This window comes from Streptosporangium sp. NPDC004379 (genome assembly GCF_042873875.1).
In the GTDB taxonomy this organism is placed as follows: Bacteria; Actinomycetota; Actinomycetes; order Streptosporangiales; family Streptosporangiaceae; genus Streptosporangium.
Map to the genome: position 1 here is coordinate 345,257 of NZ_JBIAMC010000005.1, position 56,353 is coordinate 401,609.

52 protein-coding genes (2 of these 52 cut by a window edge) are annotated in these 56,353 nt (G+C 73.1%); 25 read left to right on the forward strand and 27 right to left on the reverse strand.

From position 1 onward, the window contains the following. The 6 genes from ACFYSC_RS13760 to ACFYSC_RS13785 all read right to left on the reverse strand — a co-directional run. Positions 1-853 carry the start of an ABC transporter ATP-binding protein gene (locus tag ACFYSC_RS13760; protein ID WP_389960861.1) on the reverse strand. It extends 860 nt beyond the left edge of the window, so 853 of the gene's 1,713 nt are visible here — the first part of the coding sequence; its start codon is at positions 851-853; the stop codon falls past the left edge of the window. Positions 854-971: 118 nt separating this feature from the next. Further along, positions 972-1,103 (reverse strand): SapB/AmfS family lanthipeptide, encoded by a 132-nt coding sequence (locus tag ACFYSC_RS13765; RefSeq protein WP_362929415.1) that lies wholly within the window; start codon positions 1,101-1,103, stop codon positions 972-974. Between the two features lie 42 nt (positions 1,104-1,145). Beyond that, positions 1,146-1,274, reverse strand: a complete 129-nt coding sequence (locus tag ACFYSC_RS13770) for a SapB/AmfS family lanthipeptide (RefSeq protein WP_389960863.1) — start codon at positions 1,272-1,274, stop codon at positions 1,146-1,148. A 34-nt stretch (positions 1,275-1,308) separates the two neighbouring features. Then, the gene (locus ACFYSC_RS13775) at positions 1,309-1,440 is read right to left on the reverse strand and encodes a SapB/AmfS family lanthipeptide (protein ID WP_362929411.1); all 132 of its coding nucleotides are present in this window, start codon (positions 1,438-1,440) and stop codon (positions 1,309-1,311) included. 7 nt (positions 1,441-1,447) lie between these two features. Then, complete coding sequence (gene lanKC / locus ACFYSC_RS13780; protein ID WP_389960866.1) at positions 1,448-4,156, reverse strand: class III lanthionine synthetase LanKC; 2,709 nt, start codon at positions 4,154-4,156, stop codon at positions 1,448-1,450. A 365-nt stretch (positions 4,157-4,521) separates the two neighbouring features. Further along, the gene (locus tag ACFYSC_RS13785; protein ID WP_389960868.1) at positions 4,522-5,211 is read right to left on the reverse strand and encodes a M50 family metallopeptidase; all 690 of its coding nucleotides are present in this window, start codon (positions 5,209-5,211) and stop codon (positions 4,522-4,524) included. A gap of 235 nt (positions 5,212-5,446) precedes the next feature. Between ACFYSC_RS13785 and ACFYSC_RS13790 the strand changes: the two genes are divergently transcribed. Beyond that, positions 5,447-6,589, forward strand: a complete 1,143-nt coding sequence (locus ACFYSC_RS13790) for a magnesium and cobalt transport protein CorA (protein WP_389960870.1) — start codon at positions 5,447-5,449, stop codon at positions 6,587-6,589. Positions 6,590-6,639: 50 nt separating this feature from the next. On the opposite strand, the gene ACFYSC_RS13795 is transcribed toward ACFYSC_RS13790, so the two are convergent. Next, positions 6,640-7,023: a DUF2730 family protein gene (locus ACFYSC_RS13795; protein WP_389960872.1), complete on the reverse strand. Its 384-nt coding sequence runs from the start codon at positions 7,021-7,023 to the stop codon at positions 6,640-6,642. A gap of 174 nt (positions 7,024-7,197) precedes the next feature. Further along, a complete protein-coding gene (locus ACFYSC_RS13800; protein WP_389960874.1) occupies positions 7,198-9,417 on the reverse strand; it encodes a thiamine pyrophosphate-dependent enzyme in 2,220 nt (739 codons plus the stop codon). A 197-nt stretch (positions 9,418-9,614) separates the two neighbouring features. Here ACFYSC_RS13800 and ACFYSC_RS13805 point away from each other — a divergent pair, with 197 nt between their 5' ends. Together ACFYSC_RS13805 and ACFYSC_RS13810 are read left to right on the forward strand one after the other, a co-directional pair. Further along, positions 9,615-10,676 (forward strand): hypothetical protein, encoded by a 1,062-nt coding sequence (locus ACFYSC_RS13805; RefSeq protein WP_389960876.1) that lies wholly within the window; start codon positions 9,615-9,617, stop codon positions 10,674-10,676. Between the two features lie 492 nt (positions 10,677-11,168). Further along, on the forward strand, positions 11,169-11,666 hold the full coding sequence (locus ACFYSC_RS13810; RefSeq protein WP_389960878.1) for a hypothetical protein: 498 nt from the start codon (positions 11,169-11,171) through the stop codon (positions 11,664-11,666). A gap of 66 nt (positions 11,667-11,732) precedes the next feature. On the opposite strand, the gene ACFYSC_RS13815 is transcribed toward ACFYSC_RS13810, so the two are convergent. Continuing rightward, positions 11,733-12,371 (reverse strand): TetR/AcrR family transcriptional regulator, encoded by a 639-nt coding sequence (locus ACFYSC_RS13815; RefSeq protein WP_389960880.1) that lies wholly within the window; start codon positions 12,369-12,371, stop codon positions 11,733-11,735. 101 nt (positions 12,372-12,472) lie between these two features. Here ACFYSC_RS13815 and ACFYSC_RS13820 point away from each other — a divergent pair, with 101 nt between their 5' ends. The 4 genes from ACFYSC_RS13820 to ACFYSC_RS13835 all read left to right on the forward strand — a co-directional run bounded on the left by ACFYSC_RS13820 (position 12,473) and on the right by ACFYSC_RS13835 (position 18,287). Further along, positions 12,473-14,041 carry a carboxyl transferase domain-containing protein gene (locus tag ACFYSC_RS13820; protein WP_389960882.1) on the forward strand — a complete coding sequence of 523 codons (1,569 nt, stop codon included), beginning with the start codon at positions 12,473-12,475 and terminating at the stop codon, positions 14,039-14,041. 73 nt (positions 14,042-14,114) lie between these two features. Then, positions 14,115-16,103: a biotin carboxylase N-terminal domain-containing protein gene (locus ACFYSC_RS13825; protein ID WP_389961132.1), complete on the forward strand. Its 1,989-nt coding sequence runs from the start codon at positions 14,115-14,117 to the stop codon at positions 16,101-16,103. A 70-nt stretch (positions 16,104-16,173) separates the two neighbouring features. After that, positions 16,174-17,124 (forward strand): hydroxymethylglutaryl-CoA lyase, encoded by a 951-nt coding sequence (locus ACFYSC_RS13830; RefSeq protein ID WP_389960884.1) that lies wholly within the window; start codon positions 16,174-16,176, stop codon positions 17,122-17,124. A 5-nt stretch (positions 17,125-17,129) separates the two neighbouring features. Continuing rightward, complete coding sequence (locus ACFYSC_RS13835; protein WP_389960886.1) at positions 17,130-18,287, forward strand: acyl-CoA dehydrogenase family protein; 1,158 nt, start codon at positions 17,130-17,132, stop codon at positions 18,285-18,287. Positions 18,288-18,400: 113 nt separating this feature from the next. On the opposite strand, the gene ACFYSC_RS13840 is transcribed toward ACFYSC_RS13835, so the two are convergent. Together ACFYSC_RS13840 and ACFYSC_RS13845 are read right to left on the reverse strand one after the other, a co-directional pair. After that, entirely contained in the window at positions 18,401-18,679 is a 279-nt protein-coding gene (locus tag ACFYSC_RS13840) for a type II toxin-antitoxin system RelE/ParE family toxin (RefSeq protein ID WP_389960888.1), read from the reverse strand. Between the two features lie 4 nt (positions 18,680-18,683). Continuing rightward, positions 18,684-18,965: a type II toxin-antitoxin system Phd/YefM family antitoxin gene (locus ACFYSC_RS13845; protein WP_389960890.1), complete on the reverse strand. Its 282-nt coding sequence runs from the start codon at positions 18,963-18,965 to the stop codon at positions 18,684-18,686. Positions 18,966-19,175: 210 nt separating this feature from the next. On the opposite strand from ACFYSC_RS13845, the gene ACFYSC_RS13850 reads away from it, so the two are divergent. Continuing rightward, positions 19,176-19,838: a class I SAM-dependent methyltransferase gene (locus ACFYSC_RS13850; protein WP_389960892.1), complete on the forward strand. Its 663-nt coding sequence runs from the start codon at positions 19,176-19,178 to the stop codon at positions 19,836-19,838. Between the two features lie 146 nt (positions 19,839-19,984). Here the strand turns inward: ACFYSC_RS13850 and ACFYSC_RS13855 are convergent, their stop codons facing one another. The 3 genes from ACFYSC_RS13855 to ACFYSC_RS13865 form a co-directional block, all read right to left on the reverse strand. Next, entirely contained in the window at positions 19,985-21,121 is a 1,137-nt protein-coding gene (locus ACFYSC_RS13855; RefSeq protein ID WP_389960894.1) for a DUF5685 family protein, read from the reverse strand. 97 nt (positions 21,122-21,218) lie between these two features. Beyond that, positions 21,219-21,632 carry a DNA-binding protein gene (locus tag ACFYSC_RS13860; protein WP_389960896.1) on the reverse strand — a complete coding sequence of 138 codons (414 nt, stop codon included), beginning with the start codon at positions 21,630-21,632 and terminating at the stop codon, positions 21,219-21,221. Next, positions 21,629-21,892, reverse strand: a complete 264-nt coding sequence (locus ACFYSC_RS13865; RefSeq protein WP_389960898.1) for a CopG family transcriptional regulator — start codon at positions 21,890-21,892, stop codon at positions 21,629-21,631. Before ACFYSC_RS13865 ends, ACFYSC_RS13860 begins: the two co-directional genes overlap by 4 nt. Positions 21,893-22,130: 238 nt before the next feature. Between ACFYSC_RS13865 and ACFYSC_RS13870 the strand changes: the two genes are divergently transcribed. Beyond that, a complete protein-coding gene (locus ACFYSC_RS13870; protein WP_389960900.1) occupies positions 22,131-23,492 on the forward strand; it encodes a glycoside hydrolase family 6 protein in 1,362 nt (453 codons plus the stop codon). Positions 23,493-23,614: 122 nt separating this feature from the next. Here ACFYSC_RS13870 and ACFYSC_RS13875 read toward each other — a convergent pair whose 3' ends face one another. Beyond that, complete coding sequence (locus tag ACFYSC_RS13875) at positions 23,615-24,124, reverse strand: MarR family winged helix-turn-helix transcriptional regulator (protein ID WP_389960902.1); 510 nt, start codon at positions 24,122-24,124, stop codon at positions 23,615-23,617. A gap of 78 nt (positions 24,125-24,202) precedes the next feature. On the opposite strand from ACFYSC_RS13875, the gene ACFYSC_RS13880 reads away from it, so the two are divergent. Beyond that, positions 24,203-24,631: a DoxX family protein gene (locus tag ACFYSC_RS13880; RefSeq protein ID WP_389960904.1), complete on the forward strand. Its 429-nt coding sequence runs from the start codon at positions 24,203-24,205 to the stop codon at positions 24,629-24,631. A 47-nt stretch (positions 24,632-24,678) separates the two neighbouring features. Here the strand turns inward: ACFYSC_RS13880 and ACFYSC_RS13885 are convergent, their stop codons facing one another. The 3 genes from ACFYSC_RS13885 to ACFYSC_RS13895 all read right to left on the reverse strand — a co-directional run bounded on the left by ACFYSC_RS13885 (position 24,679) and on the right by ACFYSC_RS13895 (position 28,442). Next, positions 24,679-26,481: a hypothetical protein gene (locus ACFYSC_RS13885; RefSeq protein WP_389960906.1), complete on the reverse strand. Its 1,803-nt coding sequence runs from the start codon at positions 26,479-26,481 to the stop codon at positions 24,679-24,681. Positions 26,482-26,545: 64 nt separating this feature from the next. Next, positions 26,546-27,496 carry a carbohydrate kinase family protein gene (locus ACFYSC_RS13890; RefSeq protein WP_389960908.1) on the reverse strand — a complete coding sequence of 317 codons (951 nt, stop codon included), beginning with the start codon at positions 27,494-27,496 and terminating at the stop codon, positions 26,546-26,548. A 7-nt stretch (positions 27,497-27,503) separates the two neighbouring features. Beyond that, on the reverse strand, positions 27,504-28,442 hold the full coding sequence (locus ACFYSC_RS13895) for a pseudouridine-5'-phosphate glycosidase (protein WP_389960910.1): 939 nt from the start codon (positions 28,440-28,442) through the stop codon (positions 27,504-27,506). Between the two features lie 400 nt (positions 28,443-28,842). Between ACFYSC_RS13895 and ACFYSC_RS13900 the strand changes: the two genes are divergently transcribed. After that, positions 28,843-30,360 (forward strand): phytoene desaturase family protein, encoded by a 1,518-nt coding sequence (locus ACFYSC_RS13900; RefSeq protein WP_389960912.1) that lies wholly within the window; start codon positions 28,843-28,845, stop codon positions 30,358-30,360. Between the two features lie 162 nt (positions 30,361-30,522). On the opposite strand, the gene ACFYSC_RS13905 is transcribed toward ACFYSC_RS13900, so the two are convergent. Continuing rightward, positions 30,523-31,083 carry a TetR/AcrR family transcriptional regulator gene (locus ACFYSC_RS13905; RefSeq protein ID WP_389960914.1) on the reverse strand — a complete coding sequence of 187 codons (561 nt, stop codon included), beginning with the start codon at positions 31,081-31,083 and terminating at the stop codon, positions 30,523-30,525. A 114-nt stretch (positions 31,084-31,197) separates the two neighbouring features. Between ACFYSC_RS13905 and ACFYSC_RS13910 the strand changes: the two genes are divergently transcribed. The 4 genes from ACFYSC_RS13910 to ACFYSC_RS13925 all read left to right on the forward strand — a co-directional run bounded on the left by ACFYSC_RS13910 (position 31,198) and on the right by ACFYSC_RS13925 (position 34,890). After that, the gene (locus tag ACFYSC_RS13910) at positions 31,198-32,415 is read left to right on the forward strand and encodes a cytochrome P450 (RefSeq protein WP_389960916.1); all 1,218 of its coding nucleotides are present in this window, start codon (positions 31,198-31,200) and stop codon (positions 32,413-32,415) included. After that, entirely contained in the window at positions 32,412-32,633 is a 222-nt protein-coding gene (locus tag ACFYSC_RS13915) for a ferredoxin (RefSeq protein WP_389960918.1), read from the forward strand. The genes ACFYSC_RS13910 and ACFYSC_RS13915 overlap by 4 nt, the downstream gene beginning before the upstream one ends. A 113-nt stretch (positions 32,634-32,746) precedes the next feature. After that, a complete protein-coding gene (locus ACFYSC_RS13920) occupies positions 32,747-33,469 on the forward strand; it encodes a response regulator transcription factor (RefSeq protein WP_389960920.1) in 723 nt (240 codons plus the stop codon). After that, a complete protein-coding gene (locus ACFYSC_RS13925; RefSeq protein WP_389960922.1) occupies positions 33,466-34,890 on the forward strand; it encodes an ATP-binding protein in 1,425 nt (474 codons plus the stop codon). The genes ACFYSC_RS13920 and ACFYSC_RS13925 overlap by 4 nt, the downstream gene beginning before the upstream one ends. Before the next feature lie 77 nt (positions 34,891-34,967). Here the strand turns inward: ACFYSC_RS13925 and ACFYSC_RS13930 are convergent, their stop codons facing one another. Continuing rightward, a complete protein-coding gene (locus ACFYSC_RS13930) occupies positions 34,968-36,182 on the reverse strand; it encodes an ROK family protein (RefSeq protein ID WP_389960924.1) in 1,215 nt (404 codons plus the stop codon). Between the two features lie 143 nt (positions 36,183-36,325). Between ACFYSC_RS13930 and ACFYSC_RS13935 the strand changes: the two genes are divergently transcribed. From ACFYSC_RS13935 to ACFYSC_RS13980, 10 genes are all read left to right on the forward strand, one after another. After that, positions 36,326-38,035, forward strand: coding sequence for an ABC transporter substrate-binding protein (locus ACFYSC_RS13935; protein WP_389960926.1), 1,710 nt, complete (start codon positions 36,326-36,328; stop codon positions 38,033-38,035). Next, on the forward strand, positions 38,032-39,024 hold the full coding sequence (locus ACFYSC_RS13940; protein WP_389960928.1) for an ABC transporter permease: 993 nt from the start codon (positions 38,032-38,034) through the stop codon (positions 39,022-39,024). The genes ACFYSC_RS13935 and ACFYSC_RS13940 overlap by 4 nt, the downstream gene beginning before the upstream one ends. 13 nt (positions 39,025-39,037) lie before the next feature. Further along, the gene (locus ACFYSC_RS13945; RefSeq protein ID WP_389960930.1) at positions 39,038-39,934 is read left to right on the forward strand and encodes an ABC transporter permease; all 897 of its coding nucleotides are present in this window, start codon (positions 39,038-39,040) and stop codon (positions 39,932-39,934) included. Beyond that, positions 39,927-40,970 (forward strand): ABC transporter ATP-binding protein, encoded by a 1,044-nt coding sequence (locus ACFYSC_RS13950; protein WP_389960932.1) that lies wholly within the window; start codon positions 39,927-39,929, stop codon positions 40,968-40,970. The genes ACFYSC_RS13945 and ACFYSC_RS13950 overlap by 8 nt, the downstream gene beginning before the upstream one ends. Next, positions 40,967-41,929, forward strand: coding sequence for an oligopeptide/dipeptide ABC transporter ATP-binding protein (locus ACFYSC_RS13955; protein WP_389960934.1), 963 nt, complete (start codon positions 40,967-40,969; stop codon positions 41,927-41,929). Before ACFYSC_RS13950 ends, ACFYSC_RS13955 begins: the two co-directional genes overlap by 4 nt. Next, entirely contained in the window at positions 41,926-42,879 is a 954-nt protein-coding gene (locus ACFYSC_RS13960) for a sugar phosphate isomerase/epimerase family protein (RefSeq protein ID WP_389960936.1), read from the forward strand. The genes ACFYSC_RS13955 and ACFYSC_RS13960 overlap by 4 nt, the downstream gene beginning before the upstream one ends. 42 nt (positions 42,880-42,921) lie before the next feature. Continuing rightward, the gene (locus ACFYSC_RS13965) at positions 42,922-43,758 is read left to right on the forward strand and encodes a PIG-L deacetylase family protein (protein ID WP_389960938.1); all 837 of its coding nucleotides are present in this window, start codon (positions 42,922-42,924) and stop codon (positions 43,756-43,758) included. A gap of 114 nt (positions 43,759-43,872) precedes the next feature. Further along, on the forward strand, positions 43,873-45,096 hold the full coding sequence (locus ACFYSC_RS13970) for a glycosyltransferase (RefSeq protein WP_389960940.1): 1,224 nt from the start codon (positions 43,873-43,875) through the stop codon (positions 45,094-45,096). Then, complete coding sequence (locus ACFYSC_RS13975; RefSeq protein WP_389960942.1) at positions 45,093-47,495, forward strand: glycosyltransferase family 39 protein; 2,403 nt, start codon at positions 45,093-45,095, stop codon at positions 47,493-47,495. Before ACFYSC_RS13970 ends, ACFYSC_RS13975 begins: the two co-directional genes overlap by 4 nt. A 111-nt stretch (positions 47,496-47,606) precedes the next feature. Beyond that, complete coding sequence (locus ACFYSC_RS13980; RefSeq protein WP_389960944.1) at positions 47,607-48,317, forward strand: TetR/AcrR family transcriptional regulator; 711 nt, start codon at positions 47,607-47,609, stop codon at positions 48,315-48,317. A gap of 131 nt (positions 48,318-48,448) precedes the next feature. Here the strand turns inward: ACFYSC_RS13980 and ACFYSC_RS13985 are convergent, their stop codons facing one another. The 7 genes from ACFYSC_RS13985 to ACFYSC_RS14015 all read right to left on the reverse strand — a co-directional run. Then, positions 48,449-48,712, reverse strand: a complete 264-nt coding sequence (locus ACFYSC_RS13985) for a hypothetical protein (protein ID WP_362943149.1) — start codon at positions 48,710-48,712, stop codon at positions 48,449-48,451. A gap of 67 nt (positions 48,713-48,779) precedes the next feature. Next, positions 48,780-49,631: a helix-turn-helix domain-containing protein gene (locus tag ACFYSC_RS13990; RefSeq protein ID WP_389960946.1), complete on the reverse strand. Its 852-nt coding sequence runs from the start codon at positions 49,629-49,631 to the stop codon at positions 48,780-48,782. Positions 49,632-49,777: 146 nt separating this feature from the next. Next, complete coding sequence (locus ACFYSC_RS13995; RefSeq protein ID WP_362943143.1) at positions 49,778-49,990, reverse strand: hypothetical protein; 213 nt, start codon at positions 49,988-49,990, stop codon at positions 49,778-49,780. A 266-nt stretch (positions 49,991-50,256) separates the two neighbouring features. Then, positions 50,257-52,071 (reverse strand): acyclic terpene utilization AtuA family protein, encoded by a 1,815-nt coding sequence (locus ACFYSC_RS14000; protein ID WP_389960948.1) that lies wholly within the window; start codon positions 52,069-52,071, stop codon positions 50,257-50,259. Between the two features lie 116 nt (positions 52,072-52,187). Next, complete coding sequence (locus ACFYSC_RS14005) at positions 52,188-52,994, reverse strand: enoyl-CoA hydratase-related protein (RefSeq protein WP_389960950.1); 807 nt, start codon at positions 52,992-52,994, stop codon at positions 52,188-52,190. Continuing rightward, positions 52,991-55,087: a biotin carboxylase N-terminal domain-containing protein gene (locus ACFYSC_RS14010; RefSeq protein WP_362943134.1), complete on the reverse strand. Its 2,097-nt coding sequence runs from the start codon at positions 55,085-55,087 to the stop codon at positions 52,991-52,993. The genes ACFYSC_RS14005 and ACFYSC_RS14010 overlap by 4 nt, the downstream gene beginning before the upstream one ends. A 171-nt stretch (positions 55,088-55,258) precedes the next feature. Then, a protein-coding gene (locus tag ACFYSC_RS14015) for a carboxyl transferase domain-containing protein (protein ID WP_362943227.1) crosses the window boundary here: on the reverse strand, positions 55,259-56,353 show its 3' portion. The gene runs 438 nt beyond the window's last position; the window shows 1,095 of its 1,533 coding nt (coding positions 439-1,533); the start codon falls outside the window, past its right edge; its stop codon occupies positions 55,259-55,261.

A 56,353-nucleotide genomic window follows, 5' to 3' on the forward strand; every position in this document is an offset into this window, starting at 1 on the left:
CGAGCACGACGTAGCGGGCGGCGGAGTACAGCTCGCCGGCGGTCAGCCCGCCGTCGGCCAGCCGCAGCCCGCCCACCGCCAGCACCGCCACCTCCAGCAGCGGCACCACGGCACCCGCCCGCACACCGGCGCTCGCGTTGGCCCGCCACATGTCCATGGCGTGCCCGCGCAGCCGGGGCAGCGCGGCCAGCACCCGGGCCTTCTCCACCGCCTCGGTGCCCGCGGCGGCGATCGTCCGGGCCCCGGCCAGCGCGTCGACCAGGCGGGCGGCGATGTCGCCCTGCGCCTCCTGGTAGCCGCCGGCGATCGAGGTGCCGGCCCGCAGGAACGCCCGCAGCACGAACGTGATCAGGACGAGGCCGCCGACCAGGGTCAGGGCCAGCCGGACGTCGATCAGGGCGAGCGCGACGATGCCGCCCGCCGAGGGGATCACCAGCGCCGCCGCGGTGACGAGCGCCTCCGGGGCCCGCCCGGCCTCCTCCGCGTTCACCCCCATCCGGGTGACGAGATCACCCTCGGAGAGGCGGCGGGTCAGCGCGGGCCCGGCTCCGAGGACGTGCCGCAGCATCCGCAGGCGCAGCCACGCCGTGGCCTGGGCGCCGCTCACCCCGGCGCCCCAGACGCCCAGGGCGTCGCAGGCGACCGCCCCGGCCACGAGTGCCGCGCAGACGCCCGCCCAGGTCCAGGCCCCGCCCGCCGGGCCGGCCGCGACCAGGGCGTCCACCGCCCGGCCCAGCGCGTAGGGGAGCGCCAGCTCGGCCAGCGCCCCGGCGACGGAGGAGACGGCGAGGACGCCCAGCCAGGGGCCGCCGCGCCGTACGGTCTGGGCGAGCAGCCGGTCCGCCGTCCGCACCGGTCCCTCCTTCGCTCGAAAGTCCTGGGGCCCGTCCGGCGGGGCTCGGAGAAACCCCGTGGAACGGGCCGTGCCCGGGACGGCCGCCGTCATCGGCCGACCCGGGCACGGGGTGTCACTAGTGGCAGAGCAGCAGGCTCAGGTTGCTCGGCGTGTAGGACTCGCAGCCCAGGACGGTGAGCGAGCTGCCGCCGCCACCGCCGTGGCCGCCGCCGGGGGTCTCGAGAGCCTGGAGGTCGAGAAGAACCATTTTCTTACCTCTTCCTTGTGATTCCTGGTGATCCGGGGACGACTAGTGGCAGAGCAGGGCGCTCAGGTTGCTGGGGGTCTGGGACGCGCAACCCAGGACGGTCAGCGTGCTGCCGCCGCCACCGCCGCCACCGGTCGGAGCCTCGAGAGCCTGAAGGTCGAGAAGAACCATGGTGTTACTCCGTTTCTGGCGATCGGGAAGAGGATCAGTGGCAGAGCGCCACGCTGAGGTTGCTCGGCGTGTGGGACTCGCAACCGAGAACGGTCAGCGAGCTGCCGCCACCGCCACCGCCACCCCCGGTGGGGGCTTCCAGGTTCTGGAGGTCGAGAAGTACCATGCTGTTGTCACACCTCCTTCGAAGGCTCGCGGGGGGAAAGCCGCTCGGCGGATTCGTGCGCGGGCAGTGCCATGGACAGGGCACCCGCGCCGCCGGGCGGCTCGACAAAGGGGAGGAGCACCCGCCGGTCGCCCAGCGCGGAGCTCATCGCGAACAGGACTCCGGCCGTGCCGGTCGCGAAGTCCATCGAAAGCCTGAGCAGCTGGTCACCGGGGAAGGCCAGGCCGTCGCCGTACGACAGCGCGTGCCAGCCCAGTCCCCTGATCTGCTCGGCGAGGTCTGTGGCGGTCCCGGAGCCGGCGGAACCCATGGGGCCCGCGGAGCTCGCGCCGCTGCGGGCGGGGTCGCCCGGCGAGAGTTCCGTGGACTCCTCCGGCTCCGGGACCGCGGCCAGGGCCGCGATCATGCCGGCCCGGCCGGTGAACAGCCCCGGCTGGACGTAGTAGCGGCTCCGGGCGGCGCGCATGCAGTCGCGCAGCGCGGTCCGGAAGCCGTCGTCGTCGCGGTGGGCCAGGTAGCGGGCGAGGGCCAGGCCGATGCCGACCGACCCCTCGTCCAGGTAGGGCAGCGTGCGCCACCCCTGCGTGACCTGCAGCGAGCCGTCCTGGACGGTGACGCAGCGCCGCAGGTCCTGCCGGAGCGCCACGGCCGCCAGGTCGAGCAGCCCGGCGTCGCCGGTCCGCTCGTAGGCGTGCAGGAAGAGGAGGGCGGGCCCGGACGAGCCGTACATCAGCCCGGCCCGCGGGTTGCCGCCGCCGCTGGTCTCCGGCACGTCCTCAACCCCGCCGAGCCGGTCGGCGCAGACGCCGACGGCACGCAGCGCCAGGTCGGCGAGCGCCTGCTCGCCGGTCGTGCCGGCCAGGTGCAGGAGGTTCAGCCCGACGCCGGCCAGACCCCCGAACAGGCCGGGCTCCAGCACCTCCCACTTCTCCCGCATGGCCACCTCGACCGCGTCGAGCGCGTCCTGGCGGTGCCCGAGCCGGTCGAGGACGTAGGCGACGCCGTGCAGCCCGTCGTAGAATCCGACGCCGGTCCCGGAGACGGGGGACGCCGCGCGGCGGCGCAGCCACTCCACGTGCTCGGGACGGACCTCGGCCCCGGCGGCGTCCAGCGCGTAGAGCACGCCGGCCGCGCCGTAGGCGAGGTTCAGGCCGCCGCCCGGCCTGAACTGGGCCACGTCACCGGGGAAGAGACGGTCGTCGCGCCCGGGGGTGGCGCTCGCCAGGATCGCCCGGCACATGGCGTCCCGCAGCGCGGGCCAGTCGCCCGGGGCGAGCCGGGGGAGGGGCCGCGGCGTCACCGGGTCGTCGCCGACGATGGTGCGGACCGCCTCCCGGACCACCTCCGGCGGCACCGGGAAGGTCTCGACGACCAGCTCGGCGAGCTGGAACACCTTGGCCCGGTCGAGTGACTGGGTGACGGTGAGCTGCGGCGCGAACAGTCCGAAGCACAGGCAGGCCAGCGCGTACTCGTCGATCTCGACGCCCTGGCGGCCGCGCGGCGCGTTGAACGCGGGGTGGCCCAGGGCGGCGCGGCCGCGCTCCTCGGCGAGGGTCGCCACCTCATAATCGATCATCACCAGGCGGCCCTCGGCGGTGATGAGGATGTTGTTGGGGTGCAGGTCGCCGAAGACCACGCCGCGCTCGTGCAGCGCGTCGACGGCCCGCCGGACCGCCGGAAGCGTCTCCATGACCCACGCGGTGTACTCGGCGAGGGTCCCGGCGTCGCAGCCGGCCCGGGTGAGGGGATAGCGCTGCACCAGCTGCCGCTGCAGGGGGTTGCCGTCGACGAACTCCTGCACCAGGAAGTGGTGCTCGCCCAGGACGAAGTAGTCGATCAGCTCGGGCACGCAGTCCAGCCCGGCCAGACGCTCCAGCATGTCGCGCTCGTGTCCCAGGCGCGCCACGGCGTCGCGGCCTGCGGCGTCGAGGCCGGCGTGCGGGCGGGCCTCCTTCAGCACCACGCGCCTGCCCCCGCGGAGCTCCCGCCCGAGATAGACCCCTCCGCCGTTGGAGAAGTGCAGGACGCTCTCGATCTCGTACGGCAGGCCGCCCGTGGTGACCGCGTTGCGGGCCGCGAGGTGCGACTCCAGGAACTCCGGCAGCGTCACCCAGGACGGCACGGAGAAGGACGGCCCGCGCACGTCGGGCACCAGCCGCCCGTCGGCGTCCTCGATCGCGTACACCGTCTCGCCCTTGTCGTCCAGGCAGTACCGGGTGGCGAAGCCGCCGTAGCGCACGAAGAGCGGGCCCTCGCCGTAACGCAGGTCACTGAGGATGTAGGGGCCGGAGACGCCGCGGAGCAGCTCGTGCAGCTCCTTCAGCGTGAGTTCCAGCTGCGCCTCGTCCACGGGGTAGATCGTCACCAGCTTGCCGCTGGACCCGCGGGGGGCCGCCTTGGAGTTCAGCATCGTCACGACCGGCCGGCTGCGCAGGAACTTGAACGCGATCCCACGGGGCACGCAGTAGTCCCAGACCAGCTCCATCGCCCGCTCGGCGTCGTCCAGGCACGCCGACACGTGGATCTTCCAGCCCTGCTTCGGCGTCCTCGCGTCGCCGGGCGCGTAGTGCATCCACGTGTCCGTCGGCTGGTGCGCCCAACCCTCCGGCACCTCCCGGCCGGCGAGCGGGAAATCGGGGTGCTCGCTCCGGTCACTGTCGAGAGTGTCGTAGAAGATCGGGTCCGCTAGGCAATAAAGCTCATAGTGGTCATTCACGGCAATCTCCCTGCTGTCTTCCAGGGGAGAGAATTCCGGATAACCCGAGAAATAACCAGTTACAAGCTACACGTCTCACCCGTGTAAATCTCACGAGTCAAGTCATGACATTTGGTCTGACCTGGGCTTATGTGAGGGATGCGAAAGTTGTTCAGAAAAACTTTCCGCGCTTCCCGGTCGGAGACCGAAGAGGTTGTCGTTCTTGACCGAAATTACCACGTTCAATGTGAGTATGAGGGTATATATCGGGTAACAGAGTTGGTTTGCCTATCCGGCCCGTCACTGAGCGTGACGGACCGCCGGAACGGCCGGACGGATGATCGCGGGCGGGAACCCGGGCCGGGCGGATGATCGCGGACGAGACCCTAGGCCGGCCACGGCAGCGGGTTCAGCAGCCACGCCCCGCCCGCCAGACAGGCGAACGCCACCAGCAGGAACAGCAGCACCCAGAACCCGCCGGGCAGGAAGGTCAGCCGGGCGAGCTGGTCGGCGTCGGAGTCGGGGGCGTGGCCCCGGCGCCGCTTGCGCCGCAGCTCCAGGATCGGCCGGACGCCGCCGAACAGCAGGAACGACACGGCCAGACAGGAGAGGACCGCGTCCACTTCCGGCGGGGAGTACCACGTGACCGCGAAGATCGCCCCACCGGTCGCCAGCAGGCTCACCGCGCCGAACAGGTTGCGGATCAGCAGCAGCATGCCGGCGAGCAGCCCGATCACCACCGCGATCAGGATCGCCACGTGCCCGTTGGCGGTCAGCCAGGCACCGCCCACGCCCAGCAGGGAGGGGGTGACGTAGCCCGCGGCGGCGGTCAGGATCATCCCGGGCCCGCGCGGTTTGCCCCGGGTCAGCGTGACCCCGGAGGTGTCGGAGTGCAGCCGGATGCCCTGGAGCTTGCGCCGGGTGAGCAGCGCCGCCAGCGCGTGGCCGCCCTCGTGCGCGATGGTGATCAGCCCCCTGGTCAGGTGCCACGACCTGGACCACACCACCGTCGCCAGCGCGACCGCCGCCGAAAGCAGCACGACCCACGGGGGCGGCCCCGCCTGGGTCGCGGTCAAGGATTCCAACACCTCGTTCAAAGTTCACTTCCCCTCAACGTCGCCGGAGCAAAGGGTCCCATGACGCTTGGTCTACCGGCGATAAGGTCGAAAGGAGACGAGGCCGGATCCGGGCGCCGGCCGCTCCGGCCTGCGGCGCGGACCGCGTCCGCGAGGTTTCCCGGCGACCGCCCGGGTAGACGGCGCGGGCACGCACAGGATCGGGGCGCCCGGCGGGGCGGACGAGGAGGAGCAGGTGGCTGACCGGCGGATACTGGGCATGCGGAGCCGGATGCGCGGCCGCCCCGATGTCGACCGCGACTCCCCCGAGCGGTCGATGGACCCCCGTTCCGCCGAGGCCGAGCCGATCTCCACCCGGTCGCACGTCATCGACAACGCGATCTACGTCGACGGGCGGCGGGCCGCCACGCCGGGATCGCTGCCCGAGGCGTTCGAGTGCCTGAAGAACACCCCCGGCAGCATGGCCTGGATCGGCTTCTACCGTCCCGAGGACGGGGTGATCTACAACGTCGCCGAGGAGTTCGACCTGCACGAGCTGGCCGTCGAGGACGCCATCGTCGCCCACCAGCGTCCCAAGGCCGACCGCTACGGGGAGACCCTCTTCGTGGTGCTGCGCCCGGCCCGCTACGTCGACGAGGTCGAGGAGGTCGACTTCGGCGAGCTGCACCTGTTCGTCGGCCGCAACTTCGTGATCACCGTACGGCACAGCGAGGCGCCGGACCTGTCCCAGGTCCGCCGGCGCATGGAGGCGGACCCCGAGCTGCTCCGCCAGGGCCCCCAGGCGGTGCTCTACGCCGTCGTGGACGCGGTCGTGGACGGCTACGCGCCGGTGGTGGCCGGCCTGCAGAACGACATCGACGAGATCGAGGTGCAGGTCTTCGGCAACGAGCCCGGCGTCTCCCGCCGCATCTACGAGCTGTCCCGGGAGGTCATCGAGTTCCAGCGGGCCACCCGGCCGCTGCTCGGCATGATCGAGGGGTTCATCGCGGGTGCCGACAAGTACGGGATGGACCAGGAGTTGCAGCGCTACCTGCGCGACGTCGCCGACCACGCCATCACCGTGTCGGAACGGGTCAGCGGCTTCCGGCAGATGCTCCACGACATCCTCGTGGTCAACTCCACCATGGTCGCCCAGGCCCAGAACGAGCACATGACCAGGCTCACCGAGGCCAGCAACGCGCAGAACGAGGAGGTCAAGAAGATCTCCGCCTGGGCCGCGATCCTGTTCGCCCCCACCCTCGTCGGCACCATCTACGGCATGAACTTCGACCACATGCCGGAGCTGCACTGGGTCTTCGGCTATCCGTTCGCGGTGCTGCTGATGGCGGCCGTCTGCGTCACGCTGTACCTCGTCTTCAAACGCCGCGACTGGCTGTAGGGCCGCTCGGCGGGGCCCGGGCCGTGACCCCGGGCCCCCGCCGCGGGACATCAGTTCAGCTTCGCCAGGATCAACTCCAGCTTGCCGTCCATGGAGTCCATCCGGCTCTCCATGGCGCCCACCCGGTCGGCCAGGCCGTCGACCTTCTTCTCCAGGCCGTCGAACCTCTTCTCCAGGCCGTCGACCTTCGTTTCGAGGCCGTCGAACCTCTTCTCCAGGCCGTCGACCTTCGTCGAGAGCGCGGAGAGGTCCTCCTTGGTGGCCATCCTGTTGAGGATCTCCTCGAACATCGGGACGGTGTACGTCATGACCTCCTCCCGGATGATCTTGGGGAGATCGTTCAGCGTCTCCTTGATGTCGGCCAGATCCGAGCTCGTCCTGAACGCCCAGGACTCAAGGTCCGAGACGCGCCTGCGGGTGCTCTTCAATGCCACGTCGGGCATGGTACCTCCTGGTTTTCCTCAGCGGAGGGCCGCCTGACCGGGGGGCGGGCCGAAAATCCGAAACCGTGCGGAATCAATTGAACACGTTCCGGAGTGGTCCGCAGGCGTGTTCGACGATTTCCGGGGTGCGGCTAGACGACCGGTTCTCAGAGACGCGGCGGAAGGTCAGCCGAGCAGTTTGCGGGCGGCGGCCTCGATGTCGTCCTCCGACAGCAGCACGTGACGCGAGGCGTCTCCCAGGGGAACGAAGCTGTCGGAGGAGGTGACCCGGGCGATCCTGCCGGTGAAGCCCGCGTCCAGCAGTTCGGCGACGACGCCCTCGGAGACCCCGCCGGTACGGCGGGTCTCGTCGGCGATCAGCACGTTGCCGGTCAGCTCGGCCGCGCGCATCAGGTCGTCCACCGGGAGCGGGGACAGCCAGCGCAGGTCCACGACCCGGCAGCCGTACCCCTCGGCGGTGAGCCGTACCGCGGCGCGCAGGCTCATCCGCACCCCGTTGCCGAACGTGAGGATGGTCAGGTCGCGGCCCTCGCCGTAGCTGCGGGCCCGCCCGATCGGAACGTGCGTCTCGGCCCAGCGCGACGGCGGGGCGTACGGCGAGAGCCAGCCGTTGTCGCCGTCGTCGAACAGGTCGCGGGTGTTGTACAGGGCGATCGGCTCAAGGAAGACGCAGACGCTGCCGTCGGCGCGGGCGGCGGCCAGGCAGGTGCGCAGCATCGAGGCCGCGTCGTCGGGCCGCGCGGGGGAGGCCACGACCAGGCCGGGGATGTCGCGCAGCGCGGCGACGGAGTTGTCGTTGTGGAAGTGACCGCCGAAGCCCTTCTGGTAGGCGTAGGAGGCGACGCGGACCACCATCGGGTTGCGGAAGGCGCCGCGGGAGAAGAAGGACAGCGTCGCCGCCTCGCCCCTGATCTGGTCGAGGGCGTTGTGGAGGTAGGCGAGATACTGGATCTCGGGCACCGGCAGCAGTCCGGAGACGCCGGTGCCGAGCGCGAGGCCGAGGACGGCCTGCTCGTCGAGGAGGGTGTCGAACACCTGGCCGGCGCCGAAGCGCCGCTGCAGGCCCCGGGTGACGCCGTAGACGCCGCCCTTGCGGGCGACGTCCTCGCCGAACACCAGCATGCCGGGGTCGGCGGCCAGCGCGTCGGCAAGGGTCCGGTTGATCGCCTGGGAGAGGGTCAGTCGCCCCTCCCGCTCCGGGAGCCTGCCGCCGAACGCCTTCTCCCGGGACGACGCGGCGGTGGACACGGCCGAGGCGGCCGCGGCGACCCGCTCGGGTGAGCGGGGGGCCAGTGGTTCGACGACCTCGGCGGCGGAGGCGAGCCTGGGCCGCCGCGAGCTCTCCAGCGCCATCTTGAACAGGTGCTCGCGCATCGTCTCGTAGTGCGCGAGGATCTCGTCGGGCGTGGCCAGGCCCGCCTCCACCAGCAGCCGGGCCGTGGCGACGAGGGGGTCGCGCCGCAGGTCGGCGTCGATCTCGCGCTTGGTCCGGTAGGACATCTCCACGTCGGAGCCGGCGTGGCCCATCAGCCGCACGGTGCGCAGGTGCAGCAGGGCCGGGGAGCGGTGGGCCCGGACGTGCTCGGCGGCGGCGGCCGCGACGTCGTGGACGTCGGCCAGGTCGCAGCCGTCGGCCGCGAAGTACGGCAGCAGCGGGTGACGGGCGGCCTCCACCCATCCTTCGGGGGTGCGCACGCTGATGCCCAGGCCGTTGTCCTCGCAGACGAACAGCAGGGGCAGCCTCAGCCGCTGGTAGGCGGTGTAGGCGGCGGTGTTGAAACCGGACAGGGCGCTGGCGTGGTTGACCGAGGCGTCGCCGAGGCCGCACACCGCGACGGCGTCCTCCGGCCAGGCGCCCGGCACGCCGAGCGCCCGGGCGCGCTCGATGGCGAACGCCACGCCGACCGCGCGCGGCAGGTGACTGGCGATCGTGGAGGTCTGCGGGATCACGGCCAGCTCGGGGTGGCCGAAGACCTTGTGGCGGCCCCCGGCGATCGGCTCCTCCGCGGCGGCGGTCAGGCCGAGCAGCACGTCGCGCAGCCCCTCCTCGGGCAGGCGTCCGGCCATCGCCGACCTGGCGAGGTAGAAGGCGCCGGAACGGTAGTGCAGGAGCGCGGGATCGGTGGGACGCAGCGCCGCGGCGACCGCGGCGTTGCCCTCGTGCCCGGCGGAGCCGATGGTGTAGAAGCCCTCGCCCTGCTCGCGGAGCCGGCGCGCCGTGACGTCGAGGAGCCTGCTGCCGAGCTGGAACTCGAACAGCTCCCGGCAGCGGGCCCCGGTCAGGGCGGTGTCGTCCCGCACGGGGAGGGCGGGATCCCGCGGCGTCCCCGCGGCGAGGGCGGTCACGGCCTCGGCGAAGTGTGTCTCAACAGTGTCGCGCGCCACAGCTCGATTATGTCCTCCGAGCTGGGCGCCGTCCCGCGCTTGGCCTCTTTGACCTGACAGGCAGGAGTGGAACGGTCTAACTGACACGGATTTTTGACAGTTTGTCATGTTTAACAACCCTTGACCTGTCTAGTACGTCTACTTGAAGTACGACGTGGCACCCTCATGCCGCGTTCAACCAACGGGAGGACACCCGAATGTTGCAACGCACCAGAGCCGCCGTCGCGCTGACCGTGGGCGTCGGAGCACTCGCCCTGGCCCCGTCCGCGATGGCGGCGACAGCGACCGCAGCGGATCCGGTCGTCTCCGATGTACGCATCCGTCCGAATCCGATCGTGGTGACCGGTTCGCCGGTCGGAGCCGACTTCAGCTTCCTCACCAAGGGAGCCGGCAAGGCCGAGTTCCAGGTCAAGGCGCCGGGGGCCAGCGCCTGGACCTCGCTCGAGGTGAAGTCCGCTCCCTACGGACTCCAGACAAGGTGGTTCGCGTCCAAGACGTTCGACGTCAAGAGTCGCGCCGGGCAGTGGAGCTTCCTCGCCATCGCCCACGGGGAGGACGGCAAGGAGGACTCCGAGAGCGGCCGGTTCACCGTCGACGTCAGGCGGCACCAGCACCTCGAGACAAGGATCGCCGAGTTCAACGCGTGGCCGGAGCCGGTGCGCAAGGGCGGCAGGCTCAACGTCAACGGGCGCCTGCTCGTCGACGGCCGGCACGGCTGGCACGGCTACGCGGACCGTACGGTCGACATCCTGTTCCGCGCCGACGGTTCCTCGCGGTGGGAGAAGGTCGGCTCCGACCGGACCGACCGGTACGGCAGGTTCTCCGAGAGCGGGACCGCCGAGCGGTCCGGCACCTGGCGTGCCGTGTTCGCCGGCGGCCACGACGTCGAGAGGGCCTACAGCGGCACCGACCACGTGCGGGTCCTGGAGCCCGAGCCCGAGCGCGGCGCCAGCCGTGTCACCCGGTTCAACGCCTCGCCGGAGCCCGTCCGCCACGGCCGGTACCTGAGCTTCACCGGCAGGCTCCAGGTCGACGACTCCGGCTGGGAGGGCTACCGCGCCAAGGTGGGCCTGTACTTCAAGCCCGCGGGGTCGAGCAAGTGGAGCCACGTCAGGAACACGTGGTCCAACGGCTCCGGCCGCCTCTACACCAAGGCCAAGGCCTACCGGTCGGGTCACTGGAAGTTCGTCTTTGCCGGTGACGACGACTTCCGCCCCGACTCCAGCGGCAGCGACTACGTCAGGGTGATCAGGCGCTGACGTCCGCTCCGGCGCCGCCCCCTCCAGGGGCGGCGCCGGCCGGTCCGGATGCGGCCCGGGCGCTTCGGCGTCCGGGCCGTTCCCATGCCCGGCTCCATGCGCCTCCGGCGGGCCCGGCCGGATCGCGGTCCGGTACGGCCATGCGCTTCCGGCGGGCCCGGCCGGATCGCGGTCCGGTGCGGCCAGGCGGCTTTTCATCCCCCTGGGGAAATCCCATATGATGACGGGTTTTTTGGTGCACCCTTGGCCGTTCGGCCGGTGATTTAAAGCTCTAAGTCCCTTCATGTCGCCATTCACCCCTACGGCCGTGATGGCCTGGTCTTATAGCTGAATACCGTGATATTCCTCCCCAATCACTCATGCGCCGATCGAGATGATCAGTCACTTTTATCGGGGAAGCCATCCGCCTTTCTGAGGGTCGTTTTGCCGTCAGCAAACATGGCCGGTGCGAGCATCTATTCAGAGCATCACCGATCATGACAAGGGGGAGGAATGCTCCGAAAACTTATTCCGCTTCTGGCCGCGATCACCGTGGCCGGATCGATGGCCGCCACCTCGGCGGTGGCGGCGGAGGCCGCGTCCGCGCCCGCCGCCCGCGCGGCGGTGGCCGAGGGGGCGGCCGCGGCGAAGGGGGCGGCCAAGGAGGCCGCCTGCCAGCCCGGTTCGCCGTGCGCGTACGTCAACTGCGGTCCGGGCCGGGTCTGCGTGCCCCATCCCAGGCAGTGCGTGACGCTGCCCTGCCCGCAGTACGACTGCGTGCCCGCGGGCTACCCGAGGCCGCCGGTCTACTACCCGCCGTACCCGTACCCGAGGCCGCCGGTGTACTACCCGCCGTACCCGTATCCGCGGCCGCCGGTGTACTACCCGCCGTATCCGCGACCGCCGTACCCGCCGGTGGGGTACCCGCCGTACCCGAGGCCGCCGGTGTACCCGCCGTCGTACCCGCCACCGCACCCGCTGCCGCGCCCGATGACGGCTCCGGGCAGCTGACACCCCGGCAGGCTCGGCGGCCCCGCCTGAGTCGTTGACGGCGGCGGACCCACGGGTCCGCCGCCGTTAGCGTTCCTTAACCACGACCGTGGCGAGCGCCGCGCGGGCCATCCCGCGCAGCAGCCTGGCCATCAGCTCGGGCGCGAGGTCGCCCGCGCTGTGCGGCGTGGAGTTGAGCAGCCCGAAGACGGCGTGGGTGGCGGCGCGCAGCCGCGCCGCGGGGCAGGAGGGATAGATCTCGCTCAGCACGGTCACCCACTCCTCCACGTACAGCCGCTGCAGGCGCCTGATCCGGCGCCGGGCGGGCTCGGGGACGTTGCCGAGCTCGCGATCGTGCACGGTGATCAGCGCCGGATGGCTGAGCGCGAACTCGATCTGCCCGTTGAGCAGGGCGTCCAGGGCGTGTTCGGCGTCGGGGGCCTCGGTGACGCACCTTCCCGCCGAGGCGTGCAGGCGCTCGCTGACGTCCAGCAGCATCTCGGCCAGCAGGGCCTCCTTACCGCTGAAGTGCCGGTAGAGGGCGGGGCCCGAGACGCCGACCGCGCCGCCGATGTCCTCGATGGACACACCGTGGAAGCCGCGCGCGGCGAACAGCGCGGCGGCGGCGTCGAGTATCTCCACGCGTCGCGAGCCGCGGGCGCGAGCGGAGGGCGGAGCGGTCGTCACACCCGCATGGTAGACGCTGACGTTAACGATGACTAACATCTTCGGTGAAGACGACGTTGTCATCCACCGGCCCGCGGCGACGCGGCCGGGCGGCGGTCGCGGTCGTGACGGCCGGGCCGCCGCGCCGAAGAGGAGAGCGCATGAGTGGCTGGCCGGTGCTGCGAAGCACCTGCGATCCGGGCGGTGACGCCTTCAAGGGCAACGCCGAGGTCAACGAACGGCTGGTGGCCGAGCTGCGCGAACGCGTCGCCGTCGCCGCGCTGGGCGGCCCGGAGCGGTCGCGGGCCAGACACGTCTCACGCGGCAAGCTGCTGCCCCGCGACCGGGTCGACACCCTCCTGGACCCGGGGTCGCGCTTCCTGGAGCTGTCCCAGCTCGCGGCGAACGGGATGTACGGCGGCGACGCCCCGGCGGCCGGGATCATCACCGGCGTCGGCCGCGTCTCCGGCCGAGAGTGCGTGGTCGTCGCCAACGACGCCACCGTCAAGGGCGGCACCTACTACCCGATGACGGTCAAGAAGCACCTGCGGGCCCAGGAGGTCGCCCTCCACAACCACCTGCCGTGCGTCTACCTCGTCGACTCCGGCGGCGCGTTCCTGCCCCGGCAGGACGAGGTCTTCCCCGACCGCGAGCACTTCGGCCGGATCTTCTACAACCAGGCCACCATGTCGGCGCGCGGCATCCCGCAGATCGCCGCCGTCCTCGGCTCCTGCACGGCCGGCGGCGCCTACGTCCCGGCGATGAGCGACGAGGCGGTCATCGTGCGGAACCAGGGCACGATCTTCCTGGGCGGGCCGCCGCTGGTGAAGGCCGCCACCGGCGAGGAGGTCACCGCCGAGGAGCTCGGCGGCGGCGACCTGCACTCGCGGGTCAGCGGCGTCACCGACCACCTGGCCGAGGACGACTCCCACGCGCTGCGGATCGTCCGCGACATCGTCTCCACCCTCGCCCCGCGCACCCCCGCGCCGTGGGAGCGCGCCGCCCCGGAGGAGCCGGCGCACGACCCCCGCGACCTGTACGGGATCGTCCCGGCCGACACCCGCACACCGTACGACGTGCGCGAGGTCATCGCTCGGATCGTGGACGGCAGCCGGTTCGGCGAGTTCAAGGCCGAGTACGGCGCCACCCTCGTCACCGGCTTCGCCCGCATCCACGGCCACCCGGTGGGGATCATCGCCAACAACGGCATCCTGTTCGCCGAGTCCGCCCTCAAGGGCGCGCACTTCATCGAGCTGTGCGACCGCCGCTCCATCCCCCTGGTCTTCCTGCAGAACATCAGCGGGTTCATGGTCGGGCGGGCCTACGAGGCCGGCGGCATCGCCAAGCACGGCGCCAAGATGGTCACCGCGGTCGCCTGCGCCAGGGTGCCCAAGCTCACCGTGGTCGTCGGAGGCTCGTTCGGCGCGGGCAACTACGCCATGGCCGGACGGGCCTACTCGCCCCGGTTCCTGTGGATGTGGCCGAACGCCCGCATCTCCGTGATGGGCGGCGAGCAGGCCGCCAACGTGCTGTCCACGGTCGGCGACGCCGACCCCGACGCCATCCGCAGGCAGTACGAGGACCAGGGCAACCCCTACTACTCCACCGCCCGGCTCTGGGACGACGGCGTCATCGACCCCCTCGACACCCGCACCGTCCTGGGCCTGGCCCTGTCCGCCGCGGCCAACGCCCCCCTCGACCCCGTCGGCTACGGCGTCTTCCGGATGTGAGTGCCCCATGACCAACCCTGCAGCCAATGACCCGACCGGCCCGGGGGCCGCCCGCCCCGGGGCCGGGCCCGGGATGTTCGACACCGTCCTGATCGCCAACCGCGGCGAGATCGCCCTGCGCGTCATCCGGACGCTCCGGCGGCTCGGCGTCCGCTCCGTCGCCGTGTACAGCGACGCCGACGCCGGCGCCCGGCACGTCCGCGAGGCCGACGTCGCGGTCCGCCTCGGCGGCGGCTACCTCGACATCGACCGGATCCTGGCCGCCGCCGAGGCGACCGGCGCCCAGGCCGTCCACCCCGGATACGGGTTCCTGGCGGAGAACGCCGTCTTCGCCCGGCGCTGCGCCGAGGCCGGGCTGGTGTTCGTCGGCCCGCCGCCCGGGGCCATCGAGGCCATGGGCGACAAGATCCGGGCCAAGGAGACCGTGGCCGCGGCCGGGGTCCCCGTCGTGCCCGGCGGAGCCGAACCCGGCGACGACCTCGTCGCGGCGGCCGAGCGGGTCGGCTTCCCCGCGCTGATCAAGCCGTCCGCGGGCGGCGGCGGCAAGGGCATGGTGCTCGTGCGCTCCGCCGGGGAGCTGCCCGAGGCGCTGGCGTCGGCCCGCCGTACGGCCGCCGCGGCGTTCGGCGACGCGACCCTGCTGATCGAGCGGTTCGTGGACAACCCCCGCCACATCGAGATCCAGGTGATGGCCGACACGCACGGCAACGTCGTCCACCTCGGCGAGCGCGAGTGCAGCCTCCAGCGCCGCCACCAGAAGATCATCGAGGAGGCGCCGTCCCCGCTGCTCGACGACGCCGCGCGGGCCCGCATGGGCGCGGCTGCCGTCGAGGCGGCCAGGGCCGTCGGCTACGTCGGCGCCGGCACCGTCGAGTTCATCGTCCAGGGCGCCACCGGCGACTACTACTTCATGGAGATGAACACCCGCCTGCAGGTCGAGCACCCGGTCACCGAGCTGGTCACCGGCCTGGACCTGGTCGAGCTGCAGCTCCGGGCCGCCGCCGGCGAGCCGCTGCCGCTCACCCAGGAGGAGGTACGGCTGCGCGGCCACGCCGTGGAGGCCCGCGTCTACGCCGAGGACCCCTCCCGGGGCTTCCTGCCGACCGGCGGCCGGGTCCTGGCGCTGCGCGAGCCCGAGGGCGTCCGGGTCGACTCCGGCCTGATGACCGGCGGGACGGTCGGCAGCGACTACGACCCGATGCTGTCCAAGGTGATCGCCTGGGGTCCCGACCGGGCGAGCGCGCTGCGGCGGCTGGACGGGGCGCTCGCCGGGACGGTCGTGCTCGGCGTGCCGACCAACGTCTCCTTCCTGCGTGCCCTGCTCACCCACCCCGAGGTGGTCTCCGGGGCCCTCGACACCGGCCTGGTCGAGCGACACCTCGGCGAGCTCGCCGCGGGCGGGGCCGTACCCGCCGACGTGCCGGTCGCCGCCGCCCTGCTCCTGCACCACGAGCGGACGCCCGCCGTGCAGGCCGACCCGTGGGACGTGCCCGACGGCTGGCGGCTCGGGGACGCGGCGTGGACCCCGTGGCGGCTGGAGAGCCGCGACGGCGTGGCCGAGGTGCGGGTGCGCGGGCTCCCCGGGTCTCCCGCCGGGGCCGAGGTGCGCCCGGCCGCCGGGGCTCCGGAGGACGCAGGCGCCGTACGGGCCACGCTGGTCCTGGACGGCGACGACCTGCTCGTCACCCTGGACGGGGTCCGCAGGCGCTACGCCGTCGCCCGCGACGGCGACACCGTCTGGCTCGGCCGCGACGGCGCCTCCTGGGCCCTGACCCGCCACCACCTCGGCGACCCCGGGGACCGCGCGGGCGCGGGCGGCGCGGCCGACGGGGTGGTCCGCAGCCCCATGCCCGGCACGGTCCTGGTGGTCAAGGCCGGGGTCGGGGAGGGCGTCACCGAGGGCCAGCCGCTGGTCATCGTCGAGGCGATGAAGATGGAGCACACCGTGACCGCGCCGGTCGCCGGCGTCGTCGCCGAGCTGCCGGTGCGGGCGGGCCAGGCGGTCGACATGGACGCCGTGCTGGCGGTCGTCCGGCCGCGGGACGAGGAGGAGCAGCGGTGACGCGCGAGCCGTACGCGGTGGAGCGGAACCCGGTGCGTGAGCCGTGCACGACGGCGGGACGGGAGGCGTGATGCGTGAACCGTACGCGGTCCGGGAGGCCGGGCTGCCCGACCGGGTCACGATCTACGAGGTCGGGCCGCGCGACGGGCTGCAGAACGAGCAGGCGGTCGTGCCCGTCGGGGTCAAGGCCGAGTTCGTCGCCCGGCTGGCCGCGGCCGGGCACCGGGTGATCGAGACGACCAGCTTCGTGCACCCCAGGTGGGTGCCCCAGCTCGCCGACGCCGCCGAGCTGCTGGGCCTCGTCGAGAAGGTCCCCGGCGTGCGCTACCCGGTGCTCGTCCCCAACGAGCGCGGCCTGGACCGGGCGCTGGAGCACGGCGTCGAGGAGATCGCGGTCTTCGCCAGCGCCACCGAGACCTTCGCCCGCCGCAACCTCAACCGCACGCTCGCCTCGCAGTTCGAGATGTTCGAGCCGGTCGTGGCGCGGGCGCTGGAGCACGGCCTGCGGGTGCGGGCGTACGTGTCGATGTGCTTCGGCGACCCCTGGGAGGGCCCCACCCCGGTCCGCCAGGTCGTCGAGGTCGGCCGCAGGCTGCTCGACATGGGCTGCTTCGAGCTGTCGCTCGGCGACACGATCGGCGTCGGCACCCCCGGGCACGTCACCGCGCTGATCGGCGCGTTCGGCGGGCCCTCCGGGCTGGCCGTGCACTTCCACGACACCTACGGTCAGGCCCTGGCCAACACCCTGGCCGCGCTGCGGGCGGGCGTGACCGTGGTCGACGCCTCCACCGGCGGCATCGGCGGCTGCCCGTACGCCGGGAGCGCCACCGGCAACCTCGCCACCGAGGACCTGGTGTGGATGCTGCACGGCCTCGGCGTCGAGACGGGTCTCGACCTCGCCTCACTGGTGGAGACCAGCACCTGGCTGGCCGCGAGGCTCGGCCGTCCCAGCCCTTCCCGGGTCGTCCAGGCGCTGGGGGAGACCCCCACCGGCGCGGCCGGCCCCGACGTCAAGGAGTAGTGACGATGCCCAAGCTCGGCGACGAGTACGAGGACCTGCGCAAGACCGTCGAGGCGTTCGCCCGCGACGTGGTCGCCCCGGTGATCGGGGACTTCTACGAGCGCGAGGAGTTCCCCTACGACATCGTGCGGCAGATGGGCGCGATGGGCCTGTTCGGCCTGCCGATCCCCGAGGAGCACGGCGGCATGGGCGGCGACTACTTCGCCCTGTGCCTCGCCCTGGAGGAGCTGGCCCGCATCGACTCCAGCGTGGCCATCACCCTGGAGGCCGCGGTGTCGCTGGGCGCGATGCCGATCTACCGGTTCGGCACCGACGCCCAGCGCGCCGAGTGGCTGCCCCGGCTGGCGGCGGGCGAGACGCTCGGAGCCTTCGGCCTCACCGAGCCGGGCGGCGGCTCCGACGTGCCCGGCGGCATGCGCACCACCGCCGTGCTGGACGGCGACGAGTGGGTGATCAACGGCTCCAAGGCGTTCATCACCAACTCCGGCACCGACATCACCGGCGTCGTCGGGGTGGCCGCCATCACGGGCAGCCGCCCGGACGGCAGACCGGAGATCTCCACGATCCTGGTGCCGTCGGGCACGCCCGGCTTCACCGTCTCCAAGAAGTACTCCAAGGTTGGCTGGAACGCCTCCGACACCCGCGAGCTGTCCTTCTCCGACTGCCGGGTCCCGGCGGCCAACCTGCTCGGCGAGCGGGGCAGGGGCTACGCCCAGTTCCTGCAGACCCTCGACGAGGGCCGCGTCGCCATCGCCGCCCTCTCGGTCGGCCTGGCCCAGGGCTGCGTGGACGAGTGCCTGCGCCACGTCCGCGAGCGTCAGGCGTTCGGCCACCCGATCGGCCACTACCAGGCCATCCAGTTCAAGATCGCCGACATGGAGGCCAGGACCCACACCTCCCGCCTGGCCTACTACCACGCCGCCGAGCGGATGCTGGCCGGGGAGCCGTTCAAGAAGGAGGCGGCCATCGCCAAGCTCGTCTCCAGCAACGCCGCGATGGACAACGCCCGCGACGCCACGCAGATCTTCGGCGGGTACGGCTTCATGAACGAGTACCCGGTCGGCCGCTTCTACCGCGACGCCAAGATCCTGGAGATCGGCGAGGGCACCAGCGAGGTCCAGCGCATGCTCATCAGCCGCGAACTGGGCCTCGCCGACCTCTGATCCATGGTCGACGAGGACGGGCCGGGCGGATGAGATCCACGAAAAGGGTTCTTCCTGATCGATCACCCGCCGGGCCCTTCCCGGAAAGAGCATTCAACGGGCGAATCACGGATCTAGAGATCGCGGTAGACATCGCGACGATCGCCGACGGCCATGACCCACACGAGCAGTAGGCCGTTCTCGACGGTGTACACGACGCGGTAGTCCCCCACGCGGAGCCGCCACCGTGCGCTGTGGCCTTGAAGAGCCTTGATATCGAAGGCCGCGGTGTCCCCGGTGTCCATCGCCTTCTGCGGCTCAGTGAGACGATGGAGGATCCGCAGGGCGTCGGGGCGAGGGATCTTCAGCATCTCGCGTTGCGCGTGAGGAGTGAACCGTGTGACGTACCCCACGGGGTCAGGCGTTCCTGTCACGAAGCATGGCGGCCATCTCTTCGAGGGAGACCGATCCCTCGGTGCCCTCGGACTCCGCTTCGTCGGCCAGTCGGTTGAGCCAGGACTCCTCCGCCTGTTCCGCGATACGGCGCAGATGACGGTACTCACGAATGTCGATCACCGCGACCTCCTGCTTGCCGCGTCGAGTGATGATCGTTGGGGTTTCGTCCCGGTGGGCTCGGTCGATGACATCCGCCAGATGCCTTCGGACCTCCGCCATGGACTCGATCACCGGTTCGCTCATGTAATGAATGTAACCGATGTACATCTAGCCGTTGAAGTACTGGTGAGCACGCCTTCCGTACGTGTCCTGTCTCACCCGGGCTGAGGCGGTCTCGCCGGCCATGAGGCATCTCATCGTTCGTCTCAAACACCTGGAGCATGATCACTAAAGCGTCGATCACCAGGACGCGCGAGGCCGTGAGTGGGAGTGGTGATCGTTAAGGTGGTCGTCATGGCGCTGCCGTCTCACCTCGACCGGTTCAACCGGCGGCACCCGTGGAGCCACAACGACCACTACGGCCGCTGGGTCGCCGCCCAGGTGGCCTCCTGCGGAGCCCGCCACGTCCTCGACGTCGGGTGCGGCACCGGCAACCTCGCCGCCCTGCTCCGTCGTCGCGCCGCCACCGTCACCGGGCTCGAACCCGACCCCGCGACCGCCCGCATCGCGGCGGAGCGCTTCGCCCATGATCCCGCGGTCACCATCGTCCACACCGGCTTCGCCGGGCGCGACCCGCAGCGGCGCTGGGACGCCGTCACCCTCGTCGCCGTTCTGCACCACCTCCCGCTGGTGCCCACTCTCCGGGAGCTGCGTGGCTGTCTGGCCCCGGGCGGACGCCTGGTGGTCGTCGGCTGCCACCGGGAGGCCGGGCCCGCCGACCTGATCACCGCCCTGCCGGCCATGGTCGCCAACCCGATCATGGGACTGGTCAAGCACCCGGCCCGCGCCGATGCGCCGCCCTTGCACATGACGGCGCCCACCGTCGATCCGCAGGAGACCCTGGCCGACATCCGGGCCGCGGTCGCAGGGGAGCTGCCCGGCGCCCGGATCCGGCGTCGCCTGTTCTGGCGGTACACCCTGGTCTATGACGCCCCCGCCGGACGCAGCGGGGCCTGAGCGCCCGCCGGGGTCTGCGAAGGACTCCGACCGAAGTCGCCTCATGATCAGTGAGACGGACAGCGTGTCGGCCGTCTCGTCGAACGTGGGGCACCGCAGGCAGGGAGCGTGTCGTGCCTCATGGACACCGAGATGGGACGGTACGGCTAGCAGTCGCAGCCGCAGCCGTCGCAGCCGCAGCCGTCACCGCCGCAGTTGCAGCAATCACAGCAGTCGCAGCAGTTCCCGCAGTCCGTGCAGCTGCCGCAGTCGCAGCGGTCCCAGCACGACTTGTAGCGCTCCTCGTCCCACGGCGGCCGGTACAGCCCGCAGGTGCAGCAGGTCGTCGCGGCGCACGCGATCGACAGCAGGCCCCCGGGGTCGGGCTTGAGGCGCGGGTCGCGCGGCGGCGCCTCGGGAGGCCCCGGCAACCCGGGGACCTCCTGCCGCTCCCGGCCCGCCAAGGCGAAGACGCGGTCGGCCGAGCGCCGGGTCTCCTTCACCAGCAGCGCCCGCACCAGCGTGCGCCGCTCCAGGTCGAGGTCGGCCACGGCCAGCTCCAGGCCGAGCAGTGCGTCGTCGGCGTGCCGCCGGGCGGTGACGAGATCGGTGCCGGAGGCGGTCAGCGGGTTGTAGGCGCCCGTCGCCCGGTCGCCGTCCAGGTCCTCCACCGCGTCGAGCAGGTGGGCCAGGCGGCCGAAGTGGCGTCCCGCCTCCATGAGGGTCTCGCGGTTGTGCGGTTTCCCGGCGAGCAGCGCGGTGTGCCCGAAGGCGGCGGCGACCGCGTCCTCGGCGGGCGCGGTGAGCTCCAGGAGCCCCAGGCCCGGCGTGCTCTCCAGCCTTGCCTGCGCCTCGGCCGCGCGCAGCAGCGGCTCGGGGACGAACCCGAGGTCGCCGGCCGTACGGGCGCCCGCGGCCGACCAGCGGGCGGCGACCTTCCCGGCGACGAGGGCCACGGGGCGGCGGGCGTAGGCGCCGTCGCCGTCGGCGACGTGGTCGGCGACCTTGCCGGCCGCCAGGATCAGCGAGACCGCCGCGGCCAGCCGTACCCCCTCGGCCTCGGCGACGTCGGCGCCCTTGAACCCGCGCAGGGCGCAGGCCCCGGCCCGGCGGCGCGTGGCGGGGGTGGTCGCCTGAGCCTCGGTGAGGACCGAGACGAGCAGGCCGTCGTAGTTGGTCACCAGCCGGGCGGCGTGGCCGTGCTCGTCCCGCAGGGCGAGGCAGAGCCCGCACAGGTGCGCCATCCACTCCTTGAACAGCCCGCCGCACATCCCGTGCCGACACGGCCGAACGATTCCGAACACATGAGCTCCCTGGTGCGAATGGGATAAATGGTGCCATCTATCGGTCGCATCACGTGCACGGGAAGAGGGCTCCGAGGTGATCCGGACGCGCGCGCCGTCAGACCTTGACGACGACGGCTTCCCGGCCGCAGAGCACGGCGAGGTCTTCGGGGTCCGAGGTGAGGACGGTGACGGGGCCGGGGGCCGCGAGCGCGGTCGCGCAGAGCATGGCGTCGATGGCGTGCCGATGCCCGTGCAGACCCGCGTCGCTCAGCAGGGCCGCCGCGCGACGGGAGAGGGTTTCCGTGACCGGCTCGACGACGATACGGGACAGGGCCCACTCGAGTGCGGTCCTTCTGATTCTCGGGTGCACGACTTCAACGATCGCCGCCGCACTGGTGATCACCCGCATGTCGTCCGCTCGCGCCAGGGCCAGCCAGCCGGTGACGTCACGATCACGCAGAACGGCCTTCGCCAGTCCCTCGCTGTCCAGGACGAGAGTGCCCCCCGACGCGGGCGTGGTGCGGGTCACGCGGCGCTCGACCCGGATGTGCGCTGCTGTTCGCGAGCTTGGTGGAGAAGGTCCCGCTTGGCCTGGATCTCCTCATCGGTCACCGGGCCGTGCTCGGCCTCGGCCACCATGATGAGTTCGTCAAGGTTGTCACGCTCGAGTTGCCGGGCGACCGCGGCGGCGACATATGCGGAAAGTCCTGAAGGTCCACTGCGGGCACGGGCGGCTTCCGCTATGTCGCGAGGCATGCTGATCGAGTACTTCTGAGTAGGATCTGGCATGCTCCTTATCCTACTCGGGATGCTACTGCTTGCGGCGGGACGCCGCGTGATTTCCCGCCTCCCCCACGGCCGGGCCGTGCTCCTCGTCTTCGGGGAGAAGTGAAACTTTCAACGGTTACGGGGGTCGTAGTCGCAGGTCGCGAGTGTGGAACGGCGGGGACGGGCCGTGTTCACTGGAGGCGGGGGAGGGGGACTCGTTAGTGTGGGAGCGCTCCCACCCCCTGCTCAAGGAGTCCCCATGCGAAGAAGGCCGATCCTCGCCGCGCTCGGCGCGGCCCTGGCCGTGGCGACCGGCGTCGCGGCGTCCGTGGCGTCGTTGGCCTCCGGTGCCGCCGCGGCCGACTCCCCCTTCTACGTCGACCCGGAGACCGGCGCGGCCAAGTGGGTCGCGGCCAACCCCGGTGACTCCCGTACGCCGGTCATCCGCGACCGGATCGCCGCCGTCCCGCAGGCCCGGTGGTTCACCACGACCAACACCTCCACCGTGCGAGGCCAGGTGTCGGCGTTCGTCGGCGCCGCCGCGAGCGCCGGCAAGACGCCCATCCTGGTGGTCTACAACATCCCCAACCGCGACTGCAGCGGCGCCAGCGCCGGCGGCGCGCCGAGCCACACGGCCTACCGGCAGTGGATCGACGAGGTCGCCGCGGGCCTGCAGGGACGCCCCGCGTCGATCATCCTGGAGCCCGACGTCCTGCCGATCATGACGAGCTGCATGAACTCGTCCCAGCAGCAGGAGACCAACGCCTCCATGGCGTACGCCGGCAAGAAGCTCAAGGCCGCCTCGTCGTCGGCGAAGGTCTACTTCGACATCGGCCACTCGGGCTGGCTGTCCGCCTCCGACGCCGCCGCCCGCCTGAAGGCCGCCGGCATCGCCGACAGCGGTGACGGCTTCTCCCTCAACGTCTCCAACTACCGCTGGACCTCCACCGAGGTCGCGTACGCCAAGAACATCATCTCCGCCACCGGGATCTCCCGGCTGCGCGCCGTGATCGACACCAGCCGCAACGGCAACGGCCCGCAGGGCAGCGAGTGGTGCGACCCCGGGGGCCGGGCGATCGGCACGCCGAGCACGACCAGCACCGGCGACTCGGCGATCGACGCGTTCCTCTGGATCAAGCTTCCCGGTGAGTCCGACGGCTGCATCGGCCCGGCCGGGCAGTTCGTGCCGCAGCGCGCCTACGAGCTGGCCATGGCGGCGCCGTGGCCCACGGTCCCGCCCACGGTGACCCCCACGCCCACGGTGACGCCCACCTCCACCCCGACCCAGACCCCCACGACGCCTCCGCCCGGCGACCGGACCTGCACGGCCGACTACAAGGTCGTCAGCTCCTGGCAGGGCGGCTTCCAGGCCGAGGTGACGGTACGGAACACCGGCGGGCAGAGCATCAACGGCTGGACGGTGAACTGGACCTTCTCCGGCGGCCAGACCATCACCCAGCTCTGGAGCGGTAAGTACACCCAGAGCGGTTCCGCCGTCACGGTGAAGAACGTCGACTACAACGGCGCCCTCCCCTCCGGCGGCACCACGTCCTTCGGCTTCACCGGCAACGCGCCCGGAACCTCCGGCGCGCCGGCCTCGGTCGGCTGCGCCGCCGCCTGACCCGGCGGCGCGGCCCCTGCCCGGTACGGCTCGCGCGGACCACGCGCCCCCGCGCGCGGGCCGTACCGGCTCCCGTCCCGCCCCGCGGCCCTCACGGTGCCGCGGGGCGGGCTTTCGCGTGCCTACGTGCCCGCCGTGCCCGCCGTGTCCCTCGTGTCCGCCGGACCGGCCTCGGAGGGTGACGCCATAGCCGCCGCGGCCCTGGACATGATCCGCGTCATGCCGGCCAGCTCCTCGGGGGTGAGCCGGTCGATCAGGAACGCGCGGACGACGGCCACGTGGCCGGGGGCGGTCTTCTCCAGGCAGCGCATGCCCTGGTCGGTCAGCACGGCGAGGACGCCCCGCTCGTCGGACGGGCAGGCCGCCCGCTCGACGAGACCGCGTTTCTCCAGCCGTCCGACCTGGTAGGTGAGCCCGCTCTTGGAGACCACGGCCCTGCGTGCGAGCTCGGTCATGCGCATGCGGCGCCCGGGGGCGGCGGAGAGCTTGGCGAGGATCTCGTACTGGGCGTGGGTCAGCCCCGAGTCGGCCTTCAGCTGCTCCTCGATGCGCCGTTCGAGCATGTGCGAGGCGGTGAGATAGGCCATCCAGGCGCCCATCTCGGCCTCGCTCAGCCATGGGGTGTCCTTCACGGACCCAGTGTACGGGTTGTTCAAATTTGAACCAGCGGCTAGGTTGTTGTTCAAATTCGAACTGACAGAGGAGTGGCAATGCTCGACAGGATTCGGCCCTTCGCCCTGCTGCTGGGGAGGATCGGCATCGGAGTGATCTTCCTCGTCCACGGGTGGCAGAAGTTCACCACCATGGGGATCTCCGGGACGACGGCGTTCTTCGAGCAGATCGGGATCCCGCTGCCTGGCCTGGCGGCCCCGGCGGTGGCCGTGCTGGAGGTCGTCGGCGGGATCGCGTTCATCGTCGGCGCGGCGCTGCCGGTGTTCGGCGTCCTGCTCGCCCTGGACATGGCCGGCGCGATCGTCTTCGTCCACGGGGCCAACGGGTTCGCGGCCGACAAGGGGGGATACGAGTTCGTCCTGGCCCTCGCCGCGGCGGCCCTGGCCATCGGCTTCAGCGGCGGCGGGGCGCTGGCCGTGGACGGCCTGTGGCGGCGGGGCCGCCGGACCGAGGCCGTGACCGTCTGAGACGGCCCGCCCGGCCGTGAAAAGGGCCCGGGCGGGCCGGGGGAGGCTCAGCCGGGGAGCTGGGCCTCCAGGCGGTAGCCGTCCACGGTGACGTACACCTGGTCGCCCGGCCGGGCGTTCAGGCGCATGAGCACCGGCTGGAGCGAGTCGAAGACGGGCTGGTCGCGCCAGACCAGCACCACCGCGTTGTCGCCGGGGCCGGTCACCGACAGGAGCGTGCCCGGACGCATGCCGAGCCTGGTGGCGTACCCCTCGGGCACCGCCACCGGGCCGCCCCGCAGGTGCTCGCTGGTCACCTCGATCCGCTGCCAGCGGCTCGGGTCGGTGCCCGGACCGGAGGAGCTCGGCGGACCGGACGGCGGGTGCAGCGGGGTCCGCCGGCTGGAGACCAGGTGCGGGCGGCCGTTGCCGGACAGGGCCGACAGGGTCGCCAGCGCGGCGCGCGGGTCGATGGAGCCGGGGTTGACCTGCGGGATCGGCTGACCGCCGCGATGGTTGTTGTGGGCGTTGGAGCCCGGGGTGCGGCGCGGGAGCTGACCGCCCTGGCCGGGGGAGCCGGCGCCGCCCTGCTGCGGGGAGCCCTGGTTCCCGGCCGGGGAGTTGTTCAGGGCGACCAGCCACGCCGGGGCGGAGTGGGCGCGGATGCCGAGCTGGCGCTCCATGAGCGCGACCACGTCGGCGTCGGACGGCTGCCCGGCCAGCAGCTGGCGGGTCCGGTCGCGCAGGCCGCCGAGATCCCCGACGACCAGCCAGCCGTCCTGGAGCCGCCGGTCGGGCATGAGCGTGACCAGCACCCGCCACAGCGGCGTGCGGAGCGTGGGGACCTCGACCGGGTGCGCCGGGTCGGCCGCGATGAGCTGCTCCTCGGTCGCCGCCGAGCCCAGCCACTCGGTGAGCCCGAACATGTGACCGGTGAGCGGGGCCGACTCCGGCGAGCGCAGCCACAGCAGGATGCGCTCCTCGGCGGTGCGCTGGGCCGCCGACAGGGCGTCGCGGCCGGCGTTGAGCCTGTGGGCGAGCGCGCGCAGGCTGATCGGGTCGACGGCGAACAACCGTTCCACGGCGACCGCGAGCTCCAGCGGGTTCCAGTCGCGGAACATGTTCTCCACCAGGCGGACCAGCGGGTAGTCGCTGAGATCCACCTGCGGCCGCGCCGGCGCCTGCGCCGCGACGGGCTCGGCCTGCGGCATGGCCGCCGCGGCGGGCTGCGGCGCGCCGGGAGCGGGGGACTGGGCGGGCACCGAGACGGCGGGCGGCGCGGCCGGCGTGGACGGCGCGGCCGGGGCCTGCCGTTCGGGGGCCGCCGAGGTCGCCGGGGTCGCCGCCGGGGCGGCCGTCCGCTCGGCCGTACGGTTCTCCGCGGTCGTTCCCGCAGCGGTCCCGGCCTGCTCCGCGAGCCCGGGAACCCCGGAGACCGCAGAGATCCCGGGAACGCGTCCCAGCACCTCGTGGAACACGGCCGTCACCACGGCCTCGGGGCCGATCTGGCCGGGCGTGCCGCCCAGGTCGGCGGAGGTCAGCCGGCGCAGCCGGGACCAGCCGCCCAGCGCGGTGATGGCCGCGCGGGCCGGCTCCGGCCATCCGGGCAGGGTGGGATCGACGGTGTGCACGTGCAGGGCGGGCAGCACGTCGCTCAACGGCAGGTGATCCCAGCGCGACACGGAGAGCCGGGCGAGCCGGTCGCAGATCCAGTCGAGCCCGGCGGTGCCGAGGGCCTTGTTGAGGGTGACCGAGGACCACCAGCCGGCGGGCAGGCGGGGATCGGAGAGGGCTTCGGCGACCTGCTGTGGCCTGCTCCAGCGCAGGGCCGGTACCAGATCACTCAGGCAGATCGATGAATCGGCATCCATCGGTGGACCGCAACCTCCCCAAAGTGACGCATGTGGCTAATGGTGCAGCTTACGCCGCAAGCTATCAATTGGTGATAAGAGGATAAAGCTCGTTGGTACCCACTTCGGACCCGGAGACGCGCGGCCGTCCGCCGACGGCGGTCACCGCCTCGGCCCCGGCCCGGCGTCCCGCGTCCAGCGCGGCCTCGTCGTCAGCCCCTCTCAGCAGGGCGGTCAACAGGCCCGCGGCGAACGCGTCACCGGCCCCGGTCGAGTCAACCACTTCCGCGGGCAGTCCGGGAACCCGGGCGGTCAACTTTCCGCCGCGGGCCATCAGCGCCCCCCGGGAGCCGAGTTTCACGGCGGCGGCGCCGTACCGCAGGCTCAGCCGTTCGGCGGCGCCCTCGGCGGAGGACTCGCCGGTGAGCAGACGCGCCTCGTCGAGGTTCGGGATGACCATCCGGGCGGACAGGGTCTCCTCGACGAACCGCTCGGCGCCGAAGGACCGCAGGAACCCGGTCGAGGCCGGATCGACGCTGGCCGTGACGCCGCGCCGGGCGGCCTCCGCCAGGGCCACCCGGGAGAGCTGGAGCCCCGGCTCGGCGAACAGCGTGTAACCCGAGAGGTGCAGGTGGCCGACCCCGTCGAGCAGGCTCTCGTCCCAGTCGTCGGTGCCGATGTGCCCGCCCGCGCCCCGGTTGGTGAGCATGGAACGCTCGCCGGTCACGTCGACCATGGCGATGACCACCGCGGTCGGCCGCTCGGGGTCCACCCGCAGGTGCGGGCGCACCCCCCGGCGCCGCAGCTCGGCGGCGTGCCACTCGCCCGTGTCGAAGCCGACCCGCGTCAGGATCCGCGCGTCGGCGCCCAGGTGGGCGGCCCAGGAGGCCGTGTTGGCCCCCGAGCCGCCCGGACGCAGCACGATGTCGGCGGCCGTGTCGGTCCCGACGGCGAGGTGGGCCAGGGCGGTGCCCCCGTGGAGCGCGACGACGTCGGTGACCACGTCACCGATGACCAGCAGGCCGGTTGTGCTCACGGTTTCCTCAGTTTCCCCGGCTCCACGCCGCCGCGATCAGCCCGGCGACGCGGGCGTTGCCCCGCACGGCCGCGAGGTTGGCCTCCAGGGAGGCGCCGTCGGTGCCCTTGACCAGGTAGTCCAGCAGGAACGGGGTGATCGCCTGACCGCTGACGCCCTGCCGTTCGGCCGCCTCCAGCGCCTCGGCGAGCACCCGGTCGTGCAGGGCCGGGTCGAGCTGCCGGTCGCGCGGCACCGGGTTGGCGACGATCAGCGCGGTCTCCGGCCCGCCGAGCGCGTCCTGGGCCCGCATGACGCCCGCCGCCTCCTCGGGGGTCTCGATCCGCCAGTCCACCCGCTCGCCGGAGGTGTGCAGGTAGAAGCCGGGGAACTCGCCGGTGCCGAAACCGGCGACGGTGACCCCGCGCGTCTCCAGCCGCTGCAGGGTGGCCGGCACGTCCAGGATCGACTTCACCCCCGCGCAGACGACGGTGATGCGGGTACGGCTCAGCATGTCGATGTCGGCCGACTCGTCCTGGGTCTCGACCCAGCCGCGGTGCACGCCGCCCAGACCGCCGGTGGCGAAGACCCGGATGCCCGCGCGGGCCGCGAGGAACGAGGTCGCCGACACCGTCGTCGCGCCGCTGACCCGCAGCGCGGCGGCGGCGGGCAGGTCGCGGAAGCCGAGCTTGCGCAGCCCCGGCTCGGTGGCGATCCGCTCCAGCCCGCCCTCGTCCAGGCCGATGCGCGCCACCCCGTCCAGCACCGCGATCGTCGCGGGCACCGCCCCGGCTTCCCGGACGATCCGCTCCAGCTCGGCCGCGACCTCCAGGTTGCGGGGCTGGGGCAGGCCGTGGGAGATGATCGTGGACTCCAGTGCCACGACGGGGGCGCCCCGTTCCAGTGCCTCGGCCACCTCGCCGGACGGTCGGAGCACGCTTTCGATGGGCTGCTGGGTGGTACTCATGAGCGGTCTCTGTCTCCCTGTGCGGGCCGGCTCGTCGCCCTTTTGGAACGGTGTAACCGGGATTGCTGCTTCCGGGACGATCACGTTACGGCCGTCCAGGAGGGACGTCCACCCGTGGAACCGCCGGGAACGCCACGTCCGCGCGCCGGTGGCGCGGTGCGGGGCGTGGCCGGGGCCCCGTTCCCCTTCCGGGGCCGACGCCTCCCACCGGCGGCGGGAGGCCGGCGGCGGGAGGCCGGCGGCGGGTGACACCTGCCTCCCATCGGAGAGGTACCCGCCTTACCGTCTGAGCGGCAATGAGAAGTGACCTATAGACCGTTTTGTCACCTTCGCTATATGGTGCCGGACATGGCCGGGCGTCGCCCCCCACCGCCTCCGAGAGCCTTTCGAGGGATGACGAGTGTTCCGTTCCCGGTATGACGCAGTGATCGCGGGCGGCGGCCACAACGGCCTGGTCGCCGCCGCCTACCTCGCCCGCGCGGGCCGCCGCGTCCTGGTGCTGGAGCGCCGGGACCACGTGGGCGGCCTCGCGGTGTCGGCGCGGGCCTTCCCCGGCGTGGACGCCCGCCTGTCGCGCTACTCCTACCTCGTCAGCCTGCTGCCCTCGAAGATCGTGTCCGACCTCGGGCTCCGGCTGGAGCTGCGCCGCCGCCGCTACGCCTCCTACACCCCCGTCGGGAACACCGGACTGCTGGTCGACCACGGCGACGAGGCCCGCACCGCGGCCTCCTTCGCCCGGGTGACCGGGGGTGAGACCGACCTCGCGGCCTGGCGGCGCTTCTACGCGCTGACCGGGCGCGTCGCCGGACGCGTCGCGCCCACCCTGCTGCGTCCCCTCATGGACCGCCAGGCCATGCGCGGCCTCGTCGGCGAGGAGGCGTGGCGGGAGCTGTTCGAGCGGCCGATCGGCGAGGTCGTGGACGAGCGCTTCGCCGACGACACCGTACGCGGGGTGGTGCTCACCGACGCCCTGATCGGCACCTTCGCCGACCCCCGCGACGACGGCCTGCTGGCCAACCGTTGCCTGCTCTACCACGTGATCGGCGACGGCACCGGTGACTGGAACGTCCCGGTCGGCGGCATGGGCGCGGTCTCCGGCGGCCTCGCCGACGCGGCGCGCTCGGCCGGCGCCGAGATCCTGACCGGCGCCGAGGTCCTCGCCGTCGACCCCGCCTCGGGCGAGGTCGCCTTCCGCGACGCCGGTGGCGAGCACACGGTGCGCGGCGAGCGGGTCCTGGCCAACGTGCCGCCGGCCGTGCTGGCCCGGCTGCTCGGCGGCGACGGGATCGCGCCGGAGGGGGCGCAGCTGAAGGTCAACATGGTGCTGTCCCGGCTGCCGCGCCTGCGGGACGCCGAGGTGGACCCGGTGGCGGCCTTCAGCGGCACCTTCCACATCAACGAGGGCCGCGACCTGCTCGCCCGCGCGTACGCCGAGGCGTCCGCCGGGCGGATCCCCGCCCTGCCCCCGGCCGAGGTCTACTGCCACTCGCTGACCGACCCGTCCATCCTCGGCGCCGGCCTGCGCGCCGCCGGGGCGCAGACGATGACCCTGTTCGGCCTGCACATGCCGGCCCGGCTGTTCCGGGAGGACCCGGCCGGGGCGCGCGAGGCCGCGCTGCGGGCCACCCTCGCCTCCGTCGACTCCGTGCTCGCCGAGCCGATCGAGGACTGCCTGCTGCGGGCCCCCGACGGGAGCCCGTGCCTGGAGGTGAAGACCCCGGTGGACCTGGAGGACGAGGCGGGACTGCCCGGCGGGCACATCTTCCACCGGGACCTGTCGTGGCCGTACGGCGAGCCGGGCAAGTGGGGGGTGGAGACCGCCTTCGAGCGCGTCCTGCTCTGCGGCGCGGGCGCCCGGCGCGGCGGCGGCGTCAGCGGCATCCCCGGCCACAACGCCGCCATGGCCGTCCTGTCCTGAGCGCGGTCCCGCCCTGAGCGTCGTCCTGTCCTGAGCGTCGTCTCGCCCTGAGCGTCGTCTCGCCCTGAGCGTCGTCCCGTCCTGAGCGCGCTCCCGCTCAGGACGGGGCCTTCGGCGCGCCCCGGCGACCGGTGGGCGGGCCGTACGGTGTGCCGCCGGGGCTCAGCCGCCGGTGACCAGTCTCGTGGCGACGGTCAGCGCCGTCGCCGACTGCTCCTTCTCGGGCAGGTCCATGCCGAAGATCGACAGCGGGACGGTGCCCAGGATGAGGGCGATCACCGCCAGACGCGCCTCGAACTGCCGGACGGGGTCGTCCCCGGGACCGCTCAGCACCGAGATCAGCGCGATCATGCGCCGCCGCATCTCCTCACCGGCCGGCAGCCCCGCCATGACGTCCTGGTTGACCTGGGCGAACCGGACGAGCGGCCGCCACTGGTCCTCCAGGAGCGCGGCGATCCGGCGCAGGACCTCCACCCTGGCCTCGGGCGTGCCCGGCTGGGCGCCGGCCCACTCCACGATCTCCTCCATCGAGGCGGTGAGATCCTCGATGACGCCGTTGAGGATGTCCTCCTTGGCCTTGAAGTGGTAGTACAGCGCGGGCCTGGTGATGTCGAGCCGCTCGGCGACCTCCCGCAGTGAGGTCTTCTCGTATCCCCGCTCGGCGAACAGCTCCAGCGCGACCTGCTGGATCCGTTCCCTGGTGTCGCTGCGCCGGGCACCCATCACCGTTCCGCCACTTCCCTCGCGCTTTCTCCGGGACATGCTTGACGGCCGTGCCCTCTTTTACTTACTTTCATGTAAGTAAGTTCAGTGGCCCGGCTCGTGAGGAGTACAACTATGGCCCAGAGCTTCCCCGTTCCGCGCACCTGCCCCTTCGCGCCCCCGGCCGAGTACGCCGAGCTCCGCGAGCAGGCCCCCCTCGTCGAGGCGGAGCTGCCCGGCGGACCGGTCTGGCTGGTCACCCGGCACGCCGAGGCGCAGCGGGTGCTCACCGACCCCCGGATCAGCACCTCCCCGGCCACCCCCGGCCACCCCGTCACGAAACTGTCCGCTGAGCAGCCCTCCGAGGAGGAACGGCGGGCGTTCGCGAGGTTCCAGGCCGGCCAGTTCATCGACATGGACCCTCCCGAGCACGACGTCTACCGGCGGATGCTCATCCCGGAGTTCAGCGTCCGGCGCATCAGGGAGATGCGGCCAGGCATCCAGGAGGTGGTCGACCGGCTCATCGACGACATGCTCGGCAAGGGCTCCCCGGCCGACCTGGTCGAGGCGTTCGGGCTCGCCGTGCCGTCCCTGGTGATCTGCGACCTCCTCGGCGTCCCCTACGCCGACCACGAGTTCTTCCAGTCCAGGACCCGCGCGATGGTCACCGCCGCCCTCGACGACATGCGGGCCGCCCGCGCCGCGGGCATCGAGATCTGGGAGTACCTCGACCGCCTGGTCACCGCGGCCGAACGCTCGCCCGGTGACGGCCTCATCGGGCGGCTGGTGACCGCGCGCCGCGAGACCGGCGAGCTGGACCACGACGCGCTGGTCGGCATGGCGTTCCTGCTGCTGATCGCCGGGCACGAGACCACGGCCAACATGATCCCCCTCGGCGTCCTGACGCTGCTGCGCCACCCCGTCCAGCTCGACGCGCTGCGCGCCGACCCGGCCGGCTGGCCGGACGCCGTCGAGGAACTGCTGCGCTTCCACTCGATCGTCGACTGGGTCGCCTTCGACCGCGTCGCCACCGAGGACATGGAGATCGGTGGTCAGAAGGTCCGGACCGGCGAGGGCGTCTTCGTGCTCGGCGCCTCCGCCAACCGCGACCCCCGCGCCTTCGACCGGCCCGACGAGCTCGACATCCGGCGCGGCGCCCGCAACCACCTGGCGTTCGGCTACGGCGTCCACCAGTGCCTCGGGCAGAACCTCGCCCGCGCCGAGCTGGAGATCGCCTACCGCACCCTCTTCGAGCGGATTCCCGGCCTGCGCGTCGTCGGCGAGGACGCCGAGCTGCCGTTCAAGTACGGCGGCCCCATCTTCGGCCTGCACTCGCTCCGGGTGGCATGGTGACGGCCGCGCGCGTGGCCGCCGACCGCGACCGGTGCATCGGCTCCGGGCAGTGCTCCCTCGCCCTGCCCGAGGTCTTCGACGCCGACGAGGAGGGGCTGGTCACCGTGGACGGCGACGCCGCCGCGCGGGTCGGTCCCGCCCGCCTGCGCGGCGCCGTACGGCTCTGCCCGGTCCGGGCCCTGGCCCTGGAGGAGGTCCCGGCACCGGGGGTCCCCTGACACCGGGGGTCTCCGGTGCCGAGGGAGCGGGAACCGGGGGAGGGGCGGACGGGGAGCGGGGGAGAGGGCGGGCGTTCATCCGGCTCTCATGTGGGGCGTCTAGCGTGGGGGCCATGGGTGACGGCAGGGCGGCGCGGGTGCTGGTCGTGGACGACGAGCCCGCGCTCAGGGAGGCGCTGCAGAGCAGCCTGGAGTTCGAGGGCTACCACGTCGGCGTCGCCCCGGACGGCCAGGAGGCGCTGTCGGTCCTCGCCGGGGAACCGTACGAGCTGGTGCTGCTGGACGTGATGATGCCCCGCCTGGACGGCCTGACCGCGTGCCGGCGGCTCCGGGCGGCCGGCAACCACGTGCCGGTGCTCATGCTCACCGCCCGCGACGCCGTCGGCGACCGGGTGTCCGGGCTGGACGCCGGGGCCGACGACTACCTCGTCAAACCGTTCGAGCTGGACGAGCTGCTGGCCCGGGTCAGGGCGCTGCTGCGCCGCGGCGCCCTGGCCGTCCCCGCCGCACCCGGCCCCGGCGGCCCCGGCGGCGTCGTGCTGGCCTGCGGCGACCTGCGGATGGACACCGCGGGCCGGGAGGTCACCCGGGCGGGCGAGCGGCTGGAGCTGACCCGCACCGAGTATCTGCTGCTGGAGCTGTTCATGCTGCACCCGCGGCAGGTGCTCACCCGCGAGCAGATCCTCAACGACGTGTGGGGCTTCGACTTCGAGCCGTCGTCCAACTCCCTCGACGTCTACATCATGTACCTGCGCCGCAAGACCGAGACGGGCGGCCGCCCCCGGCTGATCCACACCGTCCGGGGCGTCGGCTACGTCCTTCGGGCCGCGCCGTGAGACGCCGCTCCCTGCGCTCGCGGCTGACCCTGCTGGTCGCGGCGGCCGTCGCGCTGGCGATCGCGGTGTGCGCGGGCGCCTGCTGGTTCATCGTCCGCGGCGCGCTGCTGAACCAGGTGGACCGTTCCCTGCTGGAGAAGCCCAAGGGGCCCCCGGCGGGCGCCCAGTGGATGCAGGACTACTGCGCGGGCCGCCTGCCCGCCCTCCCCCCGCTGCCCGATCTGCCCGGCTCCGGCCCGGACACGCTCCAGGAACGCATCAGGCCGCCGCGGGTCCTCCCGGTGCAGGTGATCGACGATCGGGGGGGCAGGTGCGTCGTCGGCGGGCTCGCCGTCACGGTGACCCCGGCCGACCGCGCCCTGGCCGCCGCCCCCGAGGGGACGCGGACGCTGCGGGACGGCGCCGCCGAGGACGGCACCCCGATGCGGGTGCTCACCACGAGCGCCGGGTCGGGCCTGGCCGTGATGGAGTCGCGGCCGCTGGCCGAGTTCCAGTCCACGCTGACCACGCTCGCCTGGATCCTCGCCGGTGTGGCCGCCCTCGGCGTGGTCGGCGCCGCCTCGGCCGGGCTGCTGGTCTCCCGTACGGCGCTGCGCCCGGTCGGCCGGCTGGCCGAGGCCGTCGAGCACGTCGCCAGGACCGAGGACCTCGGCACCCGGATCCCCGTGGAGGGCACCGACGAGATCGCCCGCCTCGGCGCCTCGTTCAACGCGATGACGGCGGCGCTGGCGGGCTCACGCGAACGGCAGCGGCGGCTGATCGCCGACGCCGGGCACGAGCTGCGCACCCCCCTCACCAGCCTGCGCACCAACGTCGACCTGCTGCTGCGCAGCGAGAAGACCGGCCGGCCGCTGGCCCCCGAGCCGAAGCGCAGGCTGCTGGCCGGCCTCAAGGCCCAGTTCGAGGAGATGTCGACCCTGGTGGGGGACCTGCTCCAGCTCTCCCGGGGGGAAGGGGACCACGAGCCGCACGTGGAGTTCGCCTTCCACGAGGTCGTCCGGGCCGCCGTCGAGCGGGCCGTCCTCCGCGGTGCGGATATCACCGCCGAGCTCGACCCCTGGTACGCCGAGGGCAGCGCCTCCCTGATGGAGCGGGCCGTGCTCAACCTGCTGGACAACGCCGCCAAGTTCGGTCCCGGCCGGGTCGAGGTGCGCCTGCGCGGTGGCGAGCTGACCGTGCGCGACCACGGTCCCGGTATCCCCGCCGACGAACTGCCGCACGTGTTCGAGCGCTTCTGGCGCTCGCCGGCGGCGCGCGGCCTGCCGGGCTCCGGTCTCGGGCTGGCGATCGTGGCCCAGGCGGTCGCGGAGGCGGGCGGGACGGTACGGCTCGGCAACGCCGCGGACGGGGGCGTGGTGGCGGCCCTCGGCCTGCCGGGCGCCGCTCGTCCCCGGAGCCCCGCTCCGGCGTCGCCGCGCTGATCCGGACCGGTGGAGCCGCCGCGCACAGGGGTTTCGTTCCGCGGCGCCCGCCGGGCCGGGCGCCGGGGGGCCGGGGATCAGCGTTCCGCGGCGCCCGCCGGGCTGACCCGGCGCAGCAGCTCGTCGCGCACCCGGCTCGACGCGACCGCCTCGGCGCCGCGCAGCGCCGCGTCCGCCCCCAGCGCGGAGGAGACCACCGGCGTCGCGGTCTTGACGAGCCGGGCGAGTTCGGCGCGGACCGGGTCGAGCAGGGCGTGCCTGCCTCCTACGGTCCCTCCCAGCACGACCAGGGCCGGGTCGAGGACGGCGGCGGTCACCGCGACGGCGCCGGCGAGGTGCCGCGCGACCCGGCGGACGGCCCGGACGGCCCGCTCGTCGCCGCGCGCGGCGGCGCCGAACACCGCGTCGGGGCCGGTCTCCGGCAGGCCCTCCGCCGTGGCGTACTCGGCGAGGGCCTGTTCGGTGACCGAGTGGTGCAGCCGTCCGGAGTCGCGGATGCCCGGATCGTCGAGGGAGCGGTGGCCGAGGGGCATGCGGGAGATCTCCCCGGCCGCTCCGGTGGCCCCCCGGTGGATCTCGCCGTGCATGACGACACCCATGCCGAGTCCGCGCCCCACGGAGATGTAGACGAAGTCGTCGACGTCACGGGCGACGCCCGCGGCCCGCTCGCCCAGGGCGGAGAGGTTGACGTCGTTCTCCACGGTGGCGGCGCCCCCGAACAGCTCGACGATCGCGTCGATGGACGCCTGGTCGAAGGCGGGCAGCGCCGAGGGGAGGTCGCGGTGCAGGACACCGCCCGCATCGACGACGGTCGGCACCGAGACGACGCCGTGCCATACCTCCGGGCGGGACGCCCTCGCGTGGGCGAGGGCGCGATCCAGCAGCCCCCGCACCTGGAGGTGGAGCGGGGCGCCCCCGGGCACCCGCTCGGCGGGGGCCTCCACCAGGGCCACCCGTTCGCCGCGCAGGCCCAGCAGTGACACCACGAGGCCGACCGAGGTGACGGACACGGCCGCCGCGAGACCGCCGCCGGCCGGGCGGACCTCGTAGAGCGCGGCGGCGGGTCCCTTGCGGGAGGTGTCACGGCCGGTGGCGCGCACGATCCCCGACCGTTCGAGGTTCGCCACGGCACGGCTGATCGTCGGCAGCGCCAGGCCGGTGCGCTCGGCCAGGTCGACGCGGGTCAGCGGGGTGTCGTGCAGGAGCTGTACGACGACGGAGCGCTCGTTGAGGTTGCGGAGCACGGTGGACGCCCCCGACGGCAGCGCCGCCGCCTGTGGTTGGCGGGACATGGCCACGATCATATATCTCGAACACACTGTTAGTACTTTCTTCGGAAAACCATTGACCTCGTGAGGGGTGTGACATTAGCGTCCAGCAATTAATACGAACAGTGTGTTATAGATAGGGCGGGAGCCCTGAACGGAGGTGCGACATGGTCGTCGATCCTCGGCGGTTCGACCGCCGGACTCTCCTGCGCGGCGCGGGCGCCCTGGGCGCCGCCGCGTTCACCGCCTCGCTCACCGGCTGCGCCGAGACCGGTGCGGGCCAGGGCGCGAAGGCCGGCGCGGGCAGTGCGCCGCTGCTCACCGTCGCCTCCGAGCAGGGCTCGACGCTCGCCAGGAACTTCAACCCGTTCGCCGCCAGCTCGCGCTGGGCGGCGCGGTTCTGCGTCTACGAGCCGCTCATGATCTTCAACCACGTGACGGGCGCGCTGGAGCCCTGGCTCGCCACCGGCTTCACCTGGTCGCAGGAGAACACGGTGCTCACCATGAAGCTCCGCGACAAGGTCACCTGGTCCGACGGCAGGCCGTTCACGGCCGAGGACGTCACGTTCACCTTCGACCTGCTGAAGCGGCACAAGGGACTCATCGGATACGCCACGGGCGCCGTCGCGAACTACGTCGAAGCCGTCCGGGCCCCCGACGCCGGGACCGTGGAGTTCACCTTCAAGAAGGCGTACACGCCCGCGCTGCACGACATCGCGCAGCAACTCCTCGTTCCCCGGCACATCTGGTCGGCCGTCGCCGACCCCGTCACCCACACCAACCCCGACCCCGTGGGCACCGGCCCGTTCACGCTCACGGCCTTCCGCCCGCAGATGTACGAGCTGCGCAGACGCGACGGCTACTGGCAGCCGATCGCGATCCCCGGTCTACGGGTGCCGACCTACGCCGGCAACGACCAGATCAACTCCGCGCTGGTGAGCGGGCAGGTCGACTGGGGCGGCCTGGTGCCCGACCCCGACCGGACGTTCGTCGCGAAGGACAGGCGCAACAACCACTACTGGTGGCCGCGGATCTCCGACATCTTCCTGTTCGTCAACACCACCAAGGCGCCGTTCGACGACCCCGCGGTCCGCAAGGCCCTCAGCATGGCCCTCGACCGCCGCAAGATGGTCGACATCGCCGTATGGGGCAAGAGCGAGCCCGCCAACGCGGTCGGCATCGCCCGCGACGCCTACCCCGGCTGGATCGACGAGTCCCTGACGAGCACCCACGCCGAGCTCGTCACCCGCGACGTCGCCGCGGCGAACGCCGCGCTCGACGCCGCCGGGCTCGCCAGGGGCGCCGGCGGCAGGCGCACCGGCAAGGACGGCGAGCCCGCCTCCTTCGACCTGGTCGTCCCCAGCGGCTGGACCGACTTCGTCGCCGTGGCGCAGATCGTCACCCAGAACCTCGCCGAGGTGGGCGTCACGGTCAAGCTGCGCACGATCGGGTTCGACCAGTGGACCTCGGCCGTCTACAACGGGCGCTTCGACGTCACCCTCGGACCCGGCGAGCGCGGCGCGTCCCCCTTCGGTTACTTCCGCGCGATGATGTCGAGCTTCACCCGGCGGCCCGTCGGGGAGACCAGCAACCTCAACTTCCACCGCCTGGCCGTACCCGAGGCCGACGAGCTGCTGGAGAGGTTCGCCACCGTCTCCGACGCCGCCGAGCAGCGGAAGATCGGACGCGAGCTGCAGAAGCTGTTCGTCGAGGTCTTCCCGGCCGTCCCGCTGTACGAGCAGCCCGAGTGGGGGGCCTACAGCTCCCGGCGCTTCACCGGCTGGCCCGACGCCGGCGCCCCCTACGCGCCGCTGCGCAACTCCCCGCGCTTCCCGACGCCGCTCCTCGTCTACCCGAAACTGAAGCCCGCCACATGATCTTCCTGCTGCGCAGGGCGGCGTTCTACGCGGTCGCGGGGTTCGTCGCCGTCACCCTCAACTTCCTGCTGCCCCGCCTGATGCCGGGCGACCCGGCGACGACGCTGTTCGCCGGCTACGCCGACCAGCTCGGCCCCGACGACCTGGCCTCGCTCAAGGAGGCGTACGGCCTGTCGGACGCGCCGCTCCTCGCGCAGTACGCCGACTACCTGCACAACCTCCTCGGCGGAGACCTCGGCACCTCCCTGTCGCAGTTCCCCACCCCGGTCACCGACCTCATCCGGGACGGCCTCGGCTGGTCGCTGCTGCTCGGCACCGTCAGCGTGCTGATCAGCTTCACCGCCGGCACGCTGCTCGGCTCCTTCGCGGCCTGGCGGAGGGGGAGCCGGTTCGACACCGTCGTGCCGCCGCTGACGATGTTCGTCGGCTCGTTCCCCTACTTCTTCCTCGCGCTGCTCGTGCTCTATCTGTTCGCGGTCCGGTGGCAGGTACTGCCGCAGGGCTACGCCTACGGCATGGACGTCGCGCCCGGCCTCACCCCGGAGTTCCTCGGCAGCGTCGCGACCCACCTGCTGCTGCCCGCCACCACGGTCGCGCTGGTCTCCGTCGGCGCGTGGGTACTGTCGATCCGCAACACGATGATCGGCGTCCTCGACGAGGACTACCTGACCATGGCCGAGGCCAAGGGTCTGCGGACCTGGCGGGTGATGGGCCACTACGCGGCGCGCAACGCGATCCTGCCGACCGTCACCTCTCTCGGCCTGGCCGTCAGCCACGTCTTCTCCGGGCAGCTGCTCACCGAGGTCGTCTTCACCTACCCCGGTCTCGGCAACCAGCTCTACGCGGCGGTCACCACCCACGACTACCCGCTGATGCAGGCCCTTTTCCTCATGATCACCATTTCCGTCCTCGCCGTGAACTTCGTGGTCGACGCGCTCTACGCGGCGCTCGACCCTCGGGTGCGCGGCGCGGCCACCGCGAGCTCCTAAGGAGGTGTTCCCCATGCGGAAGGTGACAGCGTTCCTGCGCGGCGACCGCCGCGCCGTCGTCGGCGCCGCGGTCTTCGCCCTCATCGCCTGCGCCGTGCTCCTCGCACCCGTCCTGGCGCCCCACACCACCACCTGGTCGGACGGCGGGCCGTTCAGCCCGCCGTCGGCCGCCCACCCGCTCGGCACCAACGGCCAGGGCCAGGACGTCCTCAGCCACGTCCTGTACGGCGGCCGCACCTCTCTCGGCATGGCCCTCGTGGTCGGCACCGGCACCACGGTGATCAGCGTCGTCGCGGGCCTCGTCACGGCATTCCTCGGCGGCGTGGCCGACGAGGCGATCTCGCTGGTGGTCAACGTGGTCCTGACGATCCCGAGCCTGCCGCTGATCATCGTCCTGGCGGCGTTCCTGCCACCCGGCACGGGCACCATCGTGCTCGTCCTCGTGGCGACCGGCTGGGCGTTCGGCGCCCGGGTGGTCCGCTCGCAGGCGCTGACCCTGCGCCGGCGCGACTTCGTCGCCGCCGCCACGGTCGCGGGCGAACACCGTCGGCGCACCATCTTCGTGGAGATCATGCCGAACATGGCCTCCGTCATCGCCGCCTACTTCTGCGGTCAGGTCGTCTTCGCGCTGACCGCCGGCTCGGCGCTGGAGTTCCTCGGCCTCGGCGACGCCGACCAGCCGTCGTGGGGGACGATGCTGTTCTGGGCGCAGAACGACTCCGCGCTGCTGCAGGGCGCGTGGTGGACGTTCGTCGCGCCCGGCCTCGGCATCGCGCTGACCGCCTCGGCGCTCGCGCTGGTCAACTTCGCCATCGACGCCGCCACCAACCCCCGGCTGCGGGTCGCGGGCGGCGGCGCCACCCGCCGCCCCCGCGGCTTCCGCCGGGCCACGGCGGTGCGGCGTGGCTGAACCACTGACCGCCGGGACGGCCGCGCCGCCGACCGGCCTGCTGTCCATCGAGAACCTGACCGTCGACTTCCACACTCCGCGCGGTATCGCCCGCGCCGTCGACGGGGTGAGCCTCGGCCTGTTCCCCGGAGAGATCCTCGGGCTGGCCGGGGAGTCGGGCTGCGGCAAGTCGACGCTGGCCATGGCCGTACCGAGGCTGCTGCGCGACCCCGCCGTCATCACCGGCGGCCGCGTCCGCTTCGGCGGCGGCGGCGACGGCGACGGCGACGGCGAAGGCGAAGGCGTCGACCTGCTCGGCCTGTCCGACGAGGGACTGCGGCGCGTCCGCTGGCGCGACATCGCCGTCGTGTTCCAGAACGCGATGAACGCCCTCAACCCGGTCCTCCGCGTCGAGGCCCAGCTCGTCGACGTCATCCGCACCCACGAGCGGACCGGCCGCCGCGAGGCCCGCGAACGCGCCGCCCGGCTGTGCGGGCTCGTCGGCATCGGCGCCGACCGGCTGCGCGCCTACCCGCACGAACTGTCCGGCGGCATGCGGCAGCGTGTCGCCATCGCGATCGCCCTGGCCCTGCGGCCCAGAATCCTCATCATGGACGAGCCGACGACGGCCCTCGACGTCGTCGTCCAGCGGGAGATCATCGCCGAGGTGCGGAGACTGCAGGAGCGGCTCGGCTTCGCCGTCCTGTTCATCACGCACGACATCTCCCTGCTCGTCGAGATCAGCGACCGCATCGCGATCATGTACGCGGGGGAGGTGGTCGAGCTGGCCGGCGCCCGGACGATCCTCGACGACCCCGCCCACCCCTACACCCGGGGCCTGCTCGCGTCCTTCCCGACGCTGCACGGCGACGACACGCGGCTCACCGGAATCCCCGGAGCCCCGCCCGACCTCGTCGACCCGCCCCCGGGCTGCCGGTTCGCTCCGCGCTGCCCCTCGGCGCACGACCGCTGCCGCGCCGAGCGTCCCGTCCCGGTCACCATGGACGGCCGCGACGTGGCCTGCCACCTGTACGGCCCGGCGGAGGTGACCCCGTGACCTCCCCCCTCCTCCAGGTGGAGGGTCTGACCAGGCACTTCACCATCGGCCGGGGCCGGCGTGCCCGCGTGCTGCGGGCGGTGCACGACGTGTCGTTCGAGGTCGGTGCCGGCGAGATCGTCACGCTGGTCGGCGAGTCCGGCAGCGGCAAGTCCACGACGGCGCGGCTCGTCGCCCGCCTGGACCGGCCGACCGGCGGCACGATCAGGCTCGACGGCACGGACGTCCTGACCGGTGAGCCGCGCCGGGCCTCCCCGGCCTACCGGCGAGCCGTGCAGATGGTCTTCCAGGACCCGTTCGGCTCGCTCAATCCCGTTCACACCGTCGGCCACCACCTTCGGCGGCCCCTCATCCTGCACGGCCACGACCCCGGCGACGTCGCCGGCCTGCTCACCACCGTCGGGCTGGACCCTTCCCTGGCGGGGCGTCACCCGCACGAGCTGTCCGGCGGGCAGCGGCAGCGGGTGGCGATCGCCAGGGCGCTCGCCGTCCGCCCCCGGCTCATCGTGGCCGACGAACCGGTGTCCATGCTCGACGTCAGCGTGCGCGCCGGCGTGCTCAACCTCATGGAACGGCTGCGCGCCACCCGGGGCACGGCCTACCTGTACATCACCCACGACCTCGCCTCCGCCCGCTACCTCGGCGGCCGGATCCTCGTCATGTACGCCGGGCACGCCGTCGAGGGCGCCGATGCCGCCACCCTGGTGGAACGGCCCGCCCACCCGTACACGCGCCTGCTGCTGTCGGCCGTTCCCGACCCGCGCCGCGAGCACCGCGGCGCGGAGCCCCCGGCCGCTCCGGCGGGCGCGGCGGCCGCTCCGGCGCCGACGGGCTGCCCGTTCACCGCCCGCTGCCCGCTCGCCACCGCCCGCTGCGCCGCCGAACGGCCCGCCAGGACCGACCTCGGCGGCGGCCACTGGGTGCGCTGTCACGCGGCCGAGGAAGGAAGAACCCGATGACACGCATCGGCGTGTGCGGGCTGAAGTTTCCCGAGGCGGCCGAACTCGGCCCCGGACGGCTGGCGGCGCTACGGCAGCAGGCCGACGACCTGGACCTCTACCTTGAGACGGGGCTCGGCAAGGTCAACCCGTTCAACACGGCCGAGGACCCGTCGATCCGTCAGGTCGGCGACGGCGACTACCTGCTCGGCGCGCGCCGCATGATCGAGGCGGCGGCCGCGATCGGCTGTGCCGACCTGTGGGGCGACACGGCCAACTACCAGCACTTCCGCTGGGGCCTGCACGCCATCGACCGCTTCCGCACCGACGTCACCTGGGAGGAGCAACTGGAGGCCACCCGCCGCCTCCTGCACCGGCTCGCCCCGGTGCTGCGCGGCCACGGTGCCCGGGTCAACCTGGAGACCCACGAGGAGATCACCACGTTCGAGCTGGTCAGGCTCGTCGAGGACGTCGGGCCCGATGCCGTCGGCGTGACCCTGGACCTGGCCAACGTGGTCGTCCGCGGTGAGGACCCCGTCGAGGCCACCCGCCGCGTCGCGCCGTACACACGCCAGACGCACATGCGCGACCTCGTGGTGACCTTCACCGGCGACGGGCTCGAACGCCAGAACCGCGCCTGCGGCGACGGCGTCGTCGATCTCGCCGCCGTCCTGTCCCTGCTGCTCGAACACGCGCCCCAGGTCAATCTCACCATCGAGAACACCAAGGGGCGCGACCGCAACGGCATCCAGATCTTCGACCGGCGCTGGCAGGACCTCCACCCCGACCTGCCACTGGCCGACCTGGCCGGGCTCGTCCGCCTGGCGAGCGTCGCCGAGCGCCGCATGGCGGCGGGCGAGCTGACCCCCGTCGACTCCTACTACGCGCCTCCCCTGGGGACGGAGTGGGAACGCGCGTTCCTGCGCCGCAGCGCCGACCACCTGACCACCCTGCTGTCCCGGCTCACCTGAAGCTCACCCGAAGTTCACCGAAGCCCATCCGAAAGGCGTCACATGCACCGCAAGCTCCGCGTCATCGTCATCCTGGCCCACCCCGACGAGCCGGAGGAGTACGTCGGCGGCACCGCCGCGCTCTACGCGAAAGCCGGGCACGCCGTGAAGTTCATGACCCTCACCAACGGGTCCGCGGGCCACTGGGAGGTGGACGCGGGCCCCCTCGTCGCCCGCCGCGCCGCCGAGGGGACCGAGGCGGCCGAGCGGCTCGGCGTACTGCAGTACGAGATCCTGCCGATCGACGACGGCTCCCTCATCCCGACCCTGGAGGTACGGCAGGCCGTCATCCGCGCGATCCGCGAATGGCGGGCCGACGTCGTCATCTCCTTCCACCCCGACGGCGCGGGCCACCCCGACAACCGCGCCGCAGGCCAGATCGTCCGCGACGCCATGCCGTTCGTCGGGCTGCGGAACATCCTGCCGGCCGTGCCACCGCTCGCCCGCCGTCCGCTCTACCTGCTGACGGTCGACTACGGGACGCACCCGCAGCACCGCCACGACATCGCGATCGACACCACGCCCGCGATCGAGGAGAAGCTGCTCGGCTGCGACGCGCACGTCTCACAGTTCTACGAGTTCACCCCCTACTGCAACGGGCTGCTCGACACCGTTCCCACCGACTGGGCCGGACGCCGGGAGTTCCTGCTGGAGCACTGGTCGACGTACCTGCACGCCGCCGAGGACATGCGCCCCGCCCTGGCCCGCTGGTACGGCGACAAGCACGCCGAGGGCGTCGAGTACGCCGAGACGTTCACCGTCTCCCCGTACAACCGGCTCCACTCCGACGACGAGTTGCGCGCCCTGCTGCCCCTGCCGGCCGGCGGGGAACCGGCGTAGCGGTCCAGGGCGCCCTCCGGGAGGGAGACGGGGGAGAAGGGGGGCGACGGGCTTCTCATCCGGCGTTCATCGGCGGCTCAGCCGGTTCCAAGCCCGGGCCACGATGGTGGGCGCATGCAGACAGCACTCAAGACGCGCCTGGTCGAGGTGGTCGTCCCGGTGTACAACGAGCAGCGCGCCCTGCCGGCGAGCATCAGGCGGCTGCACGCGTACCTGACCGACACCTTCCCCTACGGCTTCCGCATCACGATCGCCGACAACGCCAGCACCGACGCCACCTGGGAGATCGCCACACGTCTGGAACGCGAGCTGCCGTGCGTGCGGGCCGTCCGCCTGGACGCCAAGGGCCGCGGCCGGGCGCTGCGGCGGGTGTGGTCGGGCAGCGACGCCGACGTCGTCGCCTACATGGACGTCGACCTGTCCACCGGCCTGGAGGCGTTCCTGCCGCTGGTCGCCCCGCTGCTGTCGGGGCACAGCGACCTGGCCATCGGCACCCGGCTGGCGAGGAACGCCGACGTGGTCCGCGGCCCGAAGCGGGAGCTGATCTCCCGCGCCTACAACCTGCTGCTGCGCTCGGCGATGGGGGCCGGCTTCTCCGACGCCCAGTGCGGGTTCAAGGCGGGCCGTACGGAGGTCGTCCAGGCGCTGCTTCCGGCGGTCGAGGACGAGGAGTGGTTCTTCGACACCGAGCTGCTGCTCCTGGCCGAGGGGCACGGCCTGCGCATCCACGAGGTGCCGGTCGACTGGGTGGACGACCCCGACAGCCGGGTGGACATCCTGCGCACCGCCCTGGACGACCTGCGGGGGATGGCCAGGGTGGCGCGCAGGACCCTGTGGGACGCGGCCCGGCTGCCGGTGCCGCCGCGGGTCCGCTCGGCCCGCCTCCCCCGGGGCATGGCCCGCCAGCTCTCCGGCTTCGCCGTCATCGGTGTCCTCAGCACCCTGGCGCACCTGGGGCTGTTCGTCGCCCTGCGGCAGGTGATGCCCGCGGTGGCGGCCAACGCGGTGGCGCTGCTCGTCACCGCCGTCGCCAACACCGCCGCCAACCGGCGCTTCACCTTCGGCGTCACCGGCCGCGCGGGCGCCCTGCGCCACCAGCTGGAAGGCGGTCTGGCGTTCGCCGTCGGGCTGCTGCTGAGCACCGGTGGCCTGGCGCTGCTCGGACGGCTGCTGCCGGGCGCCTCCGCCACGGCCGAGGTCGTCGCGCTCGTCGCGGCCAACGCTCTGGCCACGCTGGTCCGGTTCCTGCTGCTGCGGGCCTGGGTCTTCAACCCGCGCCGGACGGGCCGGTCCGGTCCCGCCGGGACGCCCGGCTCCTCCGGGGAGGCCGTCCGATGAGCGCCCGCGTCACCCCCGGGGGAGCCCCCGGCGCGCCGTCGGGCTCCGGAGGGGGTATCCTCCCGGCCGGATCGCCGGAGACCTCACCCGATCCCGCCACCACGCCCGCCGATCCCGCCACCACGCCCGCCGCGGCGCCGCCGTCCGGCGGGAGGTTCCGCGCCGCCGTACGGCGGGCGGCCCTCGGGGCCCCCGGCGACCCCCGCTGGGCGCGGCCCGGCCTGTGGGCGGTGCTCGCGCTGGCCGCCGTCCTGTACACCTGGGCGCTCGGCCGCAACGGGTACGCCAACGACTACTACGCCGCCGCGGTCCTGTCGGGGACCAAGAGCTGGAAGGCGTTCTTCTTCGGCGCGCTGGACGCCGGGTCGTTCATCACCGTGGACAAGCCGCCCCTCGCGCTGTGGGTGATGGGGCTGTCGGCGAGGATCTTCGGGTTCGGGACGTGGAGCATGCTCCTGCCCCAGGCGCTGGCCGGCGTCGCGGCGGCAGGGATCCTGCACTCCGCGGTACGGCGCGCGCTGCCCGGTACGGCCGGCCACGCGGCCGCCCTGCTCGCCGCCCTGGTGATGACGCTGACCCCGATCACGGTGGCGATCAACCGGGACAACAACCCCGACACCCTCCTCGTCCTGCTGCTGGTGGCCGCCGCGTGGCTCTGCCAGAAGTCGGTCCGCAGCGGCCGGACGCGCACCCTGGTGCTGTCGGCCGTCGCGGTCGGGCTGGCCTTCAACGTCAAGATGCTCCAGGCGTACCTGGTGGTCCCGGTCTTCGCCGCGGTCCACCTCTTCCTGGCCCCCGGTACGGTGGCCCGCCGCCTGGGCCGGCTGCTCGCCGCCGGTGCGGCGCTGGTGGCCTCCAGCGCGTGGTGGATGGCGATCGTGGACCTGTGGCCGGCCGGAAGCCGCCCCTACGTCGGCGGCAGCTCCGACGACTCGGTCTGGGACCTGGTCGTCGGCTACAACGGCCTGGGCCGGATCTTCGGCTCCGGGGGAGGGGCGCGGGGCCGCGGCGCGGCGGGGAGCCCGCCCCCGGGCGTGCCCGCGGACCTGCCGGAGGGACTCACCCGGGCTCCCGGGGGCGCCCCCGGCGGGTTCGGCGGCACGTCGGGCGCCGGGCGCCTGTTCAACGACATCCTGGCCGGGCAGATCTCCTGGCTCCTGCCGTTCGCCGTGCTCGCGCTGGTGGCCGGGCTCGTCCTGGCCTTCCGCGGCTCCCTGCGCGGCGCCCGTACGGCCCTGCTGCTGTGGGGCGGCTGGCTGGCCGTTCACTACGTGGTCTTCAGCTTCGCCGAGGGCATCTTCCACCCGTACTACACCACCGCCATGGCCCCGGCGGTCGCCGCGCTGACCGGTGTCGGCGGGGTGCTGATGTGGCGGGCGGCCCGGCGTTCGCGGGCCTGGGCCGCGGTGCTCGCGGGCGGCCTCGCGGTCACCGGGGCGTGGTCCTTCGCGGTGCTGCGCCGCAGCCCGGACTTCGTTCCGTGGCTGGCGTGGGCGGTCGCCGCGATGGCGGCGGTCGCGGCGGTGACGCTGCTCCTGGTCCGCCTCGGCGGGCGCGCCCGGCGGGCGGCCGCGGTGACCGTACTGGTCACCGGCCTGTTCGCCGGTCTGGCCGGTCCCGCCGCGTACGCGCTGACCCCGCTGGGCTCGCCCGTCATGGGCACCAACCCCACGGCCGGCCCGGCCGGAAGCGGCATGCCGGGGACGCCGGGGATGCTGATCCGCTACCCGGGGACGCCCGGCGCCCGGGACGGCGGCTCCGGGGGCGGTTCCGGAGCCGGTTCCGGCGACCGTCCCCCCGGCGGGGCGGGAGAACGCCTCCCCGGCGACGCGTCCGGGCCGCGCCTGATCAGACTCGGTCCGGCCGGACTCGACGCCGACCTGCTCGGCTACCTGGAGCGCAACCGGGGTGGAGCGACCTGGCTGGTGGCCGTGGACAGCGCGCAGAGCGCCGCGTCGGCCATCCTCTCCACCGGCCGGCCCGTCATCGCGATGGGCGGCTTCGGCGGCTCGGACCCGGCCATGAGCGTGGACAGGCTCAGGGAACTCGTCTCCACGGGGCGACTTCGGTATGTGCTGCCCGGCGGCAGCCCCGGCGGATCCGGTGGGTCCGGCGGGTCCGCCGGTTCGGGCGCGTCCGGCGAGTCCGGCCGCTCCACGGGAACGGCCGGGGGCTCCGGCGCTCCGGATGCGGCGGGCCCGTCAGGCGGGACCGGCGGGCCCGGAGGGGGCCGGGGGAACTCCGAGGCGCTCGCCTGGGTCCGGGCCAACTGCGCCGTCGTCCCGGCGGCCGAATACGGCGGGGCCGGAGGCGGCGGGACCGGAGATGGCGGAGCCGGAGACGAGGGGGCCGGAGGCGGCGGGACCGGAGAGGACCGGTCCCTCTACCGCTGCGGCTGAGCCGCCGGGGACGGGCCGGAATCCGGTGCGGAACCGGTCCGGATATCCTTGACTGAACACTCAGTCAACAGCATCCGGACCGGTGTCCCGCGCTCCTGTTACTCTTGCGCAGTGCAGAGCGGAGACGGAGCGCGGGGCAGCCGCGCCGACCAGGCCGACCAGCGGAGGGCGGAGCTGCTCGAAGCGGCCCGGCGGGTCGTGCTCGAACGGGGCCTGGCCAGCACCCGGGTCGCCGACATCGCCCGGGCGACGAACGTGAGCGGCGGTCTGATCCACTATCACTTCGCCACCAAGAACGACCTCATCACCGAGATGCTCCGCAGCACCAGCGAGGCCGAGGTCCAGCGGCTGAGGGAGATCGGCGCCGGTCCCGGCGGCTCCGTCGAGAAGCTCGACCGGATCCTGCGCTTCTACATCCCCGCCTCCCGGTCCGACCAGAGCTGGATCCTCTGGCTCGACGCCTGGGCCGTCGGGGTGCGCGAGCCGCACGTCCGCGACATCCTGCTGGAGCTGGAGAGCGGCTGGATCGAGACCCTCTCCCAGGTGATCGCCGAAGGGGTGGAGCGGGGCGAGTTCGTCTGCGACGACCCCCAGGGGGCGGCCGAGCGGCTCGACGGGATGCTCGACGGCCTGGTGGTCCGCTACACCCTGCACACCGGGAACATGTCGCGTGGCCGGCTCCTGCACCACGCCCGGGTCGCCGCGGCCCGCGAGGTCGGGCTGAGCCCCTCGGTCTTCCCCGCCTCCGAGATCCCGGAGGAGACCGGCGGCTCCGGGGCGACCGCCGGGCCGGAAGGCTCCGCCGGGCCCGAGCCGGTCTGAGCCCGGCCGCCCGGTCGCGCGAACCGGCTCGCCCGGGATCGTGCCCGAACCTGAACCCGTACCCGAACCCGAACCCGTGCACCGGACTCGGAGGCCCGGCGGAGCCGGGTCGTACGGCCCGGTCGCGCGGATCAGGCGGGCATGGCCGCCAGCAGGAAGGCCAGGCGCGCGGCGGCGCCCTCGACGTTGTCCGCGTCACCGAGCCGGTAGCCCCACGAGGTGATGAAACCCCCGTCGGACGAGCACGTCACGGTTTCGGAGAGGGTGGCGCTGAAGCGGTTGCGGACGCACACGTACGCCGGGTCTCCGAACGACATCCTCTGCACCGACAGGTCGGCGTGCAGCCGGGTGGCCGTGGCGAACCTCTCCAGGCAGGACAGCGTGTCGAGCATCATGCGTCACCTCCGTCGTCGAACAGAGAATTGCACGATCTTGGCCCCCTGATCAAGCAATTGCGGGGGATTAATCCGTAGATTGCCGGAGAAGGTCGTCCAGCACCCGCGCCATCACCGTCCTGGCCTGCTCTCCGAAGGCCGCCACGCCGTGAAGCTCGTCGAACGTCGTCTCGTAGAACTCGACGTCCTCGGGGTCGCGCAGGAGGAGCTCACGGGTCCTCGTCGGCACCGCGACCTGCTCCCTGTCGTAGATCCAGAAGCCGTTGAGCAGCGCCGAGGGCAGGGGCGCCTCGAAGGGGATGACGCCGAACTCCACGTTGGGCAGCGTGGTCACGGCGAGCAGCCGGTCGATCTGGCCCCGCATCACCTCGGGCGACGCCAGCCGGTAGCGCAGGGCGGCCTCGGGCAGGACGAAACGGAACGTCTTGCCCTGGTCGTAGAGGATCTCCTGGCGCTTCATGCGCACCCGGATGGCGGTGTCGATCTCGTCCGGTGACCGGTAGATGCGCTTCAGCCGGGTGAAGACGCCCCGCGCGTACTCGGTGGTCTGCAGCAGTCCGACGACGATGCCCGGCTCGAACACCCGGAACAGCGAGGTCCGCATCTCCCGGTCGCGGATGTCCTCCTGCAGCGTCGCCAGGCCGTTGCGATTCCGCTGCCTCCAGGAGTCCTGGCGATCCAGCAGTGCCCTGACCTGCTCGGCCAGCTCCTCGACCACGCCGGGGTCGGCCTGGAGTGCGCGTCCCCACCGGGTGACGTCGTCCTCGGTCGGGGTCTGGCGGGCGTTCTCCAGACGGGAGACCTTCGACGCCTGCCACCTGAGCCGCTCGGCGAGATCCTTGCCGGACAGGCCGGCCGACTCGCGGAGCCGCCGCAGTTGCAGGCCGAGCTCGGTCCGGCCCTCCTGGAACCCGTTCACCCGTCGTCTCCTCCGCCGGCCGTACAGGCCGGACGCCGCCGCTCGCACCGGGGCCGGTCCCTTTTACAGGCGCGCGGCCGTCACATGACCGCACGAGGTTAGACCCGGAAGAACCGATCATGCCATAGCGCGTGGCGCAATTGTGATCAATCCGAGGGCAGCACCCGCCGGGCGATGTCCACGAGCAATTCCCTCGGCACCTCGACCGCGGTCTCGCCGTCGAGGACGTGCAGCAGATCGGCCAGCGCCACGGGGTCGGTGACGTGGAGGCCCTGGACGACGATGGTGCCGCGGTCGGTCTCGTAGAGGGAGGGGCAGGCGCCCGCCTCCGATGTGGAGCCGAGGAACCGCAAACGCATGAGTCGATCCTTCCCTAGGCGACGATCATGTCGCAATTGCGAGCAATCCTAGGGTTGCGGATGCGCTTTCCGTGGTTCTGAGCACAGAAAAACCGAATTGTTGTTGGTCCGTATCCGGCGGCGAATCGCGTCCGGCCACGGGTCGTGCCCGATGACGAGCCGTTTCGGGCGGCGGGCCGTCCCGGGGAGGGCCGGTCGAATGGCACCGGGCGGTGCCGGGGCCGCGGAGGACCGGGTCGCGTTCGATGACGGGACGGCGCGGCACCTCACAGCAGGGCGCGGGGGACGTCCGTGAGAGCGGCGCGCAGTTCCTCGCCGAGCGCCTTGGCCTGGGCGTCCAGGCGGGTGCCGGCCGAGACGCCCCGCCCCAGCAGGCCGTGGACGACGAAGTTGAGCGCGAGGAGGTTCGGCAGCTCGAAACGCTCGATCCGCAGACTCGCGACGGACGGGAGGAGCCGGGCCAGGCGCTCGGCCGTCAGGTGACCGGCCAGCCACCCGAACCGCTCGGGCGTGCTCACCCACACCCCCAGGTTGGCGTCGCCGCCCTTGTCGCCCGACCGGGCGCCCGCGATCGTCCCCAGCGGAACCCGCGCCGTCACCGGATCGTCCTCCCCGACGGACGGGATCCGTGCCGTCACCGGGCCGTCCTCCGCGCCGGGCGGGATCCGTGCCGGCACCGGGGCGCCTCCCACTCCCACCGGGCCCCGCTCCGCCGGTCCGCCGTCCCAGCCGATCTCCTCGCCGTCGAGCCGGACCCGGGGCCGTACGGTCTCCGCCGGGACCAGGGCGGGCCGGTAGACGCCGTACGGCGTGGCGTTCCCCGGCGGGGTCAGGGCGTAGCACCCCGGATAGCTCGCCAGGGCCGTCTCCACGACGGCCGAGGAGAAGACGCGCCCGGCCTTCCCCGGGTCGGCGTCCAGCACCGTGACGCGGAGCAGCGCCGTGCCCCCGGACGGACCGGTTCCGTGGGCGTCCCCCGCCGGAGCGGCCGGACCGGTGAGAGCCGGGTCGCCCGCCGGTTCGGCGCCGAGCGGGACGAGTTCGACGTGGACCTCGTCGAAGGTCTCCTTCGGCGCGCGGGCCCAGACGGCCTCCTCGGCGAGGCGGGCCTTGGCCTCGATGTCCAGGCCGGTCAGGACCAGGGTCATGGTGTTGCGGTATCCGGCCGGGTAGGTGACCGCCACCTTCAGGTCCGGCGGCGGGGCCTCGCCGCGCACCCCGGAGATCCGGACCCGGTCCGGCCCCCGCTGCTCCAGCCGGATCGTGTCGAACCGCGCCACCGCGTCGGGGCCGAGGTAGCGCGGGGAGCCGATCTCGTACAGCAGCTGCGCCGTGACGGTCCCGACCGACACCAGGCCCCCGGTCCCGGGATGCTTGGTGACCACGCATGAGCCGTCGGCCGCGAGCTCCACCAGCGGGAACCCGCAGCGCGCCGGGTCGGGCACCTCCCGGAAGAAGGCGTAGTTCCCGCCGGTCGCCTGGCAGCCGCACTCGATGACGTGCCCGGCGACCACCGACCCGGCGAGCGCGTCGTGGTCGCCGGGCCGCCAGCCGTACCGCCAGATCCCCGGGCCGGTGACCAGCGCGGCGTCGGTGACCCGGCCGGTCACCACCACGTCCGCGCCGGCCGACAGTGCGGCGGCGATCGGCCGGCCGCCCAGGTAGGCGTTGGCGGTCAGCGGGGTCGTGGTCAGCGGCTCCCCGGTCTCCGGGTCGCGCATGCCGCGCGGGTCACGGCCGGACAGGTCGTCCCCGGTGACGTGCGCGACCCGTACCCGCAGCCCGAGCCGGTCCGCCAGATCGGCCACCGCCCCGGCGCATCCGGCCGGGTCGAGGCCGCCCGCGTTGGAGACGATCCGGATGCCACGGTCCACGCACGTGCCGAGGACCTCCTCGAGCTGCCGCAGGAAGGTGGTCGCGTACCCGGGGCGGCCCTTCGCGCGGTTCCCGGCCAGGATCAGCATGGTCAGCTCGGCGAGCCAGTCGCCGGTGAGGACGTCGATCGGGCCGCCCTCCACCATCTCCCGGGCGGCCGACAGGCGGTCGCCGTAGAAGCCGGAACAGTTCGCGACGCGCAACATCGGACCTCCTGCGAAGACCGCGGCGGACAGGACAGGGCGGGCAGGACAGGGCAGGCAGGACAGGGCGGGAGGGGACGTGGCGCGGGCGGTACACCGTACGGCCGGCCGGAAGGCCGTCAGGCGCCCGGCGGCACCCAGGACGCCGGGCGCTTCTCCATGAACGCGGCGATGCCCTCCTGGCCCTCGGCGGAGGTGAACCGCTCGGCCGACAGCTCGGCCATGCGGCGCATGCCCTCCTCCAGCGGCATCGCCGGCACGGTCCGCACCAGCCGCTTGGTCAGCGCGAGCGCCTCGGGGCCGCCGCGCAGCAGCATGCCGGCGTAGTGGGCGACCGTGCCGTCCAGTTCGGCCTCGGGCACGGCGCGGGTGAGCAGGCCGATCTCCTGGGCGCGGGCGGCATCGAAGGTCTCCCCGGTCATGAGGTACTCGGCCGCGGCCCGCGGGTCGAGCCGCCGCAGCACGGTCACCGAGATCATCGCCGGGACCACGCCGAGCCGCACCTCGGTGAACGCGAACGACGCCGTGTCCGGCGCGATCGCGAAGTCGCAGGCGGCCACCAGGCCCAGCCCGCCGGCGCGGGCGGTGCCGTTCAGGCGGCAGATCACCGGCTTGGGACTCTCCCAGACCAGGCGCATGATCTCCGGGAAGGACGCGGTGACCGGGGCGTTCCCGGCCGCCCCCGGGCCGATCCGCTGCTCCTTGAGGTCGGCGCCCGCGCAGAACACCGGGCCGCTCCCGGTCAGCACGATCACCCGCACGCCGTCGTCGGCGAGCGCCCGGTCGAGGTGGCCGCGCAGCTCGCCCAGCAGCCGCACCGACAGCGCGTTGCGGTTGCGCGGCGAGTCGAGCGTGATCGTCGCGATCCCGCCGGCCGCCTCCCCGCGCACCAGGGGCTCCACCGGCCGCTCGTCAACGACGTTCATCCGCCACTCTCCTCGATCACTGCCAGCACGGCGCCCGCCTCTACCCGGTCGCCCGGGGCGACGTTCACCGCGGAGACCGCGCCGGAGGCCGGGGCGGCGACGCGGTGCTCCATCTTCATCGCCTCCAGCACCAGGACCGTCTGCCCGGCGGTGACGAGATCGGCGGGCTTGACCTCGACGCGAAGCACCGTACCGGGCATGGGCGCGAGCAGGGAGCCCGGGGCCGTGCGCCCGGCCGGCTCGGGCAGGCGGGGCAGCGGGGTGAGCCGTACCGGGCCGAGGGGGGAGTCCACGTGCGTCACGCCGTCGTAGCGGGCGACGGCGAAGCGGTGCCGTACGCCGGAGGTCTCCAGGACCACCAGGTCGGGGGCGGCGGAGACCAGGATCGTGTCCGGCAGGCCCTCGGCCCGCAGCCCGTCCCGGGTGATCAGGTAGGAGACCCGCGCCTCGGCGAAGTCCGTACGGCGGGGCTGGGAGACCACGTTGCGCCACCCGGCGGGCAGCCCCGCCTGGACGGGGGCGGCGGCGCGGTTGGCCGCGGCCTGCGCCAGGGCCGCGGCCAGGGCCGACAGGGGCAGGACGGGCGGGCCCTGGCCCGTGCCGGGCGGAGTGGCCGGCACGGCGGCCGACGGGACGGCGGAGGTCCCGGCGGGCCCGGCGGACCCGGTGGACGTGCCGGGTTCGGTGAGTGCGGCGGTCAGGTCGTGCTCGGCGAGGAATCCGGTGTGGGTGTCCCCGGAGCGGAACGCCTCGTGCCGCAGGACCCGCACCAGCAGGTCGCGGTTGGTGACGAGGCCGTGGATCCGCGCGGACGCCAGGGCCGCGGCGAGCCGGCGTACGGCCTCGGCCCGGTCGGGGGCGTAGGAGACGACCTTGGCGAGCATCGGGTCGTAGTGGACGCCGATCTCGCAGCCGTCCTCGACGCCGGAGTCCAGCCGCAGGCAGCGGGACGCGCCGGGCGGCGGCGGGGCGAAGCGGACGTCCACCCCGGGGACGTCCAGGAGGTGCAGGACACCGGCCTGCGGCAGCCAGTCGCGCCCGGGGTCCTCGGCGTACAGCCGCGCCTCGACGGCGTGGCCCGACGCCCGCGGGGGCGCCTCGGGCAGCCGCGCGCCCTCGGCCACCCGGATCTGCAGCTCGACCAGGTCGACGCCGTGCACGCACTCGGTGACGGGGTGCTCGACCTGCAGGCGGGTGTTCATCTCCAGGAACGCGACGGTGTCGCCGGAGACGAGGAACTCCACCGTGCCCGCCCCGACGTACCCGACGGCCCTGGCGGCGGTGACCGCCGCGTGGCACAGCCGGACCCTGGAGGCGGGGGAGATCGCCGGGGACGGGGCCTCCTCGATCACCTTCTGGTGCCGCCGCTGGATCGAGCACTCCCGCTCGCCCAGCGCCCACACCGTCCCGTGGCGGTCGGCCATGATCTGGACCTCGACGTGCCGGGCCCGCTCCAGGAGGGGCTCGACGAAGACCGTCCCGTCCCCGAACGCCGCCTCGGCCTCCCGCCGGGCCGACTCGACCGCGGCGGCGAGGTCGCCGCCCGGCTCCACGACCCGCATCCCGCGCCCGCCGCCGCCCGCCGACGCCTTCACCAGCAGCGCCCCCCGGCCCGCGGAGGCCGGCTCGCGCTCGATCAGGGCCCGCACGTCGCGTTCGAGGTCGCCGGCGGAGCCGTCCGGCCCGGCGGTGAAGCCGGGGAGCACCGGGACCCCGGCCGCGGCCATCAGCGCCTTGGCCTGGATCTTGGAGCCCATGGCGGCCACGGCCTCCGGGGGCGGGCCGACCCACGTCAGGCCGGCGTCCAGCACGGCCCGCGCGAACGCGGCGTTCTCCGACAGGAAGCCGTAGCCGGGGTGGACCGCGTCGGCCCCGGCCCGCAGGGCCGCCTCGACGATCCGCGCCGCGGACAGGTAGGTGGCGGCGGGCTCGTCGCCGGGCAGCCGTACGGCGTGGTCGGCCTCGGCGGCGTGGGGGGCGCCCGCGTCGGCGTCGGAGAACACCGCCACGGTCTCGATGCCGAGGTCCCGGCAGGTACGGAGGACCCGGCGGGCGATCTCACCGCGGTTGGCGACGAGGAGGCGTCCGATCATCGGCGGCCTCCCGGACGCGGGCGCCGTGACGGGCGCGCGGCGGACGGCCCGGCGGCCGCGCGGACCACCGGGAGGGCGACCGGGTTCCCGGTGGGAGCCGGTTCTCCCTTGTGCGGAGGGGAGGCCGGAAGGGGCGCCGCGGGGGCCGCCGGAAGGGTCAGGATCACGGGCTCACATCCGGAAGACGCCGAAGCCCGCGGGCTCCGGGACGGGGGCGTTGCCGACGGCCGACAGGCACAGGCCGAGGACGGTGCGGGTGTCGCGGGGGTCGATGACCCCGTCGTCGTACAGGCGGCCGGACAGGAAGAAGGGCAGCGACTCGGCCTCGATCTGCCGCTCGACCATCTCGCGCATGGCCGCGTCGCCCTCCTCGTCGTAGTCCTGTCCCCTGGCCCGCGCCGCGGCGCGGCCCACGATGGACAGCACCCCGGCGAGCTGCGCCGGCCCCATGACGGCCGACTTCGCGCTCGGCCAGGTGAACAGGAACCGGGGGTCGTAGGCCCGGCCGCACATGCCGTAGTTGCCGGCGCCGTAGGAGGCGCCCATGACGACCGTGAGGTGCGGGACCGTCGAGTTGGCCACCGCGTTGATCATCATGGAGCCGTGCTTGACGATGCCGCCGCGCTCGTAGTCCGTGCCGACCATGTAGCCCGTGGTGTTCTGCAGGAAGACCAGCGGCGTGCGGGCCTGGTTCGCGAGCTGGATGAACTGGGCGGCCTTCTGGGACTCCTCGCTGAACAGCACGCCCCGGGCGTTGGCCAGGATCCCGATCGGGTGGCCGTGCAGCCGCGACCAGCCGGTCACCAGGCTCGTGCCGTACAGGGGCTTGAACTCGTCGAACCCGCCGCCGTCCACGATCCGCACGATCACCTCGCGCGGGTCGAAGGGGACCCGCAGGTCCTCCGGCACGATGCCGAGCAGCTCGTCGGCGTCGTGCCGGGGCTCGCGCACGGGCCCGGGGGCCGGGCCCGCCCGGCGGTGGTTGAGGTTGCGCACGATCCGCCGCCCGATGCGCAGCGCGTCGTGCTCGTCGGCGGCGAGGTGGTCGGCGAGCCCGCTGACCCGGGCGTGCATCTCGGCGCCGCCCAGCGCCTCCTCCTCTGCCTCCTCCCCGGTGGCCATCTTCACCAGCGGCGGCCCGCCCAGGAAGACCTTCGCCCGCCCGCTGACCATCACCACGTGGTCGCTCAGCCCGGGGACGTAGGCGCCGCCGGCGGTCGAGCTGCCGAACACCAGGGCGATGGTCGGGATCCCGGCGGCCGACAG

Coding starts and splice junctions, on each gene's coding strand:
- ACFYSC_RS13765 (WP_362929415.1), bottom strand. CDS start 1,103: ATGGTTCTTCTCGACCTCCAGGCTCTCGAGACCCCCGGCGGCGGCCAC.
- ACFYSC_RS13770 (WP_389960863.1), bottom strand. CDS start 1,274: ATGGTTCTTCTCGACCTTCAGGCTCTCGAGGCTCCGACCGGTGGCGGC.
- ACFYSC_RS13775 (WP_362929411.1), bottom strand. CDS start 1,440: ATGGTACTTCTCGACCTCCAGAACCTGGAAGCCCCCACCGGGGGTGGC.
- ACFYSC_RS13805 (WP_389960876.1), top strand. CDS start 9,615: ATGTTGCAACGCACCAGAGCCGCCGTCGCGCTGACCGTGGGCGTCGGA.
- ACFYSC_RS13810 (WP_389960878.1), top strand. CDS start 11,169: ATGCTCCGAAAACTTATTCCGCTTCTGGCCGCGATCACCGTGGCCGGA.
- ACFYSC_RS13815 (WP_389960880.1), bottom strand. CDS start 12,371: ATGTTAGTCATCGTTAACGTCAGCGTCTACCATGCGGGTGTGACGACC.
- ACFYSC_RS13820 (WP_389960882.1), top strand. CDS start 12,473: ATGAGTGGCTGGCCGGTGCTGCGAAGCACCTGCGATCCGGGCGGTGAC.
- ACFYSC_RS13825 (WP_389961132.1), top strand. CDS start 14,115: ATGTTCGACACCGTCCTGATCGCCAACCGCGGCGAGATCGCCCTGCGC.
- ACFYSC_RS13830 (WP_389960884.1), top strand. CDS start 16,174: ATGCGTGAACCGTACGCGGTCCGGGAGGCCGGGCTGCCCGACCGGGTC.
- ACFYSC_RS13835 (WP_389960886.1), top strand. CDS start 17,130: ATGCCCAAGCTCGGCGACGAGTACGAGGACCTGCGCAAGACCGTCGAG.
- ACFYSC_RS13845 (WP_389960890.1), bottom strand. CDS start 18,965: ATGAGCGAACCGGTGATCGAGTCCATGGCGGAGGTCCGAAGGCATCTG.
- ACFYSC_RS13850 (WP_389960892.1), top strand. CDS start 19,176: ATGGCGCTGCCGTCTCACCTCGACCGGTTCAACCGGCGGCACCCGTGG.
- ACFYSC_RS13865 (WP_389960898.1), bottom strand. CDS start 21,892: ATGCCAGATCCTACTCAGAAGTACTCGATCAGCATGCCTCGCGACATA.
- ACFYSC_RS13870 (WP_389960900.1), top strand. CDS start 22,131: ATGCGAAGAAGGCCGATCCTCGCCGCGCTCGGCGCGGCCCTGGCCGTG.
- ACFYSC_RS13880 (WP_389960904.1), top strand. CDS start 24,203: ATGCTCGACAGGATTCGGCCCTTCGCCCTGCTGCTGGGGAGGATCGGC.
- ACFYSC_RS13885 (WP_389960906.1), bottom strand. CDS start 26,481: ATGGATGCCGATTCATCGATCTGCCTGAGTGATCTGGTACCGGCCCTG.
- ACFYSC_RS13895 (WP_389960910.1), bottom strand. CDS start 28,442: ATGAGTACCACCCAGCAGCCCATCGAAAGCGTGCTCCGACCGTCCGGC.
- ACFYSC_RS13905 (WP_389960914.1), bottom strand. CDS start 31,083: ATGGGTGCCCGGCGCAGCGACACCAGGGAACGGATCCAGCAGGTCGCG.
- ACFYSC_RS13910 (WP_389960916.1), top strand. CDS start 31,198: ATGGCCCAGAGCTTCCCCGTTCCGCGCACCTGCCCCTTCGCGCCCCCG.
- ACFYSC_RS13920 (WP_389960920.1), top strand. CDS start 32,747: ATGGGTGACGGCAGGGCGGCGCGGGTGCTGGTCGTGGACGACGAGCCC.
- ACFYSC_RS13930 (WP_389960924.1), bottom strand. CDS start 36,182: ATGTCCCGCCAACCACAGGCGGCGGCGCTGCCGTCGGGGGCGTCCACC.
- ACFYSC_RS13935 (WP_389960926.1), top strand. CDS start 36,326: ATGGTCGTCGATCCTCGGCGGTTCGACCGCCGGACTCTCCTGCGCGGC.
- ACFYSC_RS13940 (WP_389960928.1), top strand. CDS start 38,032: ATGATCTTCCTGCTGCGCAGGGCGGCGTTCTACGCGGTCGCGGGGTTC.
- ACFYSC_RS13945 (WP_389960930.1), top strand. CDS start 39,038: ATGCGGAAGGTGACAGCGTTCCTGCGCGGCGACCGCCGCGCCGTCGTC.
- ACFYSC_RS13960 (WP_389960936.1), top strand. CDS start 41,926: ATGACACGCATCGGCGTGTGCGGGCTGAAGTTTCCCGAGGCGGCCGAA.
- ACFYSC_RS13965 (WP_389960938.1), top strand. CDS start 42,922: ATGCACCGCAAGCTCCGCGTCATCGTCATCCTGGCCCACCCCGACGAG.
- ACFYSC_RS13970 (WP_389960940.1), top strand. CDS start 43,873: ATGCAGACAGCACTCAAGACGCGCCTGGTCGAGGTGGTCGTCCCGGTG.
- ACFYSC_RS13975 (WP_389960942.1), top strand. CDS start 45,093: ATGAGCGCCCGCGTCACCCCCGGGGGAGCCCCCGGCGCGCCGTCGGGC.
- ACFYSC_RS13985 (WP_362943149.1), bottom strand. CDS start 48,712: ATGATGCTCGACACGCTGTCCTGCCTGGAGAGGTTCGCCACGGCCACC.
- ACFYSC_RS13995 (WP_362943143.1), bottom strand. CDS start 49,990: ATGCGTTTGCGGTTCCTCGGCTCCACATCGGAGGCGGGCGCCTGCCCC.
- ACFYSC_RS14000 (WP_389960948.1), bottom strand. CDS start 52,071: ATGTTGCGCGTCGCGAACTGTTCCGGCTTCTACGGCGACCGCCTGTCG.
- ACFYSC_RS14005 (WP_389960950.1), bottom strand. CDS start 52,994: ATGAACGTCGTTGACGAGCGGCCGGTGGAGCCCCTGGTGCGCGGGGAG.
- ACFYSC_RS14010 (WP_362943134.1), bottom strand. CDS start 55,087: ATGATCGGACGCCTCCTCGTCGCCAACCGCGGTGAGATCGCCCGCCGG.